Below are 57,122 nucleotides of genomic sequence, written 5' to 3'. Positions count from 1 at the left end.
AGGAGATAAACTCGGACGAAAATTAGCCATTTCGGGCGGTGGCCGTTGTAATGTGACAAATCGACGACCAGTCGATGAACTCATTCAACATATCCCAGGGAACGGTCGTTTTTTATATCGTGCCTTTTCTATGTTTAATAATGAAGATATTATTCGCTTTTTTGAACGGCTTGGCGTTCCATTAAAAGAAGAAGACCACGGACGCATGTTTCCGGTAAGCGACAGCGCACAATCTGTCGTACAAGCTCTTCTTCGTGAATTGAAACGATGGCGTGTCGACGTTCGGGTTCATACCCCTGTAAAAGACATCGAATATAAAGATGGAGCAGTGTATGGCGTAACGCTGCAAACAGGGGAGATGATCCGGACGAAAGCGGTTGTTGTTGCCGTTGGAGGGAAATCTGTGCCGCATACCGGTTCGACAGGTGACGGTTATGCGTGGGCAGAAAAGGCTGGACATACGATTACAGAACTGTTTCCAACGGAAGTGCCTATTATTTCACATGAACCTTTTATTCAAAATCGGACGTTACAAGGACTATCATTGCGCGATGTGGCATTAAGCGTATTAAACGAAAAAGGGAAACCAATCGTCACACATCGGATGGATATGATTTTTACACATTTCGGTATTTCAGGACCAGCGGCATTACGATGTAGCCAATTTGTTGTGAAACAGTTAAAAAAACAATCGTCTGTGAACATGACGATTGATGCGTTGCCAGATGAAAAAGGGGAAATATTATTTCAACACATTGTGCGCACCATGAAAGAAGAGCCGAAAAAAGCAATAAAAAACATTGTCAAAGCAATCATGCCGCTCCCAGAACGATATGTACTATTTTTGCTTGAGCAAACAAAGATCGATCCACAAACGGTCGCAACCACATTAAGTCACGACAAAGTGCGCACATTTATTGCGGCATGTAAAACATTCACTTTTTCTGTTCACGGAACGTTACCGCTTGAAAAAGCGTTCGTCACAGGCGGCGGTGTATCGGTCAAAGAAGTACATCCGAAAGAAATGGCATCTAAACTTATGAAAGGTTTATATTTTTGCGGAGAAATTTTAGATATTCACGGTTACACAGGAGGTTATAACATTACTGCAGCGCTCGTGACTGGTCGGCTTGCTGGCATGCATGCTGCGATATATGCGAAACAATAAGATCGTAAACGAGCGATCTTATTGTTTCTAAGGCAATCATGACATTTCAGTTACTCAAGTTCGCCGTCCCATCCGAGCATCCCGTCAATGACGTTACACACATCGTAACCATGCGCCTCTAAATAACGACACACATGCTCACTACGAACACCAGAACGACAAATAATGACATACGTTTCATTTTTGTCTAGCTCGTTCATTCTTTCCGGAATATCCCCCATTTTTATATGTATCGCTGATGGAATCATTCCAAAGGCGACTTCTTCATCTTCGCGTACATCAATAACATGAACGCGCTCACCTGTTTGTATCATTTGTTTTAATTGTGCTGCTGTTATTTCTTTCATCGATCTCTCCCTTTCTTTTAACGAAAGCCTCCCACAGCGTATGTGAGAGGCTTGTTTGCGATTAATTTGCAACAATGTTCACTAGTTTTCCTGGGACAGCGATCACTTTACGTACAGTTTTCCCTTCAATTTGTTCTTTAATTTTTTCGTCTTCCATTGCCAATTGCTCAAGCTGTTCTTTTGTTGCATCAGCAGGAACGTGTAGTTTCGCACGCACTTTTCCGTTTACTTGAATGACGATTTCGACTTCATCTTCGACTAATTTCGCTTCATCGTATGCTGGCCAAGCTTCGTATGCGATCGTATTGTTATGTCCAAGCTTCTCCCATAATTCCTCAGCAATATGTGGACAAACTGGCGACAGTAACTTCACGAATCCTTCCATATACACTTTCGGTAATACAGGCGCTTTATATGCTTCGTTAATAAACACCATTAATTGTGAGATCGCTGTATTGAAGCGAAGCGCCTCGTAATCTTCTGTTACTTTTTTCACCGTTTGGTGATATACACGTTCAAGCGTATCTGTTTCTGGATTGTCAACGATTTTCGGATTTAATTGACCGTCTTCTTCAACAAATAGACGCCATACGCGATCTAAGAAGCGACGTGCACCGTCAAGCCCCTTTGTCGACCATGCGATCGACGCTTCCAAAGGTCCCATAAACATTTCATATAAACGCAACGTATCCGCTCCGTGACTTTCCACAATATCGTCCGGATTGACAACATTTCCTTTCGACTTACTCATTTTCTCATTGTTTTCTCCAAGAATCATTCCTTGGTTAAATAGCTTTTGGAACGGCTCTTTCGTTGGCACAACGCCGATATCGTATAAAAATTTATGCCAAAAACGTGCATACAATAAGTGCAACACCGCATGTTCTGCCCCGCCAATGTAAATGTCGACCGGCAACCATTTTTCAAGCTTTTCAGGATCAGCTAATTGCTTATCGTTATGTGGATCGATGTAACGCAAATAGTACCAACAACTTCCTGCCCATTGCGGCATCGTATTCGTTTCACGGCGTCCTTTTTTACCTGTTTTCGGGTCAACGACGTTCACCCACTCTTCGATGTTCGCAAGCGGTGATTCACCTGTTCCTGATGGTTTAATTTCATCTGTTTTCGGCAACACAAGCGGCAACTCTTCTTCTGGCACTGGCGTCATCGTTCCATCTTCCCAATGGATGATCGGAATCGGCTCGCCCCAATAACGTTGACGGCTAAATAACCAATCGCGAAGGCGATACGATACTTTTTTCTCTCCTTTTCCGTTTGCCTCTAGCCATTCAATCATTTTTTTCGTTGCTTCTTCTTTATTCAAACCGTTTAAGAAATCAGAGTTCACATGTTCGCCGTCTCCTGTATAAGCCTCTTTTGAAATATCCCCACCAGCAACAACTTCTTTGATTGGCAAATGAAACTTTTTCGCAAATTCATAATCACGCTCGTCGTGTGCTGGCACCGCCATAATTGCCCCTGTGCCGTAACTCATTAGCACGTAATCAGCGATCCAAATTGGCAATTTCTCACCATTGACTGGATTGATTGCATACGCCCCCGTAAACACACCTGTTTTTTCTTTCGCTAAATCGGTACGTTCGAGGTCGCTTTTACTTTGAATTTGTTTTAAATACGCATCAACAGCTTCCTTCTGTTCCGGTGTTGTAATTTTTTCAACGAGCGGATGTTCAGGGGCTAACACGGCATAAGTGGCACCGAATAACGTGTCTGGACGCGTTGTAAACACCGTAAACGTTTCATGATGCCCGTCGACTTGGAAATGAATGTTTGCTCCTTCCGAACGACCGATCCAGTTGCGCTGCATTTCTTTAATGCTTTCTGGCCAATCAAGTTCTTCTAAATCTTCAAGCAAACGATCCGCATACGCTGTAATGCGAAGCATCCATTGCTTCATCGGCTTGCGAATGACCGGGTGTCCCCCGCGCTCACTTTTTCCATCGATCACTTCTTCGTTCGCCAATACCGTCCCTAGCGCTGGGCACCAGTTCACCGGCACTTCATCCATGTACGCTAATCCTTTTTCATATAACTTTAAGAAAATCCATTGTGTCCATTTGTAATAGTTCGGATCAGTCGTATTCACTTCACGATCCCAGTCATACGAAAAACCTAATGATTTAATTTGACGGCGGAAGTTGTTAATGTTTTTTTCCGTAAATTCGGCCGGGTCATTTCCTGTATCTAGCGCATATTGCTCAGCTGGCAATCCGAACGCATCCCATCCCATTGGATGCAATACGTTATATCCTTGCATGCGCTTCATACGTGCTAAAATGTCCGTCGCTGTATATCCTTCTGGATGACCGACATGCAATCCTGCACCAGATGGATACGGGAACATGTCAAGCGCATAAAACTTTCGCTTTCCGTCATCTTCCGTCGTTTTGAACGTTTTATTTTCTTCCCAATACTTTTGCCATTTTTTCTCGATTTCACGATGATTAAAACTCACGTGACAAACCTCCTTTTTATCCATTTTAAACAAAAATGAAAAACAAAAAACCTCCCATCCCAAAAAGGGACGAGAGGATTCTCCCGCGGTACCACCCTTGTTAGCGCACGAATGGTGCACTCACTTTCATCATTAACGCAGATTCACGGCGCATGCTACTTCATTCGCACACGCAACTCCAAGGCGAGTTCGTAAACAAACTTCGGTTGACTCGCACCGTCCGTCAACTCTCTGCCGACCATTTGTTTACTACTACTCCTTTTCACCGTCATTTTCCATTATTTCATTATACACATTATTTTAAAAAATTTACGCCCTCGTTGCAAGTGTGTTCGGTAAATCGTATGAATGATATATGTATTAACAGAATAATCAAACAATTAAAAATATTATTAAGTCTTTTTATTCTATATTTAATGTATAATATTTAATGAATAATATTCCAAAAGAGGTAGGATTGACGAAGATGACTAAAAAATCTTTTCTCATTTTCTGTGCGCTCGTCAGCTTTCTTTTTTCCGGATGCCAGTCGGAACACATAAAAGGATTTATTGTTTTTGGGAAATGGGACGGTGTATATGTAGCAAAAAAAGATGATCCTTTCGTTCTTAATTTCATTTTATTAAGTGACAGCCCTCTAACAAACGTAACATCTATCGACTTTCCCGAGATCGCACATACAATTGATGACATGCAATATGATCTTATCGAAGGTGATAAATACAAAGACTTTCAATTATTTAATATCGCTGTCAATTTACATTTAAAAGAAGTAAGTAGCACGACAATATCTAAAATAACTCTCATATTTGATCAAAAATACAAAGAGACATTCCCGATCGGTCATATCAAGTTAGTTGTAAGCGAGAAGGGGATATTTACTCCACAAAATGAGTATGTGACAGCTTATCCAAATACGCAATTTTTTCAAGCAAAGCTGAAGAACATTTCAGAGCACACGATTCAAATAAAGCGTGTAACTGTAGAAAACAGTTTTTTACAGATAAAAGATGTAAAGATAAACGATAAATCAGAAAAACAGATCGTAGAGGCAAACGAAACAATAAATATTTATTTTACTCTCGCTGAAAAATCAGAACAAAAAGCTGACTTTTATATTGTTACACCAAAAATTGAATATGAATTAGCAGGAAAAGCATCAAGCACATATATTGATCCTGTTTTTTACGGAGTGACAACCCTTACTTCAGAAAAACTAGACGATATTTTAAAGAAAAACTGAGCTATTCCCCACTCGGAGCATCTCCGAGTGGGGAAATTATGTTTCGTTATGATATTCTGCTTTCGCTTCTTGCCCTTTTTTTGCATTCCTTTGTTTCACTTCTTTTATCGGATCACCGAAATCTTTCGCATGCAACGTTTTTTGTTCTGGATTGTTTTGTTTCGAACGTTTTTTCATCTGTTTCCTCCTAATGACGAAGTAAAATCATATCGTTTTGTAGTTGTTCAAGCTGTAGACGCATGCGGTGTAATTGTTCGCGCTGTTGGGCGTTACAGCTTAACGAAAAATGCGCCAAATCGTTCACCGCATGTTCAAGCATTTGCTGAGCTTTTACATATTCTGTATCGTTATAATGTTCAAGCTTGCTCGCTTCTGTATATTGTTCTTTTGCATAGCGAAGCACATCTTCACAATGTTGCAAAAACTCGTCCATCGACTGTCTTGTCGCCATACGCATCCCTTCCTTTCTTCCGTATCGCTTTATAGTTTGTACATTTTCTTGTCATTTATCACAGCGCCATTGAGTTTCCCGCTTAAATCGTGCTACAATGCTAAAATGATGCGAGGTGATGAACATGAATCCTTTTCCATATACGAACGACAAGAAACGATACCATACATGGAATTATCATTTACGCCAAACGTTCGGTGAAAAAGTTTTTAAAGTGTCGCTTGATGCAGGATTCGATTGTCCAAATCGCGACGGTACAGTGGCATACGGTGGATGCACATTTTGTAGCGCAGCTGGTTCTGGTGATTTTGCTGGCAGACGAACAGACGATTTAGTCACCCAATTCCATACGATTAAAGAAAAAATGCATACAAAATGGAAAGATGGGAAGTATATCGCCTATTTTCAAGCGTTCACAAATACACATGCCCCCGTTGACGTGTTGCGTGAAAAATACGAAACGGTATTATATTTAGACGGTGTCGTCGGTTTATCGATCGCTACACGCCCTGATTGTTTACCGGACGACGTCGTCGACTATTTAGCGGAATTGAATGAACGAACGTATTTATGGGTCGAGCTTGGTTTGCAAACGGTTCATGAACAAACAGCTACCTTAATTAACCGCGCGCATGACTTTTCATGCTATGTGGAAGGTGTAGAGAAGCTACGCAAACATGGCATTCGCGTTTGTGCCCATATTATTAACGGATTGCCGCTTGAAACGTACGACATGATGATGGAAACAGCAAAAACGGTCGCTCATTTAGATGTGCAAGGCATTAAAATTCATTTGCTTCATTTGCTAAAAGGAACGCCAATGGTGAAACAATACGAAAAAGGAATGCTTCAATTTTTAACGTTCGATGAATATGTTCAACTCGTTTGTGATCAGTTAGAAGTATTGCCGCCAGAAATGATCGTTCATCGCATTACAGGAGACGGTCCGATCGATTTAATGATCGGTCCAATGTGGAGCGTCAATAAATGGGAAGTGTTAAACGCCATCGATGCCGAATTAGAGCGTCGCAATAGTTATCAAGGAAAAAAATATGTGCGAAAGGAAGACAGACGATGAAGCTGATGCGCATTTTGCCATTTGCCCGTTCGCTCATCGACTTCGCTGTGAAAGAAGGCGATGTCGTCGTCGATGCAACGGTCGGCAACGGCCATGATACGCTTTATTTGGCTGAACGTGTCGGAGAGTCTGGGCATGTGTTCGGCTTCGACATTCAAGCACAAGCGATCGAAAACACAACAAAACGATTGCGTGAACACCACATGGAAGAACGGGTCACGCTTGTGCAAGCAAGCCACGCGGAGCTGCTTAGTCACATTCCTCTACAATACAAAGGACGCATAACCGGTGCGATGTTTAATCTCGGCTATTTGCCTGGAGGAGATAAACAAGTTGTGACAAAACCAAACTCAACCATTGCCGCCATTGAGCAATTGCTTGAAATCATGGCTCCTGAAGGAATTATTGTCCTCGTCATTTACCACGGTCATCCTGAAGGAGCGATTGAGCGCGATGCCCTTTTACAATACGTCTCAACGATCGACCAACAACGTGCACACGTCATTCGATACGAATTTATGAATCAAATCAATCATCCGCCGTTTATCGTTGCCATCGAAAAAAGATAAAAAAGTAGCGATCGGTCTTTCCTATCGCTACTTTTGCTTTGTTAGTGAAATATTTCTTCTAAATGAACAAACAAACCTGGAAAGCAAACAGATTGAACAGTTCCAACACTTACTTTAATATCCGCCTGCTCGTATAGCCTATCTTCATTTAATACATAAACGGTCACGGCTTGTTTCATCGGATTAACAATCCAATATTCTTTTACACCATATTCCATATATAAATTAAACTTCGTCACTAAATCGTGCGCTTGATTCGAAGGACTGAGTATTTCAACAATTAACGTCGGAACTCCGACATATTTTGTGTCTGTAAATCCCGTTTGATCACAAATAATGCTTAAATCAGGAATGACGAGCTTTCTTTCAGAACATGTTTCACTCACTAGCTCAATGTCTGTGGGAGCGGCAAATACTTTACATGTCTTTCCTTTCAAATAATTCCCGAATATTGTATGAAGATTGCTTGATACGAGTTGATGCTGGATGCTAGGTGAAGGTGTCATATAAACGACGCCATCAATATATTCTAATCTTTCATCACTATGTTGACGCATAATTAAATATTGTTCATACGTGACGTGTGAAAAGCGAGGTAACGACATATTCATCCCTCTCTTCTTTTCTTCCATTATACACCCGTTTTCTTCACGCATACATCCATTTTTGCCATTTTCGATACATTCGCCCGTTCCAATAAAAGAAATGAGATGTTACGCCACCTGAACGCAACAATTGTTTTGCCAGCTTACGAATCGCGTCTTGCTCGTGCACTTTTTCGTCCGATAAATATAGCCCGAGCAACCCCCGATGAATAAAACGATGAAATTCGCGATGTGGCAACTGTGCGATATGCCGATCTGCTTCTTCAACGAAATGACATAAACGAGCGAATAACGTTTCTTCATTCGGATAATAAAAACAAAAATTTAAATCTCCACCTTGCCGATCTTCTTCTTGATCAATCAAATAATCAAGTAAAATGTGCAGCCCTTGCACGTACGGGAAATAGCTATTTCGTACCCGTTCAGCAAGACGTTGATCAAACGAATCGGTACAAGCATAAGCGACTAAACAAAAAATACCGAGCGTTGACCCAGAACAAGCGGAAAATTCATACCATTCCATTTTCGGCAACAATGCTTCATGTTGGGCAAACCATTGCTTCAAACGCGGAATGCGTTCTTCTTTTTTCACATGTTTATGTACTTGTAAGTCGCAATAATATGATGCAAGTTCATGTAAAAACGGGGCGATGATATGATAATGCCGAACTTCTGCTAGCACCTGTTGGCACGTATCGACAAGGGCATGCAAATAACCACCATCATCTTGTTCCGCACGATAGCGATAATATGCTTCTTTTTTTGCCCCGACAGTTAATGCATGCATCATCGAATCGTGCAGTGCACGAAAATCAGTCGGATCGAGCGATGTGCTTCGATCGCATAAATTATCTAAGTAATCGCTAATTGTTTGATAAGCAACGATAAAACGAATGCATCGCTCCATCTCTTTTCCAGCCAGCAACGACAAAATCGCTCCTCCTTCGCAATGAAACGTTTTTGTCGCGATGCTTGCTAACGCTTGTTTGCGCAATTCCTCGTTTGGAATAGCCTCCGCTCTTTTTTTCCAAATGGCTAATTCGCGATGAACGAGCGGAAAAACGCGACGATATACAGCTCGCATTAAACTAAAAGGATTTGTTGGAACGCTCAATAAGCTCACCTCTTTGCAGTTGCAACGTTAAAAACGTATGGGCATACAAAAATACTTGTTCTCGTTCAAGTTCGTTAAAAATTTCATGATATAGTTTTGGCCATTCTTTATACACTTTTTCACTAACCATCAACTGATCAAACCATGATTTCACTGCACTTTTATCGACAATTTTGTCATCCCCCGCCTGCATGACAAGCATCGGAACATCTGGTAATTGTGCAATTTTTTCATGAGCGATGCGAATCGCTTTCACTAACTCGCGATACCAACGAACAGACACTTTCGTCACATATAATGAATCGTTTTTATCCATCTCGCGCACTTCTTCATTTCGAGTCGCCATCTCTACCGTTAGCCCCGATGGAAACCGTTTTTTTGGATGAATGACGTTTAAAATGCGTGAGGCGATCTCAAGCGCTTTCGACGGATAATGAACGAGCCCTAAACATGGGGACGATAAAATGACACCGCGGACAGGCAGTCGCTTTTCTTGCAATGTGCGAATGACGACAAGCCCTCCCATGCTGTGGCCGAGTAAAAAAATGGGCTGTTCGTACACGCTCGCTTCATGCACCCAGCTTGCCACCGCCTCTATATATTCGTCAAATGAATCAATATGTCCTCGTCGGCTACGCGATGTCGTCCCTTGCCCTGGTAAATCCCCTGCAACAACATGAAAACCGTGCATACGAAACATTTCAATGAGCCATTTATACCGACCATGATGTTCAGCAGCACCGTGAACGATGACAATGGTACCTTTTGCGTTTTCTCCTTCCCATTTCCACATATACACCCCTCCTTGTTATTTACGAATAAACGAAAAATTTGTACACTAAATATAACAAAATGAAACGAAAGGGACGAGCCAAATGATTTATCCATATAAAGAACATACGCCAAACATTGCACCTTCCGCTTTCATCGCCGATTACGTCACTATTACAGGTGATGTAACCATTGGAGAGGAAACGAGCGTTTGGTTTAACACCGTCATTCGCGGAGATGTCGCCCCAACGATCATCGGCAACCGTGTAAACATTCAAGACAACTCCGTCCTTCACCAAAGTCCAAACAACCCACTCATCATTGAAGATGATGTCACCGTTGGCCATCAAGTCATTTTGCATAGTGCCATTATAAGAAAAGGCGCTCTCATCGGTATGGGCTCTATCGTTTTAGACGGTGCTGAAATTGGTGAAGGAGCTTTTATCGGTGCTGGCAGTCTTGTGCCTCAAGGGAAAAAAATCCCTCCTCGCACACTTGCATTCGGACGTCCGGCAAAAGTAATCCGAGAATTAACCGAAGAAGATGAGCGTGAAATGGCACGAATTCGCCGCGAATATGTTGAAAAAGGTCAATATTATAAATCGCTTCAATTAAACAAACCACGCGATAAATAAGCGTGGTATTTTTACATTGCTTTATTATTGACTTAACATATATATTTTATCATAAGTTCAGGGGGATTTGCTTATGTTGCGAAAATGGTACGATTGGGAATGCAAGTTGTTTTACAGCATTAATCGTTATTTTGATCGCAAGTGGCTTAACGCATATTTTCGTTCCATTACACACGCTGGCGGAGCGACATGTTCAATTACGGCTGTCATGCTAGCTGTTTGGCTGTTGCGTGACGAATGGCGGGATGCTGCTATCGCCAGTGCCATCGCATTAGCACTTAGCCATATTCCTGTCGCAGTCATGAAAAAAATGTACCCACGCAAACGACCGTATATTTCACTTCATAACACGAAAGTAACAAAAAATCCGTTAACTGATCATTCGTTTCCATCCGGACATACAACCGCAATATTTTCTGTCGTTGTTCCATTTTTACTATACGCCCCGGCATTAACGGTTTTTCTCTTGCCCATCGCGTGTAGTGTCGCGATCTCGCGCATTTATTTAGGGCTTCATTATCCTTCTGATGTGCTCGCAGGCGGTATGCTCGGTACGTTGTTTGGCGTCGCTTCATTTTCTGTGATTTTATAAGGGAGGAATCGTCATGAAAGTTGCTTTATTTACTGACACGTTTGCCCCTGAAGTGAATGGCGTCGCCCGAACATTAAAGAGATGGGCCGGCTTCTTAGAATCTCGTGGAATTGACTTCCGCGTTTTCGCTCCGGAAACGCGGAAAGATGATTTTTCAACAAATTTTATTTATCATTTTAAAAGCTTTCGTTTTTTTCTTTATCCTGAATGTCGCTTAGCCATCCCGAACATGATGACGATACGCCAACAACTAGAGCAATTTCAACCAACGCTTATCCATATCGCTACTCCATTTAATATCGGCTTATGTGGCTTGCATTATGCAAAAAAAATGAATATCCCTTTCGTTGCCTCATATCACACTCATTTTGACCAATATTTGCACTACTACAACCTCGATTTTTTATCCCCTTGGTTTTGGCGCTATATGCACTGGTTTCATCGCTCAGCGGAAAAAATTTTTGTCCCTTCCGAAGAAACGCTAAATCACTTGCAACAACGTGGCTTTACAAACTTGCACATTTGGTCGCGCGGTGTTGATTGCTCAACATTTTATCCACGCGAAAATAACGAATCGTTCCGAAAAACATATCACATTACAGAACGCCATATCATTTTATACGTCGGTCGCTTAGCGAAAGAAAAAAATGTCGATCTACTTATTGAACTTGCCAAACAAATGTCGCCTTCTATTCGTTGGGTGATCGTCGGGGATGGGCCGTTAAAAGAGCAGTTAAAACAAAAAGCTTCGAAAAACGTCACGTTTACTGGTTTTTTAAATGGGGAAGCGCTCGCAGAAGCATACGCCGCTGCACATATATTTGCATTTCCATCTCCTACAGAAACGTTTGGGAATGTTGTGTTAGAGTCATTTGCATCGGGCACTCCTGTTGTTTGTGCAAATCGCGGTGGGGTTACAACTATCGTCACTGAACAACAAACAGGATTATTACGCTCTCCTGATGATTTAAACACTTGGAAAGAAGCAATTGAATACTTATTGAAAGATGAACAAAAAAGAAAGCAAATGGGGAAATGTGGTCGAGAATATGCAAAAACAAAAGACTGGAATAACATATTCATCGAACTTCTTTCTCATTATGAACAAGTGGTGCACAAACGTTTCTCTCATTACGCGTAAGAGCGAGCAAGGGGCGATTCACTTTCCTTCTGAGTAAACAGCATGCCAAACCATAATGTCCAACATTTTTAGCTACTATCGCTTTTCCCTGTCCCATGATCATCAAACAACTGCAAAAGAACATACTTGTGAAAAAAGAGAGAGCTACATTCCGTAACTCTCTCTCCTTTCTTACTTCGCCAACTGTAACGCTTGTTGTTTTAACACTTCTGCTTTATCTGTACGTTCCCAAGGAAGATCAATATCTGTGCGACCAAAGTGACCGTAAGCAGCTGTTTGTTTGTAAATCGGGCGACGAAGATCAAGCATTTTAATAATGCCCGCCGGACGAAGGTCAAAGTTGTTGCGCACCACTTCAATTAATACATCTTCAGATACTTTGCCCGTGCCGAACGTATCAATTGAAATCGATACAGGTTTTGCAACACCGATCGCATATGCTAACTGCACTTCACATTTATCTGCAAGACCTGCCGCGACAATGTTTTTCGCTACGTAACGCGCCGCATAGGCTGCTGAGCGGTCTACTTTCGTTGGGTCTTTTCCTGAGAATGCCCCGCCGCCGTGACGTGCATAACCACCGTATGTGTCAACGATAATTTTACGTCCCGTCAACCCTGCGTCACCTTGTGGACCACCGATGACGAAACGTCCTGTTGGGTTGATAAAATATTTTGTGTTTTCATCGATCAATTCTGCCGGAACGACAGGTTGAATGACATGCTCTTTAATGTTGCGTACAATTTGATCTTGTGTAATTTCTGGATGATGTTGTGTAGAAACAACGATCGTATCGATACGTACAGGTTTGCCGTTTTCATCGTACTCGACTGTCACTTGCGTTTTTCCGTCTGGACGTAAGTACGGTAAAATGTCTTCTTTACGCACTTCCGCTAAACGGCGTGCAAGTTTGTGTGCTAGAGAAATTGGTAGCGGCATAAGTTCTTTCGTTTCGTTGCACGCGAAGCCAAACATTAATCCTTGGTCACCTGCACCGATCGCTTCGATTTCTTCATCTGTCATTTGTCCTTCGCGAGCTTCTAACGCTTTGTCAACACCCATTGCGATATCTGGTGACTGTTCATCAATTGACGTCAATACTGCGCACGTATCTGCATCAAAGCCGTATTTTGCACGCGTATAGCCAATTTCACGAATTGTTTCACGAACAATTTTCGGAATATCTACATATGTAGATGTTGTAATTTCTCCACTCACTAAAACAAGTCCTGTTGTTACGCTCGTTTCGCACGCGACACGGGCATTCGGATCATTCGCTAAAATCGCATCTAAAATCGCATCGGAAATTTGGTCACAAATTTTATCCGGATGCCCTTCCGTTACAGATTCAGATGTAAACAGACGACGTTTAGGCATTCAAACATTCCTCCTCAGTATAATGAAAAATGATACGGTACTCATCCCTCTTATTATGGTCTATCGTGAAAAAAACCTTTCCCTTAGAGGAAAGGTTTTTGCATTTGTCTGCGCCTTTCACTCTTATCGTTCAAGGGCGTCCCCTTGCCACAGGTTAGCACCTTTTCACGTATGTGACGGTTGCTGGGCTTCATCGGGCCTGTCTCCCTCCACCAACTCGGGATAAGAGTATCCGTTCATCTCAGCATCATATCACATCTGTATGAAGCGAGTCAACGTTTTTTCTACTGTAATGATCTTGAAAATAAATTCAAGAAAAATACACGAATTAGTATGGACTATTTATCAAAATGTGTTATACTTTTTACATAAAGATAAATCAAACAAAGGTAGGTTTTGTCCGATGAATTCCATTGAATTGACGAACAAATTATCAACACTCTTACAAAGGGATGGGGTTTTTCATAACTTATCTGTACCACGATTAGTAGAAAAAGTATTAACTCGCAAAGAAGGCGTTCTCACTTCATCAGGAGCAGTTTGTGCAACAACTGGGAAATATACAGGTCGTTCTCCAAAAGATAAATATATTGTGGAAGAACCGTCTGTGAAACATAAAATTGATTGGGGAACTGTCAATCAACCAATTTCTGAAGAAGTATTTGATAAACTGTACAATAAAGTGATCGATTATTTAATGACGAAAGAAGAAATATTTGTATTCAACGGCTTTGCAGGCGCGGATCCAGCTTATCGTTTGCCAATTCAAGTTGTCAATGAATTTGCTTGGCATAACTTATTTGCCCATCAATTGTTTATTCGTCCAACAACGGAAGAATTACAAACGCATGAACCACAATTTACGGTCATTTCTGCACCGACATTTAAAGCGGATCCAGCTGTTGACGGCACGCGTTCAGAAACGTTTATTATCATCTCATTTGAACGTCGTACCGTGCTGATTGGTGGAACAGAATATGCAGGGGAAATGAAAAAATCGATTTTCTCGGTCATGAACTTTTTATTGCCAGAACAAGGAATCTTTCCGATGCATTGTTCAGCAAACGTAGGTCAAGAAGGAGATGTGGCGCTCTTTTTCGGTTTATCGGGCACAGGAAAGACAACGCTTTCTGCTGACCCAAACCGTCGCCTAATTGGCGATGACGAACACGGTTGGTCAAATAACGGCGTGTTCAACATTGAGGGCGGATGTTATGCGAAATGCATTAACTTATCACGCGAAAAAGAGCCGCAAATTTTCGATGCGATTCGCTTCGGTTCCGTATTAGAAAACGTCATGATTGATCCAGACACGCGCATACCAAACTATGACGATGCGACGTTAACCGAAAATACGCGCGCAGCATACCCGCTTGAAGCAATGGACAATATCGTCCAACCGAGCGTTGCAGGTCATCCGCATACGATCGTCTTTTTAACGGCCGATGCGTTTGGTGTATTGCCTCCAATTAGCAAATTAACAAAAGAACAAGCAATGTATCATTTCTTAAGCGGCTATACAAGCAAGTTAGCGGGCACAGAGCGCGGAATTACTGCACCTGAAGCAACGTTTTCTACTTGCTTTGGCTCACCGTTTTTACCGCTTCCTGCAACACGCTATGCAGACATGCTCGGACAAAAAATTGACGCTCATGGCGTGCAAGTATTTTTAGTCAACACCGGTTGGACAGGAGGCGGATACGGTGTTGGTGAACGGATGAAACTGTCTTATACGCGCGCAATGGTCAAAGCTGCGTTGGAAGGCGAATTAAACAACGTAGAAACCGTTCAAGACCCAATTTTCGGTCTGCATATTCCGCTTCACGTCCCAGGTGTACCTGATGAAGTATTGCAACCAAAAAGCACATGGGCAGATCAAGAAGCATATGAACAAAAAGCAAAAGAACTTGCGGCGAAGTTCCGTGAAAACTTTAAAAAATTCACAAACGTTGATCCACGCATTGAACAATTCGGGGGACCGATCGCATAAATGAAAAGGCTGCCTGTTTTCGGCAGCTTTTTCATTTTTCATATGTTCGTACAAACCATTTCATTCAATGAAACATATAGTAGTACATAGAAATAAAGAAAAGGAGGCTAAAAATGAATGAACTATTTGCGATTCCTCAATTAAAAGATATACGCCATCTTCTTCCCACTCGCTCTGGCCAATCGTATAAAAAAACAACACTTGAACAAAAAACGCACATTATTATTCATCATAGTTTAACGAAAACAGGCTCGGCATTTGCGTTCGCCAATTATCATGTAAGTAAAGGATGGCCAGGCATCGGATACCATTTTGTCATTGAACAAGACGGAACGATTCATTTTTGCAACGACTTAGAAACGATTAGCTACCATGTCGGCAACCATAACAGTTACTGCATCGGCATTTGTTTAACAGGCGATTTTCGCACACAACAACCGACGGATGAACAAAAACAATCATTGAGAACGTTATATAAAACGCTGGTAAACATCTTGCCGAACTATAAAGATGTGAAAGGACATAATGAGCTAAAAGGATACGAATGGAAACAATGCCCTTGTTTTAACTATGCGCAAGTATTAGCTGAAAACGAAAACGTCGAAATGAAAGAAGAAGTCAAACTGTATACCGTCGAACGAGGAGATACGCTATGGGCCATTAGTCAAAAAACAGGGGTAAGTGTAAAAACGTTATTGCGCCTAAATCCAAACGTGGATCCAAGAGCATTACAGCCCGGGCAACAAATAATCATTGAAAAACTAGTAAAAAAAGAAGAAGTGAAAACCCCATCACAACCATCCAATCAAACACCGAAACAACAAAACATAGTCGAACAACTGATCAGTAAGCTTCCAAATAAAGTATTGCGATATGGCGATCGCGGCGAAGACGTTCGCATCTTACAACAAGCGCTAAATATGATCAATTTTAAATGCGGAGCAGAAGACGGAGTATTTGGCAAAAAAACGTTAGATGCCGTGAAACGAGTGAACCTTATGTTTTCAGGCGGAAATAAAAATGGTGTTTATGACGAAAAGACGAAAAATTATATAATAAGCAAACTTAGAGAAAAAATGAAATAGCTTTCCATAACATATCTCCCCTATAATAAGGTGTAAGGGGGGATATTTTTATGCATATGGCAGATGCACTTATTTCACCTGCAGTAGGAATGGCGATGTGGGGGGCTACGGCGGGTGTAGCAAGCTACTCATTAAAAAAAATAAACATGGAAGCAGATGAAAAAAAACTGCCGCTGATGGGGGTGCTTGGAGCATTTGTATTTGCAGCGCAAATGATTAACTTTACCATTCCTGGTACAGGGTCGAGCGGACATTTAGGTGGCGGATTGTTACTTGCCGCTTTGCTAGGTCCTTATGCAGCGTTTTTAACGTTAGCCGTCGTTTTATTTATTCAGGCACTCTTTTTTGCAGATGGCGGACTGTTAGCATTCGGATGCAACGTGTTCAATCTCGGCTTTTACACATGTTTTATCGCATATCCACTTTACAGACGACTCATTCGCCGAACAAACATCTGGTTTGCTTCCATCATCGCTGCCGTCGTTGGATTGCAACTCGGGGCATTTAGCGTCGTCGTTCAAACGTTGTTATCCAGAAAAGTCGAATTACCATTTACGACGTTCGCTTTATTTATGCAACCGATTCATTTGGCGATTGGTATTGTAGAAGGAATGGCTACAGCGGCTGTCATCTCATTTGTGATGAAAGCAAAGCCAGAACTTTCAACAACAACAAATACACCGACAAATCGTCTCATCGGGACACTCGGTTTGCTTGCGCTTCTCATCGGTGGCATGTTTTCATCCATCGCTTCGTCCAAACCAGATGGATTAGAATGGTCTATTTTTCGCACGGCAGGTACGGAGGAACTACATGCAACAACAGCACTCCACACCGCACTAGAACGTCTCCAACAATCGCTCGCTTTGTTGCCTGATTACAATTTGAAAAATGGGGGCGCTTCGATCGGTTGGTTAGACATCGGCACAAGCGTTTCTGGCATCGTCGGTGTATTTATCGTTGCAATAGCAATGCTCGTACCATACATCATGAAAAAATGGAGAAAAGAAGCGTGATCCATGCACATATGTCAAATATGAAAAAGCGACGACATGATGTTCATCCGTTAAGCATGCTCATTATAACGTTTACATACATTCTTGTCGTTGCTTCGTTTCACACATATGCATTTATTGAACTCGTTCCATTATCGCTTTATCCGATCACAATGATCGTTTTTTATCGTCTTTCTATTCGCCATATTAAACGCGTACTGCTCGCTTCTCTACCATTTATTACAGTTATAGGGGCTTCACAGCTCTTTTTCATTCATGAACACGTATCGTTTTTTCATTGGCGTATAGAAGCAGGATGGCTGTCATTCGCTACTTTGCTTGTAAAAAACACGCTTGCCGTTCTTGCTGCAACAGTATTGTTTTTGACGACATCGGTCGAGCAACTCGCAGGGGCGCTCCTTTCGTTGCGTATTCCTCATTTGCTCGTTATACAATTACTTTTGACACATCGATATATTTTTTTATTTTTAGAGGAAGCAAAACGACTTCGTCAAGCGTATATGTTGCGTGCATCACACCATCGCGCGATCCAATTATCCGTTTGGGGTTCGCTCGTTGGACATTTGTTACTGCGAACATTTGAACGTGCCGAGCGCGTGTATGAAGCGATGACATTGCGCGGGTTTTCTATTCAGCGTATGCATATAAAAATAAAACGATGGACAACAAAAGAGAGAATTTACACGTACGTCACAGTTATATTGTTCATCGTTTATCGTTTGGTGGTCATATGATGATAAACATATCGAATATTTGTTACATATACCCAGATGGTCATGAAGCCATTCGTAATATTTCTTTTTCTGTTCAACAAGGAGAATGCATCGGCATCATTGGAGCAAACGGTGCAGGAAAATCAACGTTATTAAAACTGCTCGTCGGTTTATATATGCCACAAAGCGGACATATCGTCATCGATAATATGCACATGTCGAAACAAACGTTACGACACATTCGTCGCATCGTTGGCTTTACATTTCAACAAGCCGATGATCAATTATTTATGCCAACCGTTTACGATGACGTCGCGTTTGCGCTTCGAAATGACGGGATGAATGAAAATGAAGTAAGCCAACGAGTAACAAACGCTTTAACGCTTGTCGGTGCGATTCATGTCAAAGACCGCCCACCTTATCGTTTATCAGAAGGAGAAAAGCGGCTCGTTACCTTAGCAACTGTGCTTGCGATGGAACCGAAAATATTGCTGATGGACGAGCCGACGGCAGCGTTAGATCCGAGAGCAAGACGAACGCTCATTCATCTCGTTCAATCGTTATCACATACAAAAATCATAACAACGCACGATCTCGACTTTGTGCTTGAATGTTGCGAGCGAACAATTGTACTCGCAAACGGAACGATCGCATATGACGGTCCAACAGAAGCTGTATTAACGAACGAACCGTTTTTACACGAACATCATTTAGAACTTCCCCTTATGTTGCAAGGGAAAAAATAAAGCGCGGCTCATTGGCCACGCTTTATTTTTGCTTCACCATTTTTTGTTTGACTACAACATTTTCTTTCGTTTTGTACGAAAGATCATCTATGTTTAATCCATTTCCGAGCGTTCCGTATACATATCCTTCGCGAGGCTCGATGAGTTCTGTTTGTTCATAATAAAGCCGTGGCGTTTTCCATAGCGCAATTAACGCTTTTGTCATCGGCATTTCATGATACCGTTCCGGCCATAGTTGTTTAATATATTGTTTGACTAGCGGGTAATATTTTGAGCTCATTGCTGGGAATAAATGATGTTCTGTATGGTGTGAAAAGTTAAAATGCAACACATCCACCCACTTTGGAACAATGACCGTTAAGCTATTAGCTAGTGGATCGTTAACTGGAACGAGCGGATTTAAACGATGGTTCGTCGAAATATATCCCATAACGATTGCATTTCCAATGAGCAACGGAATAACGAACGCAAAGAGCCATTTTTCCACTCCGATCATCAGCAATAACCCAATCCATACCGACCATGGCAATACAAACTGCCAAAATACTGCGCGACGACTTCCTTTTTCAAACTCCTTCCAAAAATGAAGAAGCATATGAAGCGAATGAACGGTAAACATCCCTGCTAAAGACAAAAACGAAAAAGCCGCACGAATCGGAAACGGAATGCGATAAATCCAACGGAGGAAACGACTTTGAGCTAAACGTTTTATCGTTGGCCACGCGTCAGGATCGAGCTCCTCATGTTGCGTATGCACATGATGTGTCGCGTTATGCCACTTTCGCCATAGCTTCGGACCTGTGCAAAGCGGTAAAAACGCAATGCCACCTAACAAATCACGAAGCCATGCCCGTTTGACTACCGTCCCATGCAAAATTTCATGCCCTAAAAACCCTAATCCAGCAAAACAAAATCCAATAACAACTGAAAGCAATCCGTTCCATAACCAATGGAGATCAAATAAAGAAATCGTTACAATGCTACTAACTAAAACGAGCATGTAAGCAAGGCCACCAAACAGACGAGACGGAACAGGACGGAACGCTTCCTCAGGCAAATACGGGGCAATGCGAGCCGCGTACCACCCGAATGAATGAAATTGTTTCATGTAACAAAAAACTCCCCTCATACGTAAAAACTTCGCTTCAAAAAGAAATGAATATTCAAACATCTCCCTCTAAAGCTTACTGTCATCGTATCACTTATATTCTTGTCCTGTCAACAACATTTATTACCTGATCATATTATTTATTTATATTATGTAGTATAAATCCCTTGAATACAGTTGTATAACAACGATAAATGTGTTTCAATGAAAGTGAACATACCGAGAAAGTTTGGGGTGAAACAGATGGGCATGCCGTTAGAAATACAAACGATGATCGTCACAAACGGAAAAGAAAAACGAATTGAACACAACTTATTTGTATTACAAAAAGAAGGCTATCGCTTATATCCACTTGACGTGCCGTTAGAAGTAAGACGAACAAAACACGGAGAAGCAACCGGACAAGCTGTCGTTAAAAAACTTGTCCTTGAGAACGGAACAACGATCGTTACATACGAATTAATTGCTTTACATTCGATTAATTAAACCGTCGAGCGATGTGCTCGGCGGTTTTCTTTTTAGGTCATTCACACATTTTTATTAGGCGCATACGATAAAGCAAACGAAACGAAAGAGGGGAAAATAATGCGAAAATGGGTATTTTTGCTTGTTGCTTTTATGTTCTTACTTTCGGCATGCTCATCCCATGATGTAAAAACGTTGCGCGTTGCGGAAGTGACTCGTTCTATTTTTTACGCGCCTCAATACGTCGCAATTGAAAAAGGCTTTTTTGCTGAAGAAGGGCTTCATATTGAACTAAATACGACGTGGGGCGGCGATAAAACGATGACGACGCTTTTATCGAACGGAGCAGATATTGCACTCGTCGGTTCGGAAACGTCTATTTATGTGTATAGTCAAGGAGCCATTGATCCCGTTATCAACTTTGCGCAATTGACACAAACGGACGGCACATTTTTAGTTTCGCGCGAACCGATCGCTAACTTCACGTGGGATCAACTGAAAGGAAGTACATTTTTAGGTCAAAGAAAAGGCGGCATGCCGCAAATGGTCGGAGAGTACGTTTTAAAACAACATGGAATTGATCCACATAAAGACTTAAACCTCATTCAAAACATTGAATTTGCTAATATCGCCAATGCATTTGCGAGCGGAACAGGCGATTTCGTCCAACTATTTGAACCGACTGCTAGCATTTTTGAACAAGAAGGAAAAGGGTATATTGTTGCTTCCTTTGGAACGGAATCCGGCCATCTCCCATACACAACGTTCATGGCAAAACAAAGTTTTATTGAGAAAAATAAAGATGTCATTGAAAAATTTACACGCGCTCTTTATAAAGCCCAACAATGGGTGCAAACACACGAGGCCAAAGAAATCGCAACAGTCATTCAACCGTACTTTGAAAATACAGATATCGCTCTTATTGAAAAAGTCGTCGATCGCTATAAAAAACAAGGCTCCTATGCAACAGACCCTATTTTAGATGAAGAAGAATGGAACCATCTCCAAAACATCATGAAAGAAGCAAATGAGTTGCCATCGTACATTGATCACTCGATTTTAGTGAATACATCGTTTGCCGAAAACGCACAAAAGAGGTGAAACACCATGCCCATTTTAACGATTGATCAAGTGATGCATGCCTACGTGACAAACCAATCGGCTGTCTTGGCGCTTGATCATCTGTCGCTAACTGTCGAGAGGGGAGAATTTCTCTCCTTTCTCGGCCCAAGCGGTTGTGGAAAAACGACGCTTCTTTCCATTATCGCTGGACTAATCGAGCCGACGAAAGGACGTGTGCTTATCGAAGGAAAAGAAGCAAAAACGATGCGTCAAACGATTGGGTATATGCTACAACACGATTATTTGTTTCCGTGGAAAACAATTGAACAAAACGTCACACTCGGATTAAAACTGACAAGAAAATATAGCGAGAAAACGAGAAAACAAACGCTCGCCCTTTTACATCAAATTGGTCTACGCGACGTCGATGACCGCTATCCTTACGAATTGTCAGGAGGGATGCGTCAGCGCGCTGCACTCGTTCGCACCTTGGCAACCGACCCGAAAATTTTATTGTTGGATGAACCGTTTTCAGCACTTGATTACCAAACAAAACTTAAACTAGAGGATCTCGTATGGGAGACGTTAAAGCAATATCGGAAAACAGCGCTTCTCGTCACGCACGACATCGGTGAAGCAATTGCGATGAGCGACCGCATCGTTTTATTTACCGCAAGACCAGGAAAAATTAAACGAATTGTTTCCGTCCCCGATTCATTAAAAGCGTGTACACCGTTCCAAGCTCGCCAACATCCAGATTTTTCACCGATTTTTCAAATGATTTGGAAGGAGTTAGAGAGCATTGAACAAACATGAATGGTTGCAACGTATATACGATCAACATATAGCATATGAAAAACGCGAAAAACGAATCGTTCGTTTTTTCCAAACGATCATTGTCATTGCCTTCTTTAGCCTATGGGAAATCGCAAGCCGTTTTCATTGGATTGATCCTCTTTTATTTAGCTCACCGTCTTCTATTTGGCATTTATTTATCACGAAAGTGCGCGATCACACATTGCTTTCACATACAACTATCACATTAACAGAAACCGTACTTGGTTTTATTGTTGGTACGATCGCGGGCATTTGTTTCGCTGCGCTACTTTGGTGGTTTCCACGCGTATCCAAAATTGTTGATCCATATTTAGTGATTTTAAATGCGATGCCAAAGGTGGCGCTTGGACCGATTCTCATTGTGGCGCTCGGGCCGAATATGACATCGATCGTCGCGATGGGAGCAATCATTTCCATCATTATTACAACGATTGTCGTTTACACATCGTTTAAAGAAGTAGATGCAAACTATATGAAAGTGCTTCAAACATTCGGTGCAACGAAACGACAATGGTTTACAGAAGCCATTTTACCCGCTTCCTTTCCGACAATGATTTCAACGTTAAAGGTGAACGTCGGTCTATCTTGGGTCGGTGTCATTGTCGGGGAATTTCTCGTTTCGAAACAAGGGCTCGGTTATATGATTATTTACGGATTCCAAGTGTTTAACTTTACGCTCGTTTTATTAAGTTTGCTTATGATTGCATTACTTTCAAGCATCATGTATCAACTTGTCAGTTGGTTTGAAAAAAAGCTAATCAAACGTGCATAGCCCCACATGCAAAGAAAAGGCGGTGGGGCTTTAAACCATTCCCCGCCGCTCTAACTGTTGTTTCGTATATGCCCATACGCCATCTTTCATAATAAAACTAAATCGTTCATCTTTCGCTATGTCATCTGGCATATGCTCAATGAGAACAGGACCATTTGTTTCGAAATACGACTCCCTTTGTTCCAAAGACTCAACATGAGCAAAATAAATATTTTTTACAATCGTTTCATTCGGACGTTTGACTTCATACTGCCCGATGTACATGATCTTTTGAACAATTCCTCCTGTTTCTTCCCTTACTTCACGAACCGCTGCTTGTTCCGCCGTCTCTCCCTCTTCTACTTTACCCCCCGGGAATTCCCAGCCTCGTACAGCGTGATTGGTCAATAACCAACGACCGTTGTACCGACAAATAACAAGAACATGTTTCGGATGTCGTGAAAAAGGATGGTCAGAAAAAGAAAGTCGAACGTTGTATCCGTAGTCATCTTGAAATACAATCATCGCCGTCTACCCTCAACTGCATGTTTTCTTCATTGTACCACACAATCAAATGGCAGACAGCTTTTATGACTGGATGACTCCCATCGTTTCAATTTGTTGTCTCGCTTCTTCATCTCCAAGCTCATAAATGAGTTCGTACACTTTTTTTATCGCATGATCGTACCCATCATTCGGACGGTCATAATGATATTGCACATATGGCACATGTGCGCGCCAAAACGATTGCCAATCGGATGAATACATTTCATCAAAATACTCTCGCAATTGAATAATTTCTTCATCTGTCGCTTCAATTCGAAATTCCCACGGCGAAGCAGTTTTTACCTGCGAAATTTCACCGCGTGCCACCGACACATAATACGTTTTTTTCATCGCCCCACCTCTTTTCCATTTGTTACGGTTAGTGTGGGTCGATCCATTTGTTTTCATGCAAAAAAAGCATAGGACAATCCCCTATTACCTTCAAAGTGATGGAACAAGAAAAAGGTGGGGAATCCCACCTTATCCAAGAAACGATTTTAACATCCACACGTGTTTTTCTAAACTTTGATGAATGCCTAAAAGCATATCACCTGTCGTTTCATCATTAATTTCTCCAGCATAATCCATGCCGTCTTTGAGCTCATGAATCATCGTTTCAAAATCACGAACGATTTCTGCCACCATTTCCTCGGCTGTTTCATTTCCTTTTGCTTCATGTACAGACGCTACCGCTAAATACTCTTTCATCGTCGCTAACGGCTTTCCACCTAGCGCCAATAAACGCTCCGCTAATTCATCAATATGTAGTGCAGCTTCATTGTATAGCTCTTCAAATTTTGTATGCAACGTAAAAAATTGTGGACCTTTCACATACCAATGGTAGTTGTGCAGTTTCACATATAATACGTTCCAATTCGCAATTTGTTTGTTTACAATGTCAATTAATTTTTCCTTCATATTCATTCCCTCCTCAAGTATAAACTTTCCCCTTCTTCATTGTAGCAAACAAAAAAAGTTTTGGAAAATAATACGCTTTTACATTAATATAGAATATGGAGGGTTGCATATGTTGCTCACTTTTATCATTTCCATCATCATCGTATTTGTCGTGCTCATCTTAAGCGTTTTAACGATTTCAAAAGCATACAAATACAAACATACTATCGATGAGTTGCCAACTGAAAAAAACAAAGGTTCAGACATGTGACGCCTGAACCTTTGTTTTTTAGCCAAACACTTTTTTCAATTCTTCTTTTGGTTGCGATAGCCAGTAGCGCATGAGTCGCTTTGCTTCTTCTAAATCATGCAACTTCGCTTGGCCACACTCTTTTTCTGTTGCAGCTGGCACTTCTGTGACGGTTAGCGCCTCATTCATTGTTGCCTCTAGCAAGTCAATAATTTCTTCAACGGTTGGCGTGCCGCTAACGACTAAATAATAGCCTGTTTGACATCCCATTGGCGAAATATCAATAATATCAAAATGGTCGTATTTTTCGGCGTGCTTACGAATGTGCACCGCTAGCAAATGCTCGAGCGTATGAATCGCTGCAGGCTGCATTGCTTCTTTGTTAGGCTGACAAAAACGAATATCAAATTTATTCACAACACCGTCGCTGCCAACTTTATGAACGCCGCAATGGCGAACGTACGGTGCTTTGACCGCACAATGATCAAGCTCAAAACTTTCTACTGAAGGCATACCTCTCACCTCTTTTTCAAATGTTACGTTTTTATCATACACAAAAGTCCGACTTTTTTCATCTTTTTTTGTTGGAATGACTTCATTCAACTATGTTACAATAAGCAAAAATAGGGGTAGGTGTATGATATGAAACATATGCTCATTTTACTTATTCGTTTTTACCAACGGTTCATTTCCCCTTTAAAACCGCCGACGTGCCGCTTTTATCCGACTTGTTCACATTACGGATTAGAAGCCATTCGCCGTTTCGGTGCACTGAAAGGTGGCTATTTAACGATTAAACGTATCTTAAAATGCCATCCGCTTCATCCTGGTGGATTTGATCCTGTCCCAGAGAAAGAGCAAAAATAGTTGTTCTTTCTCTTTTTTTTCGATATGATAGACGTTGTAAATCGTAATAATTACGTTTTAAGAAAGGAGAAACATGATATGAAAGTGCCTGTAACCGTATTAAGCGGATATTTAGGTTCTGGAAAAACAACGTTGCTTAATCATATTTTAAACAATCGTGAAGGGTTAAAAATTGCTGTTATCGTCAACGACATGAGCGAGGTGAATATCGACGCTGAGCTCATTAAACAAGGCGGGTTTTCACGTACAGAAGAAAAGCTTGTGCAAATTCAAAACGGCTGTATTTGCTGTACGTTACGAGAAGATTTAATGAAAGAAGTCGAAAAACTTGTTAACGCTGGAGACATTGATTACATCGTCATCGAATCATCCGGTATTAGCGAACCGATTCCTGTCGCTCAAACGTTTACGTACATCGATGAGGAGTTTGGCATTGATTTAACGTCAACATGTCGATTAGATACGATGGTTACCGTCGTCGATGCCAATCGTTTTTGGCATGATTTTGCCTCCGGTGAAACGTTATTAGATCGCAAACAGGCGGTCGACGAAACAGATACGCGTGAAGTTGTCGATTTACTAATTGATCAAATTGAATTTGCAAACGTGCTTATTTTAAATAAAATCGACTGCATTTCTGAAGAAGATGCAGACGAATTAGAAGCGCTCCTTCGTAAATTAAACCCAGAAGCAAAAATCATTCGAACAACATACGGAAAAGTGGCGCTTCGTGACATTTTAAACACTCGTTTATTTGACTTCGAAAAAGCGAGTCAATCAGCTGGATGGATCAAAGAACTAAATGAAGAGCATACACCAGAAACAGAGGAATACGGCATTTCTTCTTTCGTATATCGCCGCCGTCGCCCGTTTCATCCCGAACGGCTTATGCATTGGCTCGAACAATGGCCAGTTGAAATCGTTCGCGCCAAAGGCTTTTTCTGGCTCGCTTCCCGCAACAATATGTGCGGACTTCTTTCACAAGCTGGACCGTCCATTATGATTCAAGGGGCTGGGGAATGGATTGCAACATATCCTCCACATGAACGGGAACAAATTTTGCAAGAAGAACCAGAGTTGCGTGCAAAATGGGACGATACGTACGGCGATCGCATGACAGAGCTCGTATTGATCGGCATTGATATGGATGAACAAACGGTTTCTTCTTCTCTTGATGCATGTTTATTAACAGACGAAGAAATGAAACAAGATTGGTCTACTTTTGTTGATCCGCTTCCACCATTTACAAGTGCATCATAGTTTTCAAATCGTAACGATTACGATATAATAAGCTAGGAGAAAAAGGATGTTTTCATAAACATCCTTCTTTTTCGAGAGGAGGAAAAAAACATGAAATTACGTGCAATGTTAACTATTATACTTGCAAGCACACTCACATTATTTGGTTGCAATCAAAAGGACAATGCAACTCCATCAACTAGCAAAGAAACAGACGATCAACTTATCATTTATACAACGGTGTACCCACTTCAAGACTTTACCGAAAAAATTGGTGGCGAGCACGTTCGTGTCGAAAGTGTATACCCTCCTGGCGTCGATGCACACACATATGAGCCAACAGCAAAAACGATGCAACAAATTGCTGATGCGCACGCTCTCATTTACATCAGTCAAGGAATGGAAGGATTTGTCGATCGTATGAGCAAAACGCTAGAAAATGAGCGTGTGAAGTTCGTACAAGCAACGGAAAACATACAATTGCTTCCATCCAATCACAATCATGAAGACGAACATGCCCATGAAGATGAACATGCCCATGAAGATGAACATGCCCATGAAGATGAACATGCCCATGAAGATGAACATGCCCATGAAGATGAACATGTTCACGGAGATATCGATCCGCACGTCTGGTTAGATCCGATTTATTCCATTCAAATGGCCGAAACGATTAAACAAACGTTAACAGAACTTAAACCTGAAGCGAAAGACGATTTTGAACAAAACTTCACTTCGTTAAAACAGCAGCTTGAACAACTCGATCAACAATTTCAACAATTGATGAAAGAGGCGAAAAGAAAAAATATTCTTGTTGCTCATGCCGCATACGGCTATTGGGAGAAACGATACGGCTTAAAACAAATAAGCGTGACTGGACTATCACCGACAAATGAGCCGTCACAAAAACAGCTTACTTCTATCATTAAAAAAGCAAAAGAGCACGACATACAGTATATCTTTTTTGAACAAAATGTTACATCAAAAATTGCTGAAGTCGTAAAAAATGAAATTGGAGCGGATGTACTCATTCTTCACAACTTAGAGGCGCGCACAAACGATGATATCGCAAACAACAAAGATTACTTTGCGATCATGAATGACAATATATCGGCATTAAAAAAAGCATTACAATAAGCGATCGTTACGGTCGCTTATTTTTTTGCATATTTTTTCCCTTTTCAAATCAAACTAGGAAACGACAATGTATGGAAAGGGATGAACATTTCGGTATGGATCACGTATTAACAGCAAGAACGTTATTTGGCACAACGATGGCGTTTCATATTATTTTTGCGACGCTTGGGGTCGGTATTCCGCTTATGATTTTATTTGCCGAGCTACTATATCAAAAAACGAAAGACAATGACTATGCCCTTATGGCAAATCGTTGGACAAAAGCGCTCGCTATTTTGCTTGGCGTAGCGATTCCGTCTGGTACTATCGCAGGAGTACAACTTTCACTTTTATGGCCAGGCTTTATGGAAGTGGTCGGTAAAGTGATGGCGCTGCCGTTTCAAATCGAGATTTATGCGTTTTTCGTCGAAGCGTTATTTTTATCTATTTACGTATACGCAGCTGACCGCATTTCTCCAACGATGCGCATCATCAGCTTGACGCTTGTTGCCATCGGAGCAGCCGCTTCTGCCATTTTAATTACGAACGTTCACGCTTTTGAAGGAACACCGACAGGCTTTCGTATCGAAAATGGGCAAATTGTTGACGTTAATCCGTGGGAAGCATTTTTTAATCCAAGCTTTGCCGTCACAGCAACACACGTCGTTTTGTCAGCGTATATGACAGGTGCGTTTACGATCGCTTCAATCGCAGCATATCACATGTTGAAAAATAGACACCATGAACGCATCCAACTTTTTTATAAAAAAGCGCTCATGCTCGGTTTAACAGTTGGCGGCGTATTTTCTTTACTAACAGCCATAAACGGGCACGAATCGGCTCAACTTCTTCATGAATATCAACCAGAAAAATTAGCTGCTGCTGAAGGATTGTTTGAAACACAGTCGCACGCCCCGCTCGTCATCGGCGGTTTTACGGACCGTGAAACACAAACAGTCAAATGGGGAATTGAAATTCCATGGTTGCTTAGCTTTTTAGCAGGCAATCGTTTCGATACCGTCGTTGTCGGGTTAAATGATTTTCCAGAAGAATGGTGGCCACCGTTGTTTGTCCATACACTTTTTAATGCAATGGTCGGAATTGGCATGTTTCTTCTCCTTCTTTCGATTGTCGGATTCGTTTGGCATCGCATAAGAAAACAACACATATTTCCGAACTGGTTTATGTGGACAGTTGTTACTGCTGGACCGCTCGCTCTTCTCGGCATTGAATTTGGCTGGATTTTTGCTTGCACAGGGAGACAGCCTTGGGTCATTTATCGCATGATGACAACGGCAGAAGCTGTAACACAATCAACAAATTTAGGAACGCTTTTTCTTCTGTTTACGTCCATTTACGTATTTTTACTCATCGCGGTCGTGCTCGTCTTGCGCTCGTATTTCCGCCGCCATCCGATTGAACAACACTTATCTACGCACATGTAGAAAGGAGCAAGATGATGACAGATGAATTAATTGCCATTTCAATTTTATGGGGATTTATTTTTATTTACGCGGTCATGGCGACAATGGACTTTGGAGCAGGGTTTTGGTCAATGGTATATATCAATCGTCCACAAACGAAAGCAACGAAAATCGCAAACCGATATTTGTCGCCGACATGGGAAGTGACGAACGTCTTTATCGTTGCCATCGTCGTGGCGCTCGTCAGCTTTTTTCCTGGAGCAACGTTTATGCTTGGAACCATTTTACTTATCCCGGGAAGCATTATTTTACTTTTGCTTACTGTACGTAGTGCGTTCCTCGTCTTTTCACACGTTGCTCCTAAATATGAAAAAGTGCTCGTTTACATTTCTGGCATAAGCGGTTTGCTTATTCCAGCGTTTTTAATTAGCGTGTTACCAATTACACACGGGTCTTTTGTTGAAACAATGAATGATGTCAATCGTCTTCGGCTCGATCGCCTATTTACAAGCCCACATGAATATGCGTTTATCGCCTTTGCGATTACAAGTACACTCTTTCTTTCGTCGCTTTTATTAGCAGACTACTCAAACGAAGCAAATGAAATCGAAGCGTATACGATTTATCGCCGCGATGCGCTCATCATCGGTCCGTTCGCTTTGCTCTCCTCTATTCTCATTATGGTCACGATGCGAAATGAAGCGCGTTGGCTATATGACGGAATGATTGCACGTTGGCCGTGGCTTGCCGCTTCTGTCATGTTATTTCTCTTAGCTGGTGGGGCGCTTTTTCTTCCATCATGGAAAAAGAAAAACGGACGTGGAATGCCACGCCTTGCGGTTGTAGCCATCGTCTTGCAATATTTTTGTGCAAGTTACGCATACGGAAAAGCTCATTTACCGTATATGATTTATCCGAATGTGACAATCGAATCCGGATTTACGCATCCGAATACGTTTCGTGCTCTTTTTGTGACGTACATCGTCGGCTTTGCAATTTTATTTCCAGGTTTCATTTATTTTTGGCGGCTGTTTATGAAAGACCGGCGCTATTTAGCAAATGATGAAAAATAATGATTGCAAATGTTGAAATTTTTCGTTATAGTTTTAAACGTAAACCTTTTTATACAACATATTGTGATGAATAAACAAAACAACAACTATATATTGAAACCGGCAAGTGAAGGTGTCCGAACGGACTTAATAGGGAATCTGGTGCGAATCCAGAGCTGTCCCCGCAACTGTGTGCGCAGACGAAATGGAAACAACACCACTGTATATGTCAGCTTTTCAGGCGCATATATGGGAAGGAATCCAAAGTAGGAAGAAGCGCGAGTCAGGAGACCTGCCTTCCTTGTATCGTTTCATATTCTTCGGGGATTGAGAAGATGAAACGATGGTGAAAGCATGCCTTTTTCCATCGTTTCATCCGCTCAACGAGAGCGGATGTTTTTATTTTTTAGGGGAAGGGATGTTATATGGTGTACATAAAACAACAAACAGAAGTAAATGAAGAAACGATCCGCACATTATTGTTTCCTATTTTCAAAGACTTTCCGCACTTAGCGAGCGAGCGATACATCGAACGTACTGTCCGGGCACTTGCCCATACGCAGCGATACAACGATATGATGAATAAACTCATTTTAAATGCGCTTGATGAAATCACAGTAGAACAGCCGGATTGGACGTTTGTTGCAGCTCGTCTTTATTTGCAACAGCTATACGACGAAGCAGCTAAAAATCGTGGCTATGATGTATCCGACACATATCGCTACTTTTATGAATTGCAAACAATGCTTGTTGATCTCGGCATTTACGACTCTTTTTTATTAGAACGATATACGAAAAAAGAACTGCAAGAAGCGAGCACATGGATCGACGCGAAAAAGGACGAGCTATTTACATACATCGGATTAAAAACGCTCGTTGATCGCTATTTAGCGAAAGGGTATAGCGGCGAGATTTACGAACTGCCCCAAGAGCGCTTTTTAACGATTGCTTTAACATTAATGGCATATGAACATCCGACAAAACGAATGGCACTAGCGAAAGAAGCGTATTGGGCGTTATCTAATCAATATATGACCGTCGCTACGCCAACTTACGCAAACGCTGGGAAGTCATATGGTCAATTATCGAGTTGTTTTATTGATACAGTAGACGATAGTTTAATTGGCATTTATGAGTCGAATACGGATGTCGCTCGTCTATCAAAAGGCGGTGGAGGAATTGGCGTATATTTAGGAAAAATTCGTGCGCGCAATTCCGATATTAAAGGATTTAAAGGCGTCTCCTCTGGCGTCATTCCTTGGATGCGCCAATTAAACAATACCGCTGTATCGGTTGACCAACTCGGTACGCGACAAGGAAGCATCGCGGTATATTTAGACGTTTGGCATAAAGACATTTTCTCGTTTTTAGACGCGAAGCTAAACAACGGAGACGAACGAACAAAAGCTCATGATTTATTTTATGGCGTATGCATTCCTGACTTATTTATGGAACAAGTCGAAAAGCGTGGCGATTGGTATTTATTTGACCCACATGAAGTGAAAAAAGTAATGGGATGGAAAGATAAAAATGGAAACCCATTAGGATTGGAAGACTTTTATGATGAAGAACGCGGAGCTGGTTCGTTCCGTGAAAAATATGAGGAGTGTGTGAATCATCGAGCGTTAAGTAAAGAGCGTGTTCCTGCTATCGAAATTATGAAACGAATATTAAAGTCTCAGTTAGAAACGGGCACGCCTTATATGTTCTATCGTGATGAAGCGAATCGCATGAACCCGAATAAACACGCAGGCATGATTTATTCTAGCAATTTATGTACAGAAATTATGCAAAACACGAGCCCAACGATCGTCACAAAAGAATATACAGAAGATGGAGAGATTATCGTTCATAAAAAACCGGGCGACTTTGTCGTTTGCAACTTATCGAGCATCCATTTAGCACGCGCCGTACAAGATGATGTGTTAGAACGGCTAATCCCGATTCAAGTGCGCATGCTCGATAACGTTATCGACTTAAACGAAAAACGAATTGAAGTGTTGCAAGCGGTCATCACAAATAAAAAATATCGCGCCATCGGCTTAGGAGCATTTTCTTGGCATCATTTATTAGCGTTAAAAGGGATCAAATGGAACAGCGAAGAAAGTGTACGACTGGCTGATCGGTTGTTCGAGAAAATTGCTTACCTCACGATCAAAGCGAGCATGGAGCTTGCGAAAGAAAAAGGAGCATATCCGGCATTTGAAGGCTCGGATTGGCACACAGGAAAATACTTTGATCTTCGTGGATATTCCTCCCATGATGAGTTAGACTGGGATGGATTGAAGAAGCAAGTCATGCAATATGGTATGCGTAATGGCTATTTAATGGCGCCTGCGCCAAACGCTTCAACATCCGTTTTAGCAAACGGAACGGCATCATGCGATCCTGTGTTTAACCGTTTATATTTTGAAGAAAAGAAAAATTACAAAATTCCTGTGACCGTCCCTGATTTAAACGCAAAAACGTTTTGGTTTTACGATAACGCCTATGAAGTGGATCAAAAGATGAGCATTCGTCAAAATGCAGCAAGACAAAAACATGTCGATCAATCGTTAAGTTTTAATCTATATGTATATAACACGATCAAAGCGAAAGACTTGCTTGACTTGCATCTCACCGCATGGAAAGAGCGGTTAAAATCGACGTATTACGTTCGTAGTACCGCAGTAACGATTGAAGAATGCGACGTTTGTTCATCGTAGGGGGATAAAAAATGAACGTCCTTATTTGTTACACATCGAAAACAGGGAACACAAAAGAAGTCGCGCTGTTAATAGAAGAAGCTTTTTGCTCATCCGGACATGCAGTGAAAACGATCAATGTTGAACATATGTTTGCGATCGAATCGCTCATTCATGAAGCACAACTTGTTTTATTCGGTTCATATACGTGGGGAAATGGACAACTTCCGGATGAAATGAGAACGATACTTCGTTTTCTTATTAAAGATCGAAACCTTTCTTTGCCTCCTGTTGCGCTGTTTGGTACAGGAGATCAAATGTGGCCATACTATTGCCGCGCTGTCGATGAAATGGCGTACCATTTACGAAAAGTGACGACGGTGCTCGGCACGTTAAAAATTGAACAATCCCCACGCGGCCATCAACAACATTTGCCGGCTGTTTTCGTCCACCAACTACTCAAGGAGGTTGAACGTTTTGTTATTGACGAAAGTAAAATTGCTCGAGCCGTCGCATCCAAATAAAGCAACAAGCATTATTAACGGAAAAGCAAGCGGCATTTTAAACTGGAACGATATTAAATATAGCCATTTTTATGATATATACAAAATGTTGCTCGGCAACTTTTGGACCCCGTTTGAAATTAACATGTCTGATGATATTAAACAATGGCATCATTTAAGTGAGCGGGAACGCGATGCATTTTTACACATTATCGGGTTGCTTTCGATTTTAGACTCTGTGCAACCGAACTTTATCGGAGCGATGAAAGAATACATTACCGATCCGAGCGTCAAAGCGATTTTTTCGATTATCGAACAACAAGAAGTCGTCCATAATCAGTCGTACTCGTATGTGCTTGCGTCTATTGAGAAACTATCCGAGCAAAACCGTGCCTTTGAAATGGCGCGCACGAATCCGCACATTTATAAGCGAAACGAACACGTCATTCGCGTATACGAAGCGTTTCGTGAACGACCAACTGTTGAAACGTTTTGCCGTGCCCTTGTCGCTTCGCTCGTCTTAGAAGGAATTAATTTTTATTCCGGGTTCGCCTTTTTTTACAACTTAGCGCGAAATCAAAAAATGCTGAAAACATCAACGATGATTAGCTATATTAATAAAGACGAACTATGCCATAGCTACTTCATTTCCCAACTCGTACGCGCTGTATTATGGGAAAATCCTCATTTGGACGAAGACGGATCGTTTTCAGCGTGGATATATGATTACATCGATGAAGCGATTCGTTATGAAACAGAATGGTCGCGCTTTGTGTTGCGCGACATTGATGGCATTGATGTAATTGAAATGGAGAAATATATCGAATATCTCGGAAACAAACGGCTGCGCATGCTTGGCTTAGAAGACCGTTACGATGCGGATGAAAACGCTATGCCTTGGATTCGCGTCTTTAGCGATGAAAATGTGAACTTAGGCAAAACTGACTTTTTCGAAGCTCGTCCACGTTCATACACGAAAACAACCGATATTAATGGGTTTGACGAATTGTAAAAAACCGGGTGATTGACCCGGTTTTTTACAACAGGCGTGTACAATATGTGTCACTTGTCAGCGTAACATAAGATAAGCGATTTTTCATCACATGATATATTCGAACCGTTTTCGGTGTTTGGCCGAATTTATTTTCAAATTGTTGTATAGCACGCAATGAAGGAATGCGGTCAACAACAAAAACGTTCATACATGATGGGACAACGCATGTGTCAGACGTACATGATGCAGTAATTAACACATCGTGCTCGTCTAATATGTGAACAAATGACCGATCATTGGCAACAAAGCGAAGCAAGTAATCCGTCATTTTTGCAATCATTTTATAGTATGTCACGGGAGAGTCACAAGAAGCGATCGGAAACGATGATGTTGCCCGTTCAATTCCTTTTAGCAACGTAAGCGATGAACGATGAGGTGGAGATATGCTGTAATGGTAAGCTAATACTTCATTTAAAAACGATTGCCACAATGTCCTCTCCTCCTTAGTTCACTCGTTTTAGCTCCCCCATTTGCTCAATAACAGATTGAATGGAACTCCATGAACGTTTGACAAAGTAAATGGGTTTATGCTGATCTTTTGCTTTTTGTTTAATGACTTTCGCTAAATTATGGTTAATATAATCAGTCATAACAAATACGATATCGACGTGCTCCGGTATTTGTCGTTTCACCATATTCACTTTTCGACCATCTAAATGAATAATTTCCTTAAATCCTGAGCTTTTTAATTTATCTGTAATGTTTCCTAAATGATCCGCACCAACAACTAATAACGATGACATATAACTCCCTCCAACTTTTTGTCTTATATTGCACAATTTCATTCTAATTGAGAATGATTATCTATGTCAACATTTGTTGATAAAAATTCTCGCTATTTTTGCTCATTTTTTCATGTTATGTCTTGTCAACGTTTTGTCTACACTAACATCAGTATAAAGAAAGGAGGGGAGTATGATGGCAAAAGATGTACTTTGTGAAGTGCAAAACTGCCAGTTTTGGTCACAAGGCAATCGATGTAGTGCAGACGCAATCTACGTCGTAAGTCACGCCGGCGCAACGGCAACAAGCTCCACAGAAACAGACTGTAAAACGTTCCAACCGACCGAATAACAGCACGACCTCTTGCGATGAGCAAGAGGTTTTCTCTTTTTTCATGTTAATAATCGTGGATAGACACATTTTTTTAAAATTATCGCCACAGTTTTGCAACATTTCTCTCATCTCTTCTTCACGTATTGAGGTTACTCTTATACATATGAAAAATATTTAGTATATCGGAGGGGGATATATGAGCGACGTACTTTTACTTAGCCGTTTTCAATTTGCCATTACGGTTTTTTATCATTTTTTATTCGTCCCGTTAACAATTGGTCTTATTGTTTTGATTGCATGGATGGAAACACAACATGTGCGAACAAAAAATCCGCTTTATCGACAAATGGCAGACTTTTGGGGGAAACTGTTTGCCATTAACTTTGTCCTCGGTGTTGTAACAGGAATTACAATGGAATTTCAATTCGGGACAAACTGGTCGGAGTATTCGAAATATATGGGGGATATTTTCGGCTCTCCGCTAGCCATTGAAGCGCTCGTTGCTTTCTTTTTAGAGTCAACATTTATGGGCATTTGGCTATTTGGGAAGGATAAAATTTCACCAAAACTTCGTGCCTTCTCCATCTGGATGGTGGCGCTTGGTACAAACATTTCAGCACTTTGGATTATCACAGCAAACGGCTTTATGCAAAATCCGGTCGGATATATTGAAAGAAACGGCCGTATCGAACTACAAAACTTTTGGGAAGTTGTAACGAATCCATATGCATGGCATATGTTCGTTCATACCGTTGTTAGCTGTTATATCGTTGGGGCATTTTTTGTGATGGCGGTTAGTGCTTGGCATTTATTGCGTAAACAACATGTCGAGTTTTTCGAAAAATCGTTTAAATATGCGCTCATTTTAGGATTAATCGCGGCAACAGCTACACCGTTTATTGGTCATAAATCCGCATCATTTGCGACAAAAATGCAACCTGCCAAAGGGGCAGCTCTCGAAGCCGTGTGGGAAACAAAAGAAAGTTTACCATTTCACATTATTCAAATTCCTGACCCAAAAAACGAGCGCAACATCGTTGAATTTTTAACGATTCCAAAGCTCGGAAGCTACTTTTATACGCACTCGTTTGATGGGAAAGTCGTTGGATTTGATCAAATTCCAAAAGATGAACGTCCGAATGTCAACATCGTCTTTTATTCATTTCGTTTAATGGTAGCACTCGGTCTATACTTTGTCGCTCTATTTTGGTACGGATTTTACTTATATCGTAAAAATAAATTAGTTGAATCACGACGTTTCTTAAAACTTGTCATGTATTCTGTATTGCTCCCGTATGTCGCTATCAATGCCGGCTGGGTCGTTGCGGAAGTCGGGCGTCAACCGTGGACGGTATATGGATTAATGCGCACAGCTGAAGCCGTATCACCTATTTCGCTTTCACAAATTGTTTTCTCACTCGTCAGCTTAGTTTTGTTTTATACTATTTTACTTATTGCAGACGTGTACTTAATGTTGAAATATGCGAAAAAAGGACCGTACACATCCACGGCTACGAAAGGTGGGGAAGTTCAACATGTCTCATGAAACAGTTGCGATCATTTGGTTCGGCTTATGGGGACTCATTTGGACGATATACTTTGTGTTAGATGGATATACGCTCGGCACAGGCATGTTGTTTCCGTTTTTAGCTAGAAACCGTCAAGAGCGAAATCAGTTGCAAGAAGCGGTTGGACCGTTTTGGGGCGGAAATGAAGTCTGGTTAATTACAGCTGGAGGGGCAACGTTTGCCGCATTTCCAGCCGTTTATGCAGATTTATTCAGCTTCTTATATACGCCGATGATGCTCATTTTATTCGCGCTCTTTTTCCGCGCAGCCGGATTAGAGTTTATGCATAAAGACGATGCGCCGCTTTGGCAAAAAAGCTGGAAATGGGCATTCACTATTAGTAGTTTTGCTTTAGCGCTTCTGTTTGGTGTTGCTTTTGCTAATTTGTTTTACGGTTTAAAAATTGGTCCATCTGGATATGAAGGAACGTTGTTCAGCTTGCTTCATCCGTACGGTCTTTTAGGCGGCTTATTATTTATTAGCTTATTTGCTATCTCTGGTGCCCTATGGGTCATGCTAAAAACAGTTGGAGATGTAGCAGAACGAGCTTATAAAGTGGCTCGTCCAGCTTCTGTCGTTGCAACGGTCGTATTATCTCTTTTCTTCGTTGCAACAAGCAATCGTACGCCGCTATTCAATAATTTCACGAAAGCACCGATTCTTTGGATCGTACCCGCACTAGCTTTCGTATGTGCATTGCTCATGCTATTGTTCGTCTGGCAAAAACGAATTGGACTTGCGTTTACAAACATTTGCTTAACCATTTTCACGCTTATGGCCACCGGCTTTATCGGCATGTTCCCAAACATGCTCCCTTCGCGCATCGATGATGAATATAGTACAACGCTTTTTGAAGCCGCAGGGAGTGAATTAAACTTAAAAATTATGCTCGGTGTCGCTATCGTCATGGTGCCGATCGTAGTGGGCTATCAGCTTTGGAGTTATAAATTGTTTAAAGAAAAAATTACGAAAGAAACAGCAAAAGGATATCAATAAGAGGAGGCGTCGGCTGCCTCCTCTTATTCATTGATCCAGTTTTTCAACTTATGGCGCATCAGTTTGTTTGCGGCATTGCGCGGTAAATGATCAACGATATAAATTCGCTTCGGCACTTTATATTTCGCTAGTTTATTCATACAAAACTGCTTTAATTGCTCTTCGGTTGCTGTTACATCATGCAATACGACAAACGCACATGGCACTTGCCCCCATCTTTCATCAGCAACTCCGACTACACCTGCTTCTTTTACTGCCTCATGTTGCAAAAGCACCGATTCAATTTCAGCCGGATATACGTTTTCTCCACCAGAAATAATTAAGTCTGAACGTCGGTCAAGCACATATAAAAACCCTTCGTCATCCATATATCCGATATCTCCGGTATATAACCAACCATCTTTTAACACAGCGGCTGTTGCTTGCTCATTGTTCCAATACCCTTTCATGACGCTCGGACCTTTTACAACAATTTCTCCCACTTCATTCGCATTCAGTTGTTTCCCCTCTTTTTCAATACGAATGTTCATATGGAAAAGCGGCTTTCCTGCTGAACCGTGTTTATGGCGAGCGTCTGGGGATAATGTAGCTACTTGCGAAGCGGTTTCTGTCATGCCGTACGTTTGATACACCGGTATATTCCAATCAGCACATGATTGCAACAAAGGAAGTGGCACAGGGCCACCACCAACGAGCATACAACGAAACGATGAAGGATACGGATATTTTAACTCTTGAATCATTTGTTGCACCATTGTGCTTACAGCGGACATCATCGTAATGTTTTGTTGAAAAATGAGCTCATTGATGCGTTTCGCATCAAATGACGACATAATATAAACACCAATCCCATAAATAACGCTCCGCATTAAAATCGATAAGCCGCTAACATGAAAAAATGGAACAGCTGCAAGCCAACAATCATCTTCACGTAATCCGAGATTCAAAGCAGAACCGATTGCACTCCACCAATGATTTCCGTACGTTTGCATAACCCCTTTTGGCTTTCCTGTCGTTCCCGATGTGTACATAATTGTTGCGACATCGTCTAAATTGTACATCGTTTGACATTTTTCATCTCGTTCACGAAGTTTGACAAACTCCCCCCATTCGATCGCTCGTTCATCTCGAAACGGTTCATCACAAATGACAAATCGCGCCCCACTATGTTCTAATTGCCATTTTACTTCTTCCACAGATAGACGTACATTTTGTAATAAAACAATCGCACCAATATAATGAAGGGCGTGAATGACTTCAACCATATGTGCGCTATTTTTCATTAAGATAGCGACAACATCCCCTTTTTTTACACCGAGATAAGCAAATTGTCTTGCTCTTTTTGCCGTCCGTTCGTGAAGTTCAGCAAATGAAATGGTTTCTGTTTCATCATATATCGCTATACGATTCGGCGTTAAATATGCACGTTGAAGCAACCAGTTTGGAATCATCTTAACACCACCTTCAAAAAAACAGCTTGATGTGCATACATCAAGCTGTCTTCATTTTACGGAAAACGCGGGAATTGTTTAAAGTCTGGTTTCCGTTTTTCTTTAAATGCATCGCGTCCTTCTTTCGCTTCGTCTGTTGTGTAATAAAGGAGCGTTGCATCCCCTGCAAGTTGTTGAATGCCTGCAAGTCCATCTGTATCTGCATTAAACGCAGCTTTTAAGAAACGAATAGCTGTCGGACTTTTTTCTAAAATTTCTTCCGCCCATTTCACCGTTTCTTCTTCTAATTGTTCAAGTGGAACAACTTTGTTGACTAATCCCATTTCTAACGCTTCTTGAGCGTTGTATTGACGACATAAATACCAAATTTCGCGAGCTTTTTTATGTCCAACAATACGCGCTAAGTAACCAGCACCATATCCTCCATCAAAGCTGCCAACTTTCGGCCCTGTTTGACCGAAAATCGCGTTGTCTGCTGCGATAGTTAAATCACAAACAACATGTAGCACATGGCCACCGCCGATCGCATAACCTGCAACCATCGCAATAACTGGTTTTGGAATGACACGAATTAAGCGTTGTAAGTCTAATACGTTTAAACGCGGAATTTGGTCGTCACCTACATATCCACCATGCCCACGCACTTTTTGGTCGCCACCTGAGCAAAACGCTTTGCCACCTGCTCCTGTTAAAATAATGACTCCAATATTTGCATCGTCACGAGCATACGCAAACGCATCAATTAACTCCATAACGGTTTTTGGCCGGAACGCATTATGTACTTCTGGACGGTTAATTGTAATTTTTGCAATGCCATTATATGTTTCATACAAAATATCTTCATATTCTCTTTCTTTTACCCATTCAATCGCCATGCAATAAACCTCCTCTTAACACAAATTGTTGAACAAGTGTACAAAATCGTTCACGCTGCTCTAGATGCACAACGTGCCCAGCATTCGGAACGGTGATGAGCGTCCCGTTTGGTAATAATTGTACCATTTCTGACGCAATTCGACAAAACTTTTCATCATCTTCACCACAAATCAACAATGTCGGGAACAGCAATTGAGGCAACGCTTCCCACCAAGAAGGTTGCGCTCCTGTCCCCATGCCACGCAAACTGTTCGCTAATCCAATTGCTGTATGCTGTAATCGTTCTTCTCTTAACCGCTGTTGTACATCTTCGGACAATCGTTTTAAAGAAGAAAATAATGGGATGTTCTCCCACCGATCAACAAACGAAGCGACACCATGTTGTTCAATAAACTGTGCTAATCGTTCATCTTCTTCCCGACGCTTCACGCGCTCTTCTTCCGTCTTTAGCCCCGGAGAGCTACTTTCTAATATTAATGTTTGTACATACTGAGGATAACGAACTGCAAATGTTAATGCAAGCCGACCACCCATCGAATACCCTAACACATGGGCTTTTTTTATTCCTAATTGTTCCAAAAGCATAGCAACATCTTGGGCAACCATGTCGATATGATATCGTTGTACAGAAGAAGGAGCATCCGTTTGTCCATGACCAAGAATGTCAATTGCTATGCATTGCATATGTTGTTCCCACATCGAAACAAGCGGATGCCACGTTTGACAACTACCTGTAAATCCGTGCAACAACAAAATGGGCTGTCCCTTTCCGTGCATTTCTACATAATACGTTTGCCCTCGAACGACAAACTTCATGTTCATTCCCCTTTGTTCAACAAGTTGGACATTTCCTGGGAAACATCTTTCCACAATTTCCGATGAACTCCGACATTATATTCACGAGATGAAGGAACTTCAATTACATTTAATGTCGGGCGTACGAGCGCATCTACCACCGCACGACGAAAATGATCCCACGTCTCTACTTTTTCATAATGTCCATCATACATGTTAACAACATGATGAAACGATAAATGTGTCGGTGTGCCGAATAACCGTTCAAAATGTTTCGGCTCATTCGCCTGCGGCAAAAAGGAGAAAATACCTCCCCCATTGTTGTTTAAAACGATGATCGTCGCATGTAGCTGTTGCAATTTAGCTGCAAGTAAACCATTTAAGTCATGATAAAATGACAAGTCACCAATGACTAGTACAAGTGGTTGTGCAACACAGCTCGCTCCAAGAGCGCTCGATACAACTCCATCAATACCGTTTGCCCCCCGATTCGCCAATAAACGAATTCGCTTATGCGATGACATAAAAAACGTATCCGCATCGCGAATAGGCATACTATTTCCGACGAAAAGAGTCGCTTCATCTGGTAATAACTGAGCGAGTTCAATGAATATTTTTCCTTCAAACATATTTTCTTCTTCTTTTGCCTGTAACAACATTTGTTTCGCTCGTTCATTAATTTTTTTCCATTGGTTGACCCATTGTGACGAACGAGATGTAGTAGAAGCGCGCTGAGCTAACTCATGACAAAATTGCACCTCGTTCGCTTCAATAAGCACTTGAAGCGATAAAGTCGGGTCGCGCCATTGCCCAGCTTCATCAACAATCATTTGTTTTACTTGTTTATGCCGTTGCAGCCAAAGGTAAAGCGATTTCGATACAGGCATTGCTCCGAAACGAATAACGACATCAGGAATGAATGCATCTGCAAACGTTTCGCATTTCAACATCGCATCGTACGATTCAATAATGAGCTGCTTTCGATGTACACCTGTTCGCAATGAAGAGAGAGGATCAGCTAAAATAGGATATTGCAACGCTTCCGCTAGCTCGACCACCGCATCAGCAAACCCTTCCACGTGGAAATCTCCACATACAATGACCCCTTTTTCGACATGACGTAGTTGTTCATATAATTCATCGATCATTTCTTGTGAAAGGTGTTTATTTCCTCTATACACCGTGCGAGTTACAGACGGTGTGGAAAATAGCGACTCATTGAGCATTGGAACAAGCGGTTCACGTAACGGTACGTTAATATGAACCGGTCCTGCAGGAACAGATGTTGCAACACATACCGCACGAGCAGCTACCATTTCTGCATAACGAAGCATTTGCTCATTTCCTTCTGGAAGTGCCATATCAACAAACCATTTTACATATGACCCGTACATATGCAGTTGATCAATCGCTTGCGGTGCTCCGACATCGCGCAATTCATGAGGCCGATCAGCTGTAATGACAACGAGCGGAACGCGTGCATAATATGCTTCAACGATAGCTGGATAATAATTCGCTACCGCAGTACCTGATGTACAAACAAGGGCAACCGGTTTTCCAGAAGCTTTCGCCATGCCTAACGCAAAAAAAGCAGCAGAACGTTCATCAATATGAACATGAATATTTAACTGAGGATGTTCAGCCATCACCATCGCAAGAGGAGTGGAACGAGATCCTGGGCTAATCACCACTTGCTGTATCCCCGTATGAACGAATTGCTCAACAAAAGCGGCAACATATGCGGTCATTTCATTCATCGTCGTCCCCCCTCTAACGCTAGTAACATCGGCTTAAACTTTACATTCGTTTCCTCATATTCGCTAAGCGGATCAGAATGAGCAACAATTCCACACCCGGCAAACAAATGCGCCTCATTGTCTTCAAGCAATGCGGAACGAATGGCTACAGCAAATTCTCCGTTTCCGTTCGCATCAACCCAACCAATCGGAGCAGCATACCATCCACGATCAAGGGGCTCAATCTCCCGAATCGTTTGTACCGCCTTTTGTTTCGGGAATCCCCCAAGCGCTGGCGTTGGATGGAGCCGTTCAACGAGCGAAAAAATCGAAACTCCTTCCTTTATTCTCGCCTGAACAGGTGTGTACAAATGTTGAATATGTCGCATTTTTAAAAGAGTCGGCTCACTTGGAACAATCACTTCTGTGCATATTTCATGCATCGCTTGTTCAATCATGTCGACAACGAACGCATGCTCACGACGATTTTTATCGTCTTTTAGCAGCCATTTTCCAAGCTCCTCATCCTCTTTCATCGTATGTCCACGACGAATGGAACCAGCTAGACAAGCTGTTTCACACATGTACCCGTTCTTTTTCACAAGTTGTTCGGGAGAAGCACCGATAAAACAAGATGAGCCGTTTTCAAATGCAAAAATGTAGCTCATTGGTTGTTGTTCACGCAAAGAGCGCAACACATGAGAGCGATCAATCCGATGAGAAAAAGAAAGAAATAACTCGCGCGCTAAAACGACTTTTTCAATTTCTCCGTCTTGAATGAGATCGGTTGCATGACGAACAGCATGAAACCAACGATCACGAGCGACTTCTTCTTTTTCGACAACTTCCACATCGTAGCTATCGATTTCATCATGTATGATAAATAACGAATCGATCATTTTCTCAAGTTCCGCAAACGATTCATGAACAACATTAACTGTGAGCCACGTTTCCTCACCGCGCTTTGTTAACAAAAATTTCGGGAGCACAAACTGGGCGGAAGGAAAATGGCTCCAATGCTCAGCAGAACGTTTCATCGGATCAAAAGCGAACCCCCCGAACATCAATGGCCCTTTCCCTTCAATGAAAGCGCCTTCTACAATTTGTTGCCAAGCTTTCTCCACTTCCCGAAAACGCTTTTTCGTCTTTTCTTCACTTTTTATCACTTGTGCATGTCCAAGTCCAACAAGCGTGTGCTCGTGAAAGCAGTCTGACCAATAAAAGCGCTGGCCATGAAATAACGTTTCACCAGCGGCAAAAAAGGAAAGAGGATCGATTTGCCCCACTCTTACAGTGACACTAACCATATGCTTTTTCTTCTTTAACGCATCACGCAATTGGTCAATAACTTTGTTTTGATATAAAGTAACCACCTTGTATCACGCCTATACTTAATCTTTTTTTCCCTTTTCCATTATAATATTGTTCGTTAGAGATAGGAAACAATTTATATTGTCAAGACATTGACACATTTTCCCCACTTCCCTACACTTATTGTGAACGACATTTTAATCAAAGGAGAAGAATGGTATGCCAACACCAGTACGTTCAAATGCTCAAACTGTTCACTATAAACGAGACTGGCGCGTTTGGTGGCGCTTATTGCGGCCACACACGCTGACTGCAGCGTTTGTTCCTGTTTCTATCGGTACTGTGCTTGCAGTAGACGAAGCACCAATTCACTTTCCTTTATTTTTTGCCATGCTCGTAGCTTCGTTATTTATCCAAGCAGCAACAAATATGTTCAATGAATATTACGACTATAAACGCGGTCTCGATACACCTGAATCTGTCGGAATTGGTGGTGCGATCGTTCGTGATGGGATCTCCCCAAAAACTGTTTTATTGCTTGCTTGGTCTTTTTTTGCAGTCGCTATGCTACTTGGTGTTTATATTTGCGTCAATAGCAGTTGGTGGGTAGCCGTCATCGGCACGATTTGCATGGCAGCAGGATATTTTTACACGGGTGGTCCTATTCCGATCGCTTATACTCCATTCGGTGAATTAGCGGCAGGTTTTTTCATGGGACTTACCATTATTTTAATTTCATTCTTTATTCAAACAGGCACAATGACAACAACACCTGTTCTTGTCTCTGTTCCAATTTCCATTTTAGTCGGAGCCATTTTATTAGCGAATAACATTCGTGACTTAGACGGGGATAAAAAAAGCGGTCGAAAAACGTTAGCGATTTTACTTGGAAGAAAGCGTGCCATTTGGCTATTAGGTGGCATGTTTGTGACATCATTTTTATGGATTGTATTGCTCGTTTTTACAGAAACGATTTCGCCTTGGACATTGCTCGTATTGTTTAGCGTTCCGAAAGCGTGGCAAGCAACAAAAGGATTTATTGGAAAGACAAAACCAATAGACATGATGCCAGCAATGAAAGCGACAGCCCAGACAAATACACAATTTGGATTTTTACTTGTCGTTGGTCTGTTTATTCATTATTGGCTACAATAATTGTCCAGAAAAAACCATAGCCTTTGCGCTATGGTTTTTTCTTTTTCGTCCATACTATGTGTAGTCTAATTCGAGGAGGGATGATATGCAAACTTTACGTGAACGGTTATTACAACAAAAGCGGCAAATTGTACAACGGCTAAAACAAAACGATCATTTCGGTCTCATACGAGCATCTGCTCATGACTCAGTTGGGGAACTATCGAATTATGACAATCATCCTGCTGATAGTGGAACAGAACTATATGAGCGAGAAAAAGATATCGCCTTAAACGAACATACGAAACGAGAACTTCACGATATTGAACGGGCGCTTCAAGCGATGGAAGATGGGACATACGGAATTTGTGAAGTATGCGGAAAGCCGATCCCATTCGAACGTCTTGAAGCTATTCCAACAACAACATTTTGTAAAGAACATAGCCCTGACCAAGTTGTTTCGCAACAACGCCCGATCGAAGAAAGCGTCTTGTCTCCTCCATTTGGTGAATTTGTCGTTCATAAAGAAGCAGAAACATTTGATGCCGAAGATAGTTGGCAAAAAGTTGCGCGTTTCGGTACATCAGAAACACCTTCAGATGTTCAAGAAGACACCGTACATTATGATCGAATGTATATCGACGCCGGAGAACAAATCGGCTATGTCGAGCCGTTTGAAACATTTGCGGCGACAGACCTTTACGGAACAGGTATTACGATTTATCCAAACATTGTACATGAACAATATGAACAAGTGCTTGACGACGAGCAGCTTATGTCTCCGCTCGGCGACCTCCCTGCATACGAAAAAGATCCTTATACTTCTTAAAAAAGTCCTGTGAGCATCTCTGCTTACAGGACTTTTTTATTAACGAATATGCCAAATATCATGAGCGTACTCTTCAATCGTTCGGTCGCTTGAAAAATATCCTGAACAGGCAATGTTCACAACGCTCATTTCCAACCATTTTCTTCGATCTTCATACGTTGCGCCCACTCGTTGTTGCGCATCAGCATACGATGCGAAATCGCGTAAAACAAAGTATTGATCATTATGAACGAGCAATGAATCATAAATCGGTTCAAAATGATCGTACGCATCAGGAAAAAAGCCATTGACTAGTTGATTAACGACTTGATGAATGCGTTGATCGTGATGATAATATTCGTACGAATGGTATCCGCCATTCGCGTAATAGTGCAACACTTCTTCTGCCTTTAGCCCAAAAATAAACATATTTTCATGACCAACCCGCTCTAAAATTTCAATATTTGCTCCATCTAGCGTTCCGATCGTCACAGCTCCGTTCATCATAAATTTCATATTCCCAGTTCCAGATGCCTCTTTACTAGCAGTCGAAATTTGTTCACTTACATCAGCAGCTGGGAAAATTTTTTCCGCCAACGAAACACGGTAATTTTCTAGGAAAATGACTTTTAATCGGCCATTAATTTGCTCATCGCTATTTACTTTTTGTGCAACGGAATTAATTAACTTAATGATCCGTTTCGCATAATGATATCCCGGTGATGCCTTTGCACCAAAAATAAACGTGCGTGGATGCATGTCAAAATGCTCATCTTCTTTTAATCGGTTATATAAATGCATAATGTGTAGCACATTTAACAACTGTCTTTTATACGCATGCAGCCGCTTTACTTGTACATCAAAAATGGATGAGTCATCCACAGCAACACCTGTTTTTTCATAAATATACGTCGCCAACTGTTGTTTATGGTAATGTTTCACTTTTGCTAATTCGTCTTGAAATGAATGATCATTTGCATACTTTTTTAGTTGAATCAACTGTTCGGGTTGCTTTACCCATTCCGCTCCGATTGCTTCTGTAATAAGAGAAGAAAGCTGTGGATTGGCTTTTAACAACCAACGGCGATGTGTAATGCCGTTCGTTTTATTATTAAACTTTTCAGGAAAGTATTCGTAAAACAGTTTCATTTCACGATGCTTTAAAATTTCAGAATGTATTTTCGCCACACCGTTCACACTATAGCTCCCTACAATCGCTAAATGAGCCATTTTCACGAGCCCGTGAGCAATAATGGCCATCTCCTCGATTCTTTTCCAATCACCAGGATATCGATTCCATAAATCGCGACAAAAGCGTTCATTAATTTCTTGCACAATCATATAAATTCGTGGCAATAGCGGTTGAAAAATATAAATTGGCCATTTTTCCAACGCTTCCGACAATGTGGTATGGTTTGTATAAGAAATCGTGTTTGTCGTAATATGCCACGCTTCGTCCCATCCCATTCCTTCCTCATCTAACAAAATACGCATAAGCTCTGGAATGGCTAACACAGGGTGGGTATCATTCACGTGAATAGCCACATGGCGGTGAAAATGTTGCAAATGCCCGTACCGTTGCCGATAATCGCGTACGATGCTCCCAATGCTTGCAGCAACGAGAAAATACTGTTGCTTTAGTCTTAAAATTTTTCCTTCGTCATGTGTATCGTCTGGGTATAAAAATTCAGAAATCGCTTCCGTTTCTCGCTTATACTGCATGACATGTTTATGAAGCGGAAATTTCGCAGGCTCGGCACTCCATAATCGTAACGTATTTACAGTCGTCGTATCATATCCAATGACAGGCATATCATAAGGAACAGCCATTACCTTTTCGACATCATAATGTCGAAACGTTAATCGACCATCTTGTTCGTAGCATTCTACTTTCCCCCAGAAATTCACTTCTACCGCTAAATCTTCTTTTTTTACTTCCCAAACATTTCCATGACGTAACCATTGTTCCGGGAGTTCCACTTGATAACCATTCACTATTTTTTGATCAAACAAACCGTGTTTATAACGGATGCCTTGTCCATGTCCAGGAAGGTCAAGAGAAGCGAGAGAGTCTAAAAAACAAGCAGCGAGACGCCCAAGCCCCCCATTCCCTAGACCTGCATCAATTTCCACTTCTTCAATATGAGCTAACTCAATGCCTAGCTCTTTCAATCCTTCTTCCACGACATCACGTATGCCAAGATTCATTAAATTGTTCCCTAGCAAACGTCCTAATAAAAATTCAATCGACAAATAATATACTTGCTTTTTATGTTGGGCACGATATCGTTCATTCGTCTGAATCCAATGTTTACTAATATACTCGCGAATCATATGGCCTAACGTATTGTACTGATCGAGAACAGTCGATTCCCAAAAACGTTTTCCGTACATCATTTCTAGTCGCTTCAAAAACGTTTGTTTAAACTCTTCCTTATTCGTGAACATAGATGCCACTCCCAGTCATTAGTTCGTCGTATAGTTGGTTATATTTAAATGCTGACTTTGCCCAACTGTAATCCCGACTCATTGCCTGCTTCATTATCATTTCCCATACTTCTTTTTGTTCATAAAATGAACGGGCACGTTGAATCGTATATAACATGTCGTGTGCATTAAAGTTTTTAAACGTAAATCCGGTTCCTTCTTTTGTAAATTCGTTAAACGACTGCACTGTATCGTTTAATCCACCCGTTTCTCGCACGATCGGTACAGCTCCATAGCGCATCGCAATCATTTGGCCAAGACCACACGGTTCAAATTTAGACGGCATTAAAAACATATCTGCTCCAGCATAAATTTGATGTGCAAGCTGTTCTGAAAATCCAATATATACACGCACACGTTCTGGATATGTCAGCGCCATCTCATGAAAGAAATGTTCAAACTCCCATTCTCCTGTTCCAAGGATGATCATTTGCACATTTTCAGCAATCATTTCGTGAAATACGCATTTTACTAAATCTAATCCTTTTTGTTTCGTTAACCGTGAAACGATGGCAATGACTGGGACATCTTCTTCTGACGGCAATGAAAAATGTTGTTGTAACGCCCGCTTATTAATACTTTTTCGTGCAATTGTCGTCACATCGTATGGCACTGCAATATACGGATCTTTTTTCGGATTATATATGTCATCATCAATTCCATTTAAAATTCCAACTAAGTGCGAACTTCTCGCACGCAATAATCCGTCAAGCCGTTCACCATAATATGGAGTTTGAATTTCTTCTTTATACGTTGGGCTAACTGTCGTAATCATATGTGCGGAGACGAGAGCCCCTTTCATGAAACTAACATGCCCGTAAAACTCTAAATGTTCAATCGAAAAATAACGGTCGCTTAAATTTAGCAAATCCCCTAAAATCTCGCGCGGAAAAATGCCTTGAAACTGCAAATTATGGATGGTAAATACCGTTTTCATTTGCGCGTAAAATGAATTTTTCGCATATTCTTCACGCAACAAAAATGGAATCATCCCTGTGTGCCAATCATGACAATGAATGACATTTGGTTGAAAGCCGATGACAGGGAGAGAATCGAGAACGGCTCGACAAAAATATGAAAAACGCTCACCGTCATCGTAATGCCCGTATAACGAATCTCGCTTAAAGTAATATTCGTTGTCAACGAAATAGTATGTCATTCCTTCGTATTCTAATTGTTCAATTCCACAATATTGTCTTCTCCAACCAACACGAACGACAAGTTCAGCAATTTTATTCATTTTTTGGAGCATATGTTGCGGAATGACTCCATACTTAGGAAGCATCACACGCACATCCGTCCCAAGCTTTTTCAACTCTTTCGGCAATGCGCCAGCAACATCAGCTAAACCACCTGTTTTCACAAACGGTACACACTCTGATACGACAAATAATACTTTCACGATTTCATCAGCGCTCCTTGTATTGTCCCTTTTCGAATGACGATTGGCTGATTCGGTGTTCCAATTAATTTCACTCCATCACCAATGCGAGCATCTTTATCAACGATCACATATTCAAGATGACAATTATCTCCAATTTGACTTTTTTGCATAATAATACTGTTGCGGACAACAGTTCCTTTTCCTATTTTCACTGCTCTAGAAATAATACTATTTTCAATTTCTCCTTCAATGATGCATCCGTTCGCAATCATCGCATTACGCACACAAGCATATGATGTATATTTCGTCGGTGGCTCATCTTTTACTTTCGTATAAATCGGTCTTCCTTTTAAAAACAACTGCTTCCACACTTCTGGTTTAAGAAGTTCTAAGCTATGGTGAAAATAACGTTCGACGCTATCAATCACTGCGACATACCCGTTATATTCATAATCACATACGGTTAAACCATTTCCTTCATCATTCACCACATCAACAATACTGCGATATTGATTTCGTTGTTGGTTGGCGATTAAATCAAGCAACAACGATGTTTCTAAAATAAACATATCAAGCGACTTTCCACGATAACATATACGGGTTATATCGCACCCGTTAGTCATATGACGTCGCAACACTTCCTCATAATCAATATTGCACACCGTATAACTGTTGCAAATAAGAGCGTACTTTTGTGTGCTTCGCAAAAAATAGTCAATATGTTGTTGAAAATGTTGAAACGAACCGATATGAGAAATCGGGAGATCAGGCGAAGGGAAGAAGAACAATCCATCACGTTTCCGATTCAAATCCCAATTCTTTCCTGAACCAAGGTGGTCCATTAACGAACGATATTGATACTTTGGGAAAATGGCGACACTTTCAATACCTGAGTTCACCATATTTGATAAAACAAAATCAATTAGCCGATAGCGACCAGCAAACGGAACGGCTGCGATAGAACGCTGAAATGTCAAATCACTCATTTCTGGTGTATATGTCGTCGCATCAATGACCCCAAGCATTAATTTTCCCACGTTTTCTCATCCTCTCTCTCAGAAAAATGTCCCAAAATCTCCTCTGTCACAAGAATGACTTCCCCTTCATATTGATCCGCACAAATAAACGTTCCATCAGGGATTTCGACATTCGGAGGAACAATCGCTTTTTCAATGTATACATTTTTCCCAATCACTGCATTAGGCATAACAACACAATCTTTTACTTTGGCACCTTGTGAAACGTACACCCCTTGAAACAAAACAGAATGCTCCACATTCCCTTCAACGATGCATCCTTCATTCACTAAAGACTCCTTCACTTGTGCGTATGGAGCAATATATTGCGGTGGTTCATTCGGGTTCACAGAATAAATACGCCATGTATGGTCAAATAAATTTAATGCTGGGGTATCTTCTAGTAAATCCATATTTGCTTCCCATAAACTTTTGACCGTCCCAACATCTTTCCAATATCCTTTAAATGGATAGGCAATGAGCCGCTTTTTTTCTTCGATCAGTAAAGGAATAATATCTTTACCAAAGTCATGGCTTGAACGGTCATTTCGATTGTCCATTTCTAAATACTCTTTCAAAATAGACCATTTAAAAATATAAATGCCCATAGACGCTAAATTGTTTTTCGGATGAGCTGGTTTCTCCTCAAACTCTACGATTTCCATCTCTTCATTTGTGTTCATAATTCCAAAACGGCTCGCTTCTTCCCATGGTACTTCAATAACAGAAATTGTAACATCCGCCTTTTTTTCGATATGGTATTGTAGCATATCCGCATAATTCATTTTATAAATATGGTCGCCGGAAAGAATGAGGACATACTCCGGATCATATTGCTTCAAATAGTTTAGATTTTGATAAATGGCATTCGCTGTTCCCTTGTACCATTTCATTTCTGATGATTCAGCATACGGAGGGAGAACGGTTACCCCCCCATTTTTTCGATCTAAATCCCATGCACTTCCAATTCCAATATACGTATTTAACTCTAGCGGCTGATATTGGGTGAGCACCCCAACAGTATCAATGCCAGAATTAGCACAATTGCTTAATGTAAAATCAATAATGCGGTATTTTCCTCCAAACGGAACAGCTGGTTTAGCTAAATTTTTTGTTAGCGAACTTAATCTACTCCCTTGTCCCCCTGCGAGTAGCATAGCGACGCACTTTTTTCGTACCATGGCTTTCCTTCCCTTCTCTTTTTCTTGTTGGTCGTAAAATTGTTATAGCATACGGCGGAATCGTCATTCGAATATGATACGGCTTTCCGTGATACGGCTCTTCGTGTGCCACAAGCGGTTTTTTGTTTATGTGTCCCGCACCACCGTACATCACATCATCGCTATTAAATACTTCTCGATACGATGTAAGCAATGGCACACCAATTTTGTAATCTTCGTAAACGATATTAGTAAAATTGCAAACGACAATTAACGCATCTTCTTCTTTTTTTCCTCGTCGAATAAAAGAAAAAATACTTTGTTCAGCGTTGTTCACATCAATCCATTCGAACCCATTTGGATCATGATCACATTCATATAATGCTCTTTGCTTTTTATAAAAATGAGTGAGAGATTTCACGTAGTCATCCATTTTTCGATGCATATCAAAATCAAACAACACCCAATCGAGTTGTTCTAAATCTTTCCATTCATCAAACTGTCCAAACTCTCCACCCATAAACAACAGTTTTTTTCCGGGATGCGTCATAAAATATCCATAAAGCAGGCGAAGTTGAGCAAATTTATCCCAATAATCACCTGGCATTTTATTTAATAACGATTTTTTTCCATGCACCACTTCGTCATGGGATAAAGGTAAAATAAAATTTTCTGTGTAAGCATACAACAAAGAAAATGTCATTTTATGATGCATATATTTTCGATCATGCATGCTCGTTTCCATATAACTTAATACATCGTTCATCCATCCCATGTTCCATTTGTAGTTAAATCCTAACCCACCATCGTACGTAGGTGCCGTCACTTTTGGCCAATCTGTTGAATCTTCTGCAATCATTAATACATTCGGATCAAAAGCAAATACAACTTCATTTAATTTCTTTAAAAATGAAATGGCATATGGATTTGGATGCAGTACATCGCTATTCGGCCAATAAAGCATATTTGCAACCGCATCAACACGAAAACCGTCAATATGATAATGCTCTAACCAAAACAAAGCATTCGAAATTAAAAAGCTATGCACTTCTGGTTTTCCTAAATCGAAATTTGCTGTTCCCCACACAATATTTTCGCGATCTTGCATATTCATATATTCATACGTCGGCTCACCATCAAACATATATAACCCATGTGCATCTTTACAAAAATGTCCCGGTACCCAATCTAAAATGACTCCAATTCCTTCCTGATGACAACGATCAATGAAATACATTAAATCATGAGGCGTTCCATAACGGCTTGTTGCAGCATAATAACCTGTTCCTTGATATCCCCAGGAACGATCGAGCGGGTGCTCAATAAGCGGCAAAAGTTCAATGTGAGTAAATCCATGTTCGACAACATAAGGAATTAACTCATCTGCCATTTCCTTATATGTATAAAATTTCCCATCGTCTTTCTTTTTCCATGTACCAAGATGAACTTCATAAATAAACATCGGTTGCTCATAAATCGGTTTTCGCTTCTTTTTTCTTTGCCACGCTTGATCATTCCATTTATATCCTTTTAAATCATATACAATAGAGGCCGTATTGGGGCGTTCTTCTGCGTAAAAAGCATATGGATCTGATTTAAGAACGATATGTCCATCTCTTGTCATTATCTCGTATTTATATAAATGTCCTTCTAAGTTTTCAGGGACAACAATCATCCATACCCCTTGCTCGTTTATTTTTGTTAATTTGTGCTTTTCTCCGTTCCAATCATTAAACGTTCCAACAAGACGAACTTCTTTTGCATGTGGGGCCCATACACAAAAACGCGTTCCGATCATTCCGTTTTGTTTTACAAGATGTGCGCCAAACAAGTGATAACTTTGATAAAACGTTCCTTCGTGAAATAAATGCATCTGCAAATCGGTTGGACTCATTGTCAACAAATGTTCATCCATCCTTTCTTCAATGGGTGCGGAAACAATTCCGTACTGAATATATTACACAGAGTCATATAAAATTCCTGTAAGAAAATTAAGATATTTTTCGACAATGTTCAACAAATCACATGTTAAATGAAAATCAATACGAACGTCCATAAATTTGTCGCTTGAGTGACAAATGATAATTATATAAAATAGTTTATAGTAATTATTATTTATTTTTTTTAATATTAATTTTAAATAAAGGGGAATGCATATGTATGATTTTCATCATTTACCGCATATGAAAGTACAAGCAACATCAAAGAAAGCACTTTGGACAACACTGTTATTAACGACTTTTTTCACCATTGTTGAAATTGTAGGGGGTATTTTGTCTAATTCGCTTGCTCTATTGTCAGACTCAGCCCATATGGCCTCTGACGTCATTGCATTAAGCTTGAGTATGGTTGCCATTTATTTAGCTTCTCGCCCACCAAATAAAACATTTACATTTGGCTATTTACGGTTTGAAATTATCGCTTCATTTTTAAATGGGCTCGCGCTTGTCATCATTTCTATTGGAATTTTCATTGAAGGAATTCGTCGTTTTATTCATCCTGAAAGCATTCAATTTTCCCTCATGCTAACCATCGCAACGATCGGATTTGTTGTTAATCTCGTATTAACAATCGTTTTAAGTCGGAGCATGAAAGAGGAAGAAAATTTAAATGTAAAAAGCGCCTTATGGCATTTTATTGGCGACTTACTCAGCTCCATTGGCGTCATCATCTCAGCCACTTTAATTTACTTTACAGGACTATACATGTTCGACCCACTCATTAGCGTCGTCATCGGTACCATTATTTTTATAGGGGGGGAAAAAATTGTTCGGGAATCGTATTTTATTTTAATGGATGCAGTGCCACATGAATTTGACGTGGATCGTATTCGTGCTGATATTCTTTCTATTGAAGGGGTAGAAGATGTACATGAGTTACACATTTGGGCGATTTCAACTGATCATTATTCCTTAACAGCACACGTTCTTATTCACGAACATATTCAACCATTTTGTGTCATTTTAGCTATTAATGAAATGTTAAAAGAAAGATATAACCTTTCCCACGTCACCATTCAAGTTGAACATCCTTCTATTCATCAACACGGGGAATATGGAAAAAAATTTTTGGAGAAGAAAAATAAAACGCATATAAATTTTTAATGAAATGCAAAAAGGACATCTCATATCATGAGATGTCCTTTTTACTAGTGACCCGTACGGGATTCGAACCCGTGTTACCGCCGTGAAAGGGCGGTGTCTTAACCACTTGACCAACGGGCCGTATGTGGCAGTGGCGGAGAAGGCGGGATTTGAACCCGCGCGCCGCAAAATGCGACCTAACGGTTTAGCAAACCGTCCCCTTCAGCCACTTGGGTACTTCTCCAAATGGCTCCGCAGGTAGGATTCGAACCTACGACCGCTCGGTTAACAGCCGAGTGCTCTACCACTGAGCTACTGCGGAATAAACACCATAATGGGCCTAAGTGGACTTGAACCACCGACCTCACGCTTATCAGGCGTGCGCTCTAACCAGCTGAGCTATAGGCCCACGTAAGCGGGTGATGGGAATCGAACCCACGACATCAGCTTGGAAGGCTGAGGTTTTACCACTAAACTACACCCGCATAACATAAAATTTATGGGGCGACTAGTGGGAATCGAACCCACGAATGCCAGAGCCACAATCTGGTGCGTTAACCACTTCGCCATAGCCGCCACAACGATGCCGGCTGCAGGACTTGAACCCGCAACCTACTGATTACAAGTCAGTTGCTCTACCAATTGAGCTAAGCCGGCACAATATGAAGTGCATCAAATTTTTATACCGTTTGTCAGTCGTGTCCCTTCTTAGTTAATAAGAAGAAGGAACTAAAATCAATTTATGGCGGAGGAGGAGGGATTCGAACCCCCGCGCGCCTTTCGACGCCTCTCGGTTTTCAAGACCGACCCCTTCAGCCAGACTTGGGTACTCCTCCGTATAATATGAACATGGTGGACCTTGTAGGACTCGAACCTACGACCGGACGGTTATGAGCCGTCTGCTCTAACCAGCTGAGCTAAAGGTCCTAAGCTAGTAGCGGCGGAGGGAATCGAACCCCCGACCTTACGGGTATGAACCGTACGCTCTAGCCAGCTGAGCTACGCCGCCATTATAAATATATGGTGGAGCCTATCGGGATCGAACCGATGACCTCCTGCGTGCAAAGCAGGCGCTCTCCCAGCTGAGCTAAGGCCCCTTAAAAATGGTCGGGAAGACAGGATTCGAACCTGCGACCCCATGGTCCCAAACCATGTGCTCTACCAAGCTGAGCTACTTCCCGTCCTCATTATGATATAAACATGGCGCGCCCGAGAGGATTCGAACCCCTAACCTTCTGATCCGTAGTCAGATGCTCTATCCAATTGAGCTACGGGCGCATATAAAG

The 57,122-nt window shown here is 41.2% G+C and carries 56 protein-coding genes, 13 tRNA genes, 2 riboswitches and 1 other annotated feature (1 of these 72 running past the window's edge); of the genes, 31 read left to right on the top strand and 38 right to left on the bottom strand.

All coding sequences use genetic code 11. The features are described from left to right. Positions 1-1,168 carry the 3' portion of a BaiN/RdsA family NAD(P)/FAD-dependent oxidoreductase gene (locus tag HNR63_RS06960; RefSeq protein ID WP_181520400.1) on the top strand. The gene continues 98 nt to the left of window position 1, outside the view, so the window shows 1,168 of its 1,266 coding nt (coding positions 99-1,266); its start codon lies beyond the left edge, outside the window; the stop codon is at positions 1,166-1,168. 50 nt (positions 1,169-1,218) lie between these two features. Here the strand turns inward: HNR63_RS06960 and HNR63_RS06955 are convergent, their stop codons facing one another. Then, positions 1,219-1,515: a rhodanese-like domain-containing protein gene (locus HNR63_RS06955; protein ID WP_181520264.1), complete on the bottom strand. Its 297-nt coding sequence runs from the start codon at positions 1,513-1,515 to the stop codon at positions 1,219-1,221. Positions 1,516-1,576: 61 nt separating this feature from the next. Next, positions 1,577-3,994, bottom strand: coding sequence for a leucine--tRNA ligase (gene leuS, locus HNR63_RS06950; protein ID WP_181520263.1), 2,418 nt, complete (start codon positions 3,992-3,994; stop codon positions 1,577-1,579). A 62-nt stretch (positions 3,995-4,056) separates the two neighbouring features. After that, positions 4,057-4,269: a binding site (T-box leader), on the bottom strand. A 191-nt stretch (positions 4,270-4,460) separates the two neighbouring features. Between leuS and HNR63_RS06945 the strand changes: the two genes are divergently transcribed. Further along, on the top strand, positions 4,461-5,237 hold the full coding sequence (locus tag HNR63_RS06945) for a hypothetical protein (protein ID WP_181520262.1): 777 nt from the start codon (positions 4,461-4,463) through the stop codon (positions 5,235-5,237). 36 nt (positions 5,238-5,273) lie between these two features. Here the strand turns inward: HNR63_RS06945 and HNR63_RS06940 are convergent, their stop codons facing one another. Then, the gene (locus HNR63_RS06940; protein WP_009361597.1) at positions 5,274-5,414 is read right to left on the bottom strand and encodes a hypothetical protein; all 141 of its coding nucleotides are present in this window, start codon (positions 5,412-5,414) and stop codon (positions 5,274-5,276) included. 10 nt (positions 5,415-5,424) lie between these two features. After that, on the bottom strand, positions 5,425-5,688 hold the full coding sequence (locus HNR63_RS06935) for a YtzC family protein (protein ID WP_181520261.1): 264 nt from the start codon (positions 5,686-5,688) through the stop codon (positions 5,425-5,427). 124 nt (positions 5,689-5,812) lie between these two features. Here HNR63_RS06935 and mnmL point away from each other — a divergent pair, with 124 nt between their 5' ends. Together mnmL and mnmM are read left to right on the top strand one after the other, a co-directional pair. Beyond that, a complete protein-coding gene (gene mnmL / locus HNR63_RS06930) occupies positions 5,813-6,766 on the top strand; it encodes a tRNA modification radical SAM protein MnmL/YtqA (protein ID WP_181520260.1) in 954 nt (317 codons plus the stop codon). After that, positions 6,763-7,335 carry a tRNA 5-(aminomethyl)-2-thiouridylate-methyltransferase MnmM gene (gene mnmM / locus HNR63_RS06925; RefSeq protein ID WP_181520259.1) on the top strand — a complete coding sequence of 191 codons (573 nt, stop codon included), beginning with the start codon at positions 6,763-6,765 and terminating at the stop codon, positions 7,333-7,335. Before mnmL ends, mnmM begins: the two co-directional genes overlap by 4 nt. Before the next feature lie 41 nt (positions 7,336-7,376). Here mnmM and HNR63_RS06920 read toward each other — a convergent pair whose 3' ends face one another. From HNR63_RS06920 to HNR63_RS06910, 3 genes are read right to left on the bottom strand one after another with little or no spacing between them, the layout of a single operon-like run. Next, positions 7,377-7,940, bottom strand: a complete 564-nt coding sequence (locus tag HNR63_RS06920; RefSeq protein WP_181520258.1) for a Uma2 family endonuclease — start codon at positions 7,938-7,940, stop codon at positions 7,377-7,379. Between the two features lie 43 nt (positions 7,941-7,983). After that, positions 7,984-9,054, bottom strand: a complete 1,071-nt coding sequence (locus HNR63_RS06915) for a tetraprenyl-beta-curcumene synthase family protein (protein WP_181520257.1) — start codon at positions 9,052-9,054, stop codon at positions 7,984-7,986. Continuing rightward, positions 9,029-9,847: an alpha/beta hydrolase gene (locus HNR63_RS06910; protein WP_043966950.1), complete on the bottom strand. Its 819-nt coding sequence runs from the start codon at positions 9,845-9,847 to the stop codon at positions 9,029-9,031. Before HNR63_RS06910 ends, HNR63_RS06915 begins: the two co-directional genes overlap by 26 nt. Before the next feature lie 82 nt (positions 9,848-9,929). Here HNR63_RS06910 and HNR63_RS06905 point away from each other — a divergent pair, with 82 nt between their 5' ends. The 3 genes from HNR63_RS06905 to HNR63_RS06895 all read left to right on the top strand — a co-directional run bounded on the left by HNR63_RS06905 (position 9,930) and on the right by HNR63_RS06895 (position 12,193). Further along, the gene (locus tag HNR63_RS06905; RefSeq protein ID WP_021095568.1) at positions 9,930-10,460 is read left to right on the top strand and encodes a gamma carbonic anhydrase; all 531 of its coding nucleotides are present in this window, start codon (positions 9,930-9,932) and stop codon (positions 10,458-10,460) included. A 73-nt stretch (positions 10,461-10,533) separates the two neighbouring features. Further along, positions 10,534-11,052, top strand: coding sequence for a phosphatase PAP2 family protein (locus HNR63_RS06900; RefSeq protein ID WP_181520256.1), 519 nt, complete (start codon positions 10,534-10,536; stop codon positions 11,050-11,052). 13 nt (positions 11,053-11,065) lie between these two features. Further along, complete coding sequence (locus HNR63_RS06895) at positions 11,066-12,193, top strand: glycosyltransferase family 4 protein (protein WP_181520255.1); 1,128 nt, start codon at positions 11,066-11,068, stop codon at positions 12,191-12,193. Positions 12,194-12,364: 171 nt separating this feature from the next. Here the strand turns inward: HNR63_RS06895 and metK are convergent, their stop codons facing one another. Next, complete coding sequence (gene metK / locus HNR63_RS06890) at positions 12,365-13,570, bottom strand: methionine adenosyltransferase (protein WP_021095566.1); 1,206 nt, start codon at positions 13,568-13,570, stop codon at positions 12,365-12,367. Positions 13,571-13,690: 120 nt separating this feature from the next. Continuing rightward, positions 13,691-13,799, bottom strand: a riboswitch (SAM riboswitch). 174 nt (positions 13,800-13,973) lie between these two features. Here metK and pckA point away from each other — a divergent pair. The 5 genes from pckA (at position 13,974) to HNR63_RS06865 (ending at position 19,120) form a co-directional block, all read left to right on the top strand. Then, positions 13,974-15,560 (top strand): phosphoenolpyruvate carboxykinase (ATP), encoded by a 1,587-nt coding sequence (pckA, locus tag HNR63_RS06885; RefSeq protein WP_181520254.1) that lies wholly within the window; start codon positions 13,974-13,976, stop codon positions 15,558-15,560. A 113-nt stretch (positions 15,561-15,673) separates the two neighbouring features. Beyond that, positions 15,674-16,645 carry an N-acetylmuramoyl-L-alanine amidase gene (locus tag HNR63_RS06880; protein ID WP_181520253.1) on the top strand — a complete coding sequence of 324 codons (972 nt, stop codon included), beginning with the start codon at positions 15,674-15,676 and terminating at the stop codon, positions 16,643-16,645. A gap of 50 nt (positions 16,646-16,695) precedes the next feature. Then, the gene (locus HNR63_RS06875) at positions 16,696-17,661 is read left to right on the top strand and encodes an energy-coupling factor ABC transporter permease (RefSeq protein WP_181520252.1); all 966 of its coding nucleotides are present in this window, start codon (positions 16,696-16,698) and stop codon (positions 17,659-17,661) included. Further along, positions 17,658-18,395 (top strand): energy-coupling factor transporter transmembrane component T family protein, encoded by a 738-nt coding sequence (locus tag HNR63_RS06870; RefSeq protein WP_343047648.1) that lies wholly within the window; start codon positions 17,658-17,660, stop codon positions 18,393-18,395. Before HNR63_RS06875 ends, HNR63_RS06870 begins: the two co-directional genes overlap by 4 nt. Next, a complete protein-coding gene (locus tag HNR63_RS06865) occupies positions 18,392-19,120 on the top strand; it encodes an energy-coupling factor ABC transporter ATP-binding protein (protein ID WP_343047647.1) in 729 nt (242 codons plus the stop codon). The genes HNR63_RS06870 and HNR63_RS06865 overlap by 4 nt, the downstream gene beginning before the upstream one ends. Before the next feature lie 22 nt (positions 19,121-19,142). Here HNR63_RS06865 and desB read toward each other — a convergent pair whose 3' ends face one another. Next, positions 19,143-20,228 (bottom strand): Delta(10) desaturase DesB, encoded by a 1,086-nt coding sequence (gene desB / locus HNR63_RS06860; RefSeq protein ID WP_021095560.1) that lies wholly within the window; start codon positions 20,226-20,228, stop codon positions 19,143-19,145. 243 nt (positions 20,229-20,471) lie between these two features. On the opposite strand from desB, the gene HNR63_RS06855 reads away from it, so the two are divergent. The 4 genes from HNR63_RS06855 (at position 20,472) to HNR63_RS06840 (ending at position 23,364) form a co-directional block, all read left to right on the top strand. Continuing rightward, positions 20,472-20,714, top strand: coding sequence for a DUF2584 domain-containing protein (locus HNR63_RS06855; protein WP_019417381.1), 243 nt, complete (start codon positions 20,472-20,474; stop codon positions 20,712-20,714). Between the two features lie 99 nt (positions 20,715-20,813). Then, a complete protein-coding gene (locus tag HNR63_RS06850) occupies positions 20,814-21,794 on the top strand; it encodes an ABC transporter substrate-binding protein (protein WP_085789159.1) in 981 nt (326 codons plus the stop codon). A gap of 6 nt (positions 21,795-21,800) precedes the next feature. Then, positions 21,801-22,571: an ABC transporter ATP-binding protein gene (locus HNR63_RS06845; protein ID WP_181520250.1), complete on the top strand. Its 771-nt coding sequence runs from the start codon at positions 21,801-21,803 to the stop codon at positions 22,569-22,571. Further along, positions 22,558-23,364 (top strand): ABC transporter permease, encoded by an 807-nt coding sequence (locus HNR63_RS06840; RefSeq protein WP_042534699.1) that lies wholly within the window; start codon positions 22,558-22,560, stop codon positions 23,362-23,364. Before HNR63_RS06845 ends, HNR63_RS06840 begins: the two co-directional genes overlap by 14 nt. A 30-nt stretch (positions 23,365-23,394) precedes the next feature. Here the strand turns inward: HNR63_RS06840 and ytkD are convergent, their stop codons facing one another. From ytkD to HNR63_RS06825, 3 genes are all read right to left on the bottom strand, one after another. Continuing rightward, positions 23,395-23,868: an RNA deprotection pyrophosphohydrolase gene (ytkD, locus tag HNR63_RS06835; protein ID WP_181520249.1), complete on the bottom strand. Its 474-nt coding sequence runs from the start codon at positions 23,866-23,868 to the stop codon at positions 23,395-23,397. 63 nt (positions 23,869-23,931) lie between these two features. Then, positions 23,932-24,240, bottom strand: coding sequence for a hypothetical protein (locus HNR63_RS06830; protein ID WP_021095550.1), 309 nt, complete (start codon positions 24,238-24,240; stop codon positions 23,932-23,934). Between the two features lie 129 nt (positions 24,241-24,369). After that, positions 24,370-24,807 (bottom strand): Dps family protein, encoded by a 438-nt coding sequence (locus HNR63_RS06825; RefSeq protein WP_042534695.1) that lies wholly within the window; start codon positions 24,805-24,807, stop codon positions 24,370-24,372. Positions 24,808-24,916: 109 nt separating this feature from the next. Here HNR63_RS06825 and ytzI point away from each other — a divergent pair, with 109 nt between their 5' ends. Next, positions 24,917-25,057: a YtzI protein gene (gene ytzI, locus HNR63_RS06820; RefSeq protein WP_021095548.1), complete on the top strand. Its 141-nt coding sequence runs from the start codon at positions 24,917-24,919 to the stop codon at positions 25,055-25,057. A gap of 18 nt (positions 25,058-25,075) precedes the next feature. On the opposite strand, the gene HNR63_RS06815 is transcribed toward ytzI, so the two are convergent. Beyond that, on the bottom strand, positions 25,076-25,549 hold the full coding sequence (locus tag HNR63_RS06815; RefSeq protein WP_181520248.1) for an S-ribosylhomocysteine lyase: 474 nt from the start codon (positions 25,547-25,549) through the stop codon (positions 25,076-25,078). A gap of 129 nt (positions 25,550-25,678) precedes the next feature. Here HNR63_RS06815 and yidD point away from each other — a divergent pair, with 129 nt between their 5' ends. The 8 genes from yidD to HNR63_RS06775 all read left to right on the top strand — a co-directional run bounded on the left by yidD (position 25,679) and on the right by HNR63_RS06775 (position 34,933). Next, positions 25,679-25,903, top strand: a complete 225-nt coding sequence (gene yidD, locus HNR63_RS06810) for a membrane protein insertion efficiency factor YidD (protein WP_021095546.1) — start codon at positions 25,679-25,681, stop codon at positions 25,901-25,903. A gap of 78 nt (positions 25,904-25,981) precedes the next feature. Further along, positions 25,982-27,163 carry a GTP-binding protein gene (locus HNR63_RS06805; RefSeq protein WP_181520247.1) on the top strand — a complete coding sequence of 394 codons (1,182 nt, stop codon included), beginning with the start codon at positions 25,982-25,984 and terminating at the stop codon, positions 27,161-27,163. A 90-nt stretch (positions 27,164-27,253) separates the two neighbouring features. Then, positions 27,254-28,279, top strand: coding sequence for a metal ABC transporter substrate-binding protein (locus HNR63_RS06800; protein WP_181520246.1), 1,026 nt, complete (start codon positions 27,254-27,256; stop codon positions 28,277-28,279). A 71-nt stretch (positions 28,280-28,350) separates the two neighbouring features. Continuing rightward, positions 28,351-29,703 carry a cytochrome ubiquinol oxidase subunit I gene (locus tag HNR63_RS06795; protein WP_281363170.1) on the top strand — a complete coding sequence of 451 codons (1,353 nt, stop codon included), beginning with the start codon at positions 28,351-28,353 and terminating at the stop codon, positions 29,701-29,703. A gap of 14 nt (positions 29,704-29,717) precedes the next feature. After that, positions 29,718-30,755: a cytochrome d ubiquinol oxidase subunit II gene (locus HNR63_RS06790; protein ID WP_181520397.1), complete on the top strand. Its 1,038-nt coding sequence runs from the start codon at positions 29,718-29,720 to the stop codon at positions 30,753-30,755. A 93-nt stretch (positions 30,756-30,848) separates the two neighbouring features. After that, a riboswitch (cobalamin riboswitch) is annotated at positions 30,849-31,049 on the top strand. Positions 31,050-31,159: 110 nt separating this feature from the next. After that, positions 31,160-33,439, top strand: coding sequence for a ribonucleoside-diphosphate reductase subunit alpha (locus HNR63_RS06785; RefSeq protein ID WP_181520245.1), 2,280 nt, complete (start codon positions 31,160-31,162; stop codon positions 33,437-33,439). Positions 33,440-33,450: 11 nt separating this feature from the next. After that, positions 33,451-33,942 carry a flavodoxin domain-containing protein gene (locus HNR63_RS06780; RefSeq protein WP_181520244.1) on the top strand — a complete coding sequence of 164 codons (492 nt, stop codon included), beginning with the start codon at positions 33,451-33,453 and terminating at the stop codon, positions 33,940-33,942. Then, the gene (locus tag HNR63_RS06775; protein ID WP_085789168.1) at positions 33,896-34,933 is read left to right on the top strand and encodes a ribonucleotide-diphosphate reductase subunit beta; all 1,038 of its coding nucleotides are present in this window, start codon (positions 33,896-33,898) and stop codon (positions 34,931-34,933) included. Before HNR63_RS06780 ends, HNR63_RS06775 begins: the two co-directional genes overlap by 47 nt. Before the next feature lie 25 nt (positions 34,934-34,958). Here HNR63_RS06775 and HNR63_RS06770 read toward each other — a convergent pair whose 3' ends face one another. Both HNR63_RS06770 and HNR63_RS06765 read right to left on the bottom strand, forming a co-directional pair. Then, positions 34,959-35,405 carry a diverged REC-like domain-containing protein gene (locus HNR63_RS06770; protein WP_181520243.1) on the bottom strand — a complete coding sequence of 149 codons (447 nt, stop codon included), beginning with the start codon at positions 35,403-35,405 and terminating at the stop codon, positions 34,959-34,961. Positions 35,406-35,418: 13 nt separating this feature from the next. Next, positions 35,419-35,718: a DUF2325 domain-containing protein gene (locus HNR63_RS06765; RefSeq protein ID WP_035048676.1), complete on the bottom strand. Its 300-nt coding sequence runs from the start codon at positions 35,716-35,718 to the stop codon at positions 35,419-35,421. Positions 35,719-35,893: 175 nt separating this feature from the next. Here HNR63_RS06765 and HNR63_RS06760 point away from each other — a divergent pair, with 175 nt between their 5' ends. From HNR63_RS06760 to cydB, 3 genes are all read left to right on the top strand, one after another. Next, positions 35,894-36,049: a DUF1540 domain-containing protein gene (locus HNR63_RS06760; protein ID WP_069201719.1), complete on the top strand. Its 156-nt coding sequence runs from the start codon at positions 35,894-35,896 to the stop codon at positions 36,047-36,049. Positions 36,050-36,227: 178 nt separating this feature from the next. Continuing rightward, positions 36,228-37,577, top strand: a complete 1,350-nt coding sequence (locus HNR63_RS06755; RefSeq protein ID WP_181520242.1) for a cytochrome ubiquinol oxidase subunit I — start codon at positions 36,228-36,230, stop codon at positions 37,575-37,577. Further along, positions 37,567-38,595 (top strand): cytochrome d ubiquinol oxidase subunit II, encoded by a 1,029-nt coding sequence (gene cydB / locus HNR63_RS06750; RefSeq protein WP_181520241.1) that lies wholly within the window; start codon positions 37,567-37,569, stop codon positions 38,593-38,595. Before HNR63_RS06755 ends, cydB begins: the two co-directional genes overlap by 11 nt. Before the next feature lie 23 nt (positions 38,596-38,618). Here the strand turns inward: cydB and HNR63_RS06745 are convergent, their stop codons facing one another. From HNR63_RS06745 to HNR63_RS06725, 5 genes are read right to left on the bottom strand one after another with little or no spacing between them, the layout of a single operon-like run. After that, positions 38,619-40,046 carry an o-succinylbenzoate--CoA ligase gene (locus HNR63_RS06745; protein ID WP_181520240.1) on the bottom strand — a complete coding sequence of 476 codons (1,428 nt, stop codon included), beginning with the start codon at positions 40,044-40,046 and terminating at the stop codon, positions 38,619-38,621. 56 nt (positions 40,047-40,102) lie between these two features. Then, on the bottom strand, positions 40,103-40,921 hold the full coding sequence (gene menB, locus HNR63_RS06740) for a 1,4-dihydroxy-2-naphthoyl-CoA synthase (RefSeq protein ID WP_035048670.1): 819 nt from the start codon (positions 40,919-40,921) through the stop codon (positions 40,103-40,105). Continuing rightward, positions 40,911-41,738 carry a 2-succinyl-6-hydroxy-2,4-cyclohexadiene-1-carboxylate synthase gene (menH, locus tag HNR63_RS06735; protein ID WP_181520239.1) on the bottom strand — a complete coding sequence of 276 codons (828 nt, stop codon included), beginning with the start codon at positions 41,736-41,738 and terminating at the stop codon, positions 40,911-40,913. The genes menB and menH overlap by 11 nt, the downstream gene beginning before the upstream one ends. Before the next feature lie 2 nt (positions 41,739-41,740). Continuing rightward, positions 41,741-43,474 carry a 2-succinyl-5-enolpyruvyl-6-hydroxy-3-cyclohexene-1-carboxylic-acid synthase gene (menD, locus tag HNR63_RS06730; RefSeq protein WP_181520238.1) on the bottom strand — a complete coding sequence of 578 codons (1,734 nt, stop codon included), beginning with the start codon at positions 43,472-43,474 and terminating at the stop codon, positions 41,741-41,743. Beyond that, positions 43,471-44,826: an isochorismate synthase gene (locus HNR63_RS06725; RefSeq protein ID WP_181520237.1), complete on the bottom strand. Its 1,356-nt coding sequence runs from the start codon at positions 44,824-44,826 to the stop codon at positions 43,471-43,473. The genes menD and HNR63_RS06725 overlap by 4 nt, the downstream gene beginning before the upstream one ends. 157 nt (positions 44,827-44,983) lie before the next feature. Here HNR63_RS06725 and HNR63_RS06720 point away from each other — a divergent pair, with 157 nt between their 5' ends. Both HNR63_RS06720 and HNR63_RS06715 read left to right on the top strand, forming a co-directional pair. After that, complete coding sequence (locus HNR63_RS06720; protein WP_181520236.1) at positions 44,984-45,919, top strand: 1,4-dihydroxy-2-naphthoate polyprenyltransferase; 936 nt, start codon at positions 44,984-44,986, stop codon at positions 45,917-45,919. A gap of 85 nt (positions 45,920-46,004) precedes the next feature. Then, a complete protein-coding gene (locus HNR63_RS06715; protein WP_181520235.1) occupies positions 46,005-46,727 on the top strand; it encodes a yteA family sporulation protein in 723 nt (240 codons plus the stop codon). A gap of 39 nt (positions 46,728-46,766) precedes the next feature. On the opposite strand, the gene HNR63_RS06710 is transcribed toward HNR63_RS06715, so the two are convergent. The 5 genes from HNR63_RS06710 to glgB are packed head-to-tail and all read right to left on the bottom strand — an operon-like array spanning position 46,767 to position 54,668. Next, positions 46,767-49,154, bottom strand: coding sequence for a glycogen/starch/alpha-glucan phosphorylase (locus HNR63_RS06710; RefSeq protein ID WP_181520234.1), 2,388 nt, complete (start codon positions 49,152-49,154; stop codon positions 46,767-46,769). Then, positions 49,141-50,595, bottom strand: a complete 1,455-nt coding sequence (glgA, locus tag HNR63_RS06705) for a glycogen synthase GlgA (RefSeq protein ID WP_181520233.1) — start codon at positions 50,593-50,595, stop codon at positions 49,141-49,143. Before glgA ends, HNR63_RS06710 begins: the two co-directional genes overlap by 14 nt. Next, entirely contained in the window at positions 50,592-51,614 is a 1,023-nt protein-coding gene (locus HNR63_RS06700; RefSeq protein ID WP_181520232.1) for a GlgC family sugar phosphate nucleotidyltransferase, read from the bottom strand. The genes glgA and HNR63_RS06700 overlap by 4 nt, the downstream gene beginning before the upstream one ends. Beyond that, entirely contained in the window at positions 51,602-52,774 is a 1,173-nt protein-coding gene (locus HNR63_RS06695) for a glucose-1-phosphate adenylyltransferase (RefSeq protein WP_085789606.1), read from the bottom strand. The genes HNR63_RS06700 and HNR63_RS06695 overlap by 13 nt, the downstream gene beginning before the upstream one ends. After that, positions 52,722-54,668 (bottom strand): 1,4-alpha-glucan branching enzyme, encoded by a 1,947-nt coding sequence (glgB, locus tag HNR63_RS06690; protein ID WP_281363169.1) that lies wholly within the window; start codon positions 54,666-54,668, stop codon positions 52,722-52,724. Before glgB ends, HNR63_RS06695 begins: the two co-directional genes overlap by 53 nt. A 241-nt stretch (positions 54,669-54,909) precedes the next feature. On the opposite strand from glgB, the gene HNR63_RS06685 reads away from it, so the two are divergent. After that, on the top strand, positions 54,910-55,857 hold the full coding sequence (locus HNR63_RS06685; protein WP_181520231.1) for a cation diffusion facilitator family transporter: 948 nt from the start codon (positions 54,910-54,912) through the stop codon (positions 55,855-55,857). 48 nt (positions 55,858-55,905) lie between these two features. Here HNR63_RS06685 and HNR63_RS06680 read toward each other — a convergent pair. The 13 genes from HNR63_RS06680 to HNR63_RS06620 form a co-directional block, all read right to left on the bottom strand. Next, positions 55,906-55,977 (bottom strand) — tRNA-Glu (locus HNR63_RS06680). Between the two features lie 11 nt (positions 55,978-55,988). Then, positions 55,989-56,080: transfer RNA gene (locus tag HNR63_RS06675), tRNA-Ser, on the bottom strand. Between the two features lie 3 nt (positions 56,081-56,083). Then, positions 56,084-56,158: transfer RNA gene (locus tag HNR63_RS06670), tRNA-Asn, on the bottom strand. 13 nt (positions 56,159-56,171) lie between these two features. Further along, positions 56,172-56,245, bottom strand: a tRNA-Ile gene (locus tag HNR63_RS06665). A 5-nt stretch (positions 56,246-56,250) separates the two neighbouring features. Further along, positions 56,251-56,321 (bottom strand) — tRNA-Gly (locus tag HNR63_RS06660). A gap of 15 nt (positions 56,322-56,336) precedes the next feature. Next, positions 56,337-56,412, bottom strand: a tRNA-His gene (locus HNR63_RS06655). Between the two features lie 8 nt (positions 56,413-56,420). After that, positions 56,421-56,493 (bottom strand) — tRNA-Thr (locus tag HNR63_RS06650). Positions 56,494-56,579: 86 nt separating this feature from the next. Further along, positions 56,580-56,672: transfer RNA gene (locus tag HNR63_RS06645), tRNA-Ser, on the bottom strand. Between the two features lie 14 nt (positions 56,673-56,686). Further along, a tRNA-Ile gene (locus HNR63_RS06640) sits at positions 56,687-56,763 on the bottom strand. Between the two features lie 8 nt (positions 56,764-56,771). Next, positions 56,772-56,845: transfer RNA gene (locus HNR63_RS06635), tRNA-Met, on the bottom strand. A gap of 12 nt (positions 56,846-56,857) precedes the next feature. After that, positions 56,858-56,933, bottom strand: a tRNA-Ala gene (locus HNR63_RS06630). Between the two features lie 7 nt (positions 56,934-56,940). Further along, positions 56,941-57,017: transfer RNA gene (locus HNR63_RS06625), tRNA-Pro, on the bottom strand. A gap of 20 nt (positions 57,018-57,037) precedes the next feature. Continuing rightward, positions 57,038-57,114 (bottom strand) — tRNA-Arg (locus tag HNR63_RS06620). Positions 57,115-57,122 lie beyond the last annotated feature (8 nt).

The sequence above is a fragment of the Anoxybacillus ayderensis genome (genome assembly GCF_013761015.1).
GTDB lineage: Bacteria > Bacillota > Bacilli > Bacillales > Anoxybacillaceae > Anoxybacillus > Anoxybacillus ayderensis.
Note: the sequence above shows the minus strand (reverse complement) of the source record. Positions and strands in the feature narration are given on the sequence as shown.

Bases quoted from the DNA above. Each gene is read 5' to 3' on its own strand.
- HNR63_RS06955 (WP_181520264.1), bottom strand. From the start codon at position 1,515: ATGAAAGAAATAACAGCAGCACAATTAAAACAAATGATACAAACAGGT.
- HNR63_RS06945 (WP_181520262.1), top strand. From the start codon at position 4,461: ATGACTAAAAAATCTTTTCTCATTTTCTGTGCGCTCGTCAGCTTTCTT.
- HNR63_RS06940 (WP_009361597.1), bottom strand. From the start codon at position 5,414: ATGAAAAAACGTTCGAAACAAAACAATCCAGAACAAAAAACGTTGCAT.
- HNR63_RS06935 (WP_181520261.1), bottom strand. From the start codon at position 5,688: ATGGCGACAAGACAGTCGATGGACGAGTTTTTGCAACATTGTGAAGAT.
- mnmL (WP_181520260.1), top strand. From the start codon at position 5,813: ATGAATCCTTTTCCATATACGAACGACAAGAAACGATACCATACATGG.
- mnmM (WP_181520259.1), top strand. From the start codon at position 6,763: ATGAAGCTGATGCGCATTTTGCCATTTGCCCGTTCGCTCATCGACTTC.
- HNR63_RS06920 (WP_181520258.1), bottom strand. From the start codon at position 7,940: ATGTCGTTACCTCGCTTTTCACACGTCACGTATGAACAATATTTAATT.
- HNR63_RS06910 (WP_043966950.1), bottom strand. From the start codon at position 9,847: ATGTGGAAATGGGAAGGAGAAAACGCAAAAGGTACCATTGTCATCGTT.
- HNR63_RS06905 (WP_021095568.1), top strand. From the start codon at position 9,930: ATGATTTATCCATATAAAGAACATACGCCAAACATTGCACCTTCCGCT.
- HNR63_RS06900 (WP_181520256.1), top strand. From the start codon at position 10,534: ATGTTGCGAAAATGGTACGATTGGGAATGCAAGTTGTTTTACAGCATT.
- HNR63_RS06895 (WP_181520255.1), top strand. From the start codon at position 11,066: ATGAAAGTTGCTTTATTTACTGACACGTTTGCCCCTGAAGTGAATGGC.
- metK (WP_021095566.1), bottom strand. From the start codon at position 13,570: ATGCCTAAACGTCGTCTGTTTACATCTGAATCTGTAACGGAAGGGCAT.
- pckA (WP_181520254.1), top strand. From the start codon at position 13,974: ATGAATTCCATTGAATTGACGAACAAATTATCAACACTCTTACAAAGG.
- HNR63_RS06880 (WP_181520253.1), top strand. From the start codon at position 15,674: ATGAATGAACTATTTGCGATTCCTCAATTAAAAGATATACGCCATCTT.
- HNR63_RS06875 (WP_181520252.1), top strand. From the start codon at position 16,696: ATGCATATGGCAGATGCACTTATTTCACCTGCAGTAGGAATGGCGATG.
- HNR63_RS06865 (WP_343047647.1), top strand. From the start codon at position 18,392: ATGATGATAAACATATCGAATATTTGTTACATATACCCAGATGGTCAT.
- desB (WP_021095560.1), bottom strand. From the start codon at position 20,228: ATGAAACAATTTCATTCATTCGGGTGGTACGCGGCTCGCATTGCCCCG.
- HNR63_RS06855 (WP_019417381.1), top strand. From the start codon at position 20,472: ATGGGCATGCCGTTAGAAATACAAACGATGATCGTCACAAACGGAAAA.
- HNR63_RS06850 (WP_085789159.1), top strand. From the start codon at position 20,814: ATGCGAAAATGGGTATTTTTGCTTGTTGCTTTTATGTTCTTACTTTCG.
- HNR63_RS06845 (WP_181520250.1), top strand. From the start codon at position 21,801: ATGCCCATTTTAACGATTGATCAAGTGATGCATGCCTACGTGACAAAC.
- ytkD (WP_181520249.1), bottom strand. From the start codon at position 23,868: ATGATTGTATTTCAAGATGACTACGGATACAACGTTCGACTTTCTTTT.
- HNR63_RS06830 (WP_021095550.1), bottom strand. From the start codon at position 24,240: ATGAAAAAAACGTATTATGTGTCGGTGGCACGCGGTGAAATTTCGCAG.
- HNR63_RS06825 (WP_042534695.1), bottom strand. From the start codon at position 24,807: ATGAAGGAAAAATTAATTGACATTGTAAACAAACAAATTGCGAATTGG.
- ytzI (WP_021095548.1), top strand. From the start codon at position 24,917: ATGTTGCTCACTTTTATCATTTCCATCATCATCGTATTTGTCGTGCTC.
- HNR63_RS06815 (WP_181520248.1), bottom strand. From the start codon at position 25,549: ATGCCTTCAGTAGAAAGTTTTGAGCTTGATCATTGTGCGGTCAAAGCA.
- yidD (WP_021095546.1), top strand. From the start codon at position 25,679: ATGAAACATATGCTCATTTTACTTATTCGTTTTTACCAACGGTTCATT.
- HNR63_RS06805 (WP_181520247.1), top strand. From the start codon at position 25,982: ATGAAAGTGCCTGTAACCGTATTAAGCGGATATTTAGGTTCTGGAAAA.
- HNR63_RS06800 (WP_181520246.1), top strand. From the start codon at position 27,254: ATGAAATTACGTGCAATGTTAACTATTATACTTGCAAGCACACTCACA.
- HNR63_RS06795 (WP_281363170.1), top strand. From the start codon at position 28,351: ATGGAAAGGGATGAACATTTCGGTATGGATCACGTATTAACAGCAAGA.
- HNR63_RS06790 (WP_181520397.1), top strand. From the start codon at position 29,718: ATGACAGATGAATTAATTGCCATTTCAATTTTATGGGGATTTATTTTT.
- HNR63_RS06785 (WP_181520245.1), top strand. From the start codon at position 31,160: ATGGTGTACATAAAACAACAAACAGAAGTAAATGAAGAAACGATCCGC.
- HNR63_RS06780 (WP_181520244.1), top strand. From the start codon at position 33,451: ATGAACGTCCTTATTTGTTACACATCGAAAACAGGGAACACAAAAGAA.
- HNR63_RS06765 (WP_035048676.1), bottom strand. From the start codon at position 35,718: ATGTCATCGTTATTAGTTGTTGGTGCGGATCATTTAGGAAACATTACA.
- HNR63_RS06760 (WP_069201719.1), top strand. From the start codon at position 35,894: ATGGCAAAAGATGTACTTTGTGAAGTGCAAAACTGCCAGTTTTGGTCA.
- HNR63_RS06755 (WP_181520242.1), top strand. From the start codon at position 36,228: ATGAGCGACGTACTTTTACTTAGCCGTTTTCAATTTGCCATTACGGTT.
- cydB (WP_181520241.1), top strand. From the start codon at position 37,567: ATGTCTCATGAAACAGTTGCGATCATTTGGTTCGGCTTATGGGGACTC.
- HNR63_RS06745 (WP_181520240.1), bottom strand. From the start codon at position 40,046: ATGATTCCAAACTGGTTGCTTCAACGTGCATATTTAACGCCGAATCGT.
- menB (WP_035048670.1), bottom strand. From the start codon at position 40,921: ATGGCGATTGAATGGGTAAAAGAAAGAGAATATGAAGATATTTTGTAT.
- menH (WP_181520239.1), bottom strand. From the start codon at position 41,738: ATGAAGTTTGTCGTTCGAGGGCAAACGTATTATGTAGAAATGCACGGA.
- menD (WP_181520238.1), bottom strand. From the start codon at position 43,474: ATGAATGAAATGACCGCATATGTTGCCGCTTTTGTTGAGCAATTCGTT.
- HNR63_RS06720 (WP_181520236.1), top strand. From the start codon at position 44,984: ATGCCAACACCAGTACGTTCAAATGCTCAAACTGTTCACTATAAACGA.
- HNR63_RS06715 (WP_181520235.1), top strand. From the start codon at position 46,005: ATGCAAACTTTACGTGAACGGTTATTACAACAAAAGCGGCAAATTGTA.
- HNR63_RS06710 (WP_181520234.1), bottom strand. From the start codon at position 49,154: ATGTTCACGAATAAGGAAGAGTTTAAACAAACGTTTTTGAAGCGACTA.
- HNR63_RS06695 (WP_085789606.1), bottom strand. From the start codon at position 52,774: ATGGTACGAAAAAAGTGCGTCGCTATGCTACTCGCAGGGGGACAAGGG.
- glgB (WP_281363169.1), bottom strand. From the start codon at position 54,668: ATGGATGAACATTTGTTGACAATGAGTCCAACCGATTTGCAGATGCAT.
- HNR63_RS06685 (WP_181520231.1), top strand. From the start codon at position 54,910: ATGTATGATTTTCATCATTTACCGCATATGAAAGTACAAGCAACATCA.